This window comes from Treponema sp. OMZ 805, from assembly GCF_050937395.1.
Taxonomy (GTDB): Bacteria; Spirochaetota; Spirochaetia; order Treponematales; family Treponemataceae; genus Treponema.
Map to the genome: position 1 here is coordinate 115,343 of NZ_JACCLP010000006.1, position 40,620 is coordinate 155,962.

34 protein-coding genes, 1 tRNA gene and 3 pseudogenes (1 of these 38 running past the window's edge) are annotated in these 40,620 nt (G+C 42.1%); 19 read left to right on the forward strand and 19 right to left on the reverse strand.

Annotated elements, in window-relative coordinates:
* From HGH47_RS06765 to HGH47_RS06805, 9 genes are all read right to left on the reverse strand, one after another.
* On the reverse strand, positions 1-237 hold the 5' end (the start) of the coding sequence (locus HGH47_RS06765) for a helix-turn-helix transcriptional regulator (protein ID WP_432911189.1). 747 nt of this gene lie to the left of the window's left edge; only the first 237 of its 984 coding nucleotides appear in the window; its start codon is at positions 235-237; the stop codon falls past the left edge of the window.
* A 190-nt stretch (positions 238-427) separates the two neighbouring features.
* On the reverse strand, positions 428-931 hold the full coding sequence (gene xdhC / locus HGH47_RS06770) for a xanthine dehydrogenase subunit XdhC (protein WP_212566250.1): 504 nt from the start codon (positions 929-931) through the stop codon (positions 428-430).
* A 2-nt stretch (positions 932-933) separates the two neighbouring features.
* On the reverse strand, positions 934-1,815 hold the full coding sequence (xdhB, locus tag HGH47_RS06775; protein ID WP_212566249.1) for a xanthine dehydrogenase subunit XdhB: 882 nt from the start codon (positions 1,813-1,815) through the stop codon (positions 934-936).
* Between the two features lies 1 nt (position 1,816).
* On the reverse strand, positions 1,817-4,114 hold the full coding sequence (gene xdhA, locus HGH47_RS06780) for a xanthine dehydrogenase subunit XdhA (protein WP_432911193.1): 2,298 nt from the start codon (positions 4,112-4,114) through the stop codon (positions 1,817-1,819).
* Between the two features lie 10 nt (positions 4,115-4,124).
* On the reverse strand, positions 4,125-5,882 hold the full coding sequence (gene ade / locus HGH47_RS06785) for an adenine deaminase (protein WP_432911196.1): 1,758 nt from the start codon (positions 5,880-5,882) through the stop codon (positions 4,125-4,127).
* 1 nt (position 5,883) lies between these two features.
* Positions 5,884-7,167: an amidohydrolase family protein gene (locus tag HGH47_RS06790; RefSeq protein WP_432911200.1), complete on the reverse strand. Its 1,284-nt coding sequence runs from the start codon at positions 7,165-7,167 to the stop codon at positions 5,884-5,886.
* A gap of 206 nt (positions 7,168-7,373) precedes the next feature.
* Complete coding sequence (locus HGH47_RS06795) at positions 7,374-7,628, reverse strand: BrnA antitoxin family protein (RefSeq protein WP_016523208.1); 255 nt, start codon at positions 7,626-7,628, stop codon at positions 7,374-7,376.
* A gap of 56 nt (positions 7,629-7,684) precedes the next feature.
* The gene (locus tag HGH47_RS06800; RefSeq protein ID WP_432911204.1) at positions 7,685-7,903 is read right to left on the reverse strand and encodes a BrnT family toxin; all 219 of its coding nucleotides are present in this window, start codon (positions 7,901-7,903) and stop codon (positions 7,685-7,687) included.
* Positions 7,904-8,292: 389 nt separating this feature from the next.
* A tRNA-Thr gene (locus tag HGH47_RS06805) sits at positions 8,293-8,365 on the reverse strand.
* A 200-nt stretch (positions 8,366-8,565) separates the two neighbouring features.
* On the opposite strand from HGH47_RS06805, the gene HGH47_RS06810 reads away from it, so the two are divergent.
* The 16 genes and pseudogenes from HGH47_RS06810 (at position 8,566) to HGH47_RS06885 (ending at position 21,935) form a co-directional block, all read left to right on the forward strand.
* Positions 8,566-9,633 (forward strand): DNA cytosine methyltransferase, encoded by a 1,068-nt coding sequence (locus HGH47_RS06810; protein ID WP_212566246.1) that lies wholly within the window; start codon positions 8,566-8,568, stop codon positions 9,631-9,633.
* Positions 9,630-11,753: an ATP-binding protein gene (locus HGH47_RS06815; RefSeq protein WP_253676372.1), complete on the forward strand. Its 2,124-nt coding sequence runs from the start codon at positions 9,630-9,632 to the stop codon at positions 11,751-11,753. Before HGH47_RS06810 ends, HGH47_RS06815 begins: the two co-directional genes overlap by 4 nt.
* Positions 11,754-11,763: 10 nt before the next feature.
* Positions 11,764-13,068 (forward strand): hypothetical protein, encoded by a 1,305-nt coding sequence (locus HGH47_RS06820; protein WP_212566243.1) that lies wholly within the window; start codon positions 11,764-11,766, stop codon positions 13,066-13,068.
* Between the two features lie 5 nt (positions 13,069-13,073).
* Positions 13,074-13,496 carry a very short patch repair endonuclease gene (locus tag HGH47_RS06825; protein ID WP_212566242.1) on the forward strand — a complete coding sequence of 141 codons (423 nt, stop codon included), beginning with the start codon at positions 13,074-13,076 and terminating at the stop codon, positions 13,494-13,496.
* A gap of 154 nt (positions 13,497-13,650) precedes the next feature.
* On the forward strand, positions 13,651-14,649 hold the full coding sequence (locus HGH47_RS06830) for a methyltransferase (RefSeq protein WP_212566241.1): 999 nt from the start codon (positions 13,651-13,653) through the stop codon (positions 14,647-14,649).
* On the forward strand, positions 14,639-15,088 hold the full coding sequence (locus HGH47_RS06835; RefSeq protein ID WP_212566240.1) for a MarR family winged helix-turn-helix transcriptional regulator: 450 nt from the start codon (positions 14,639-14,641) through the stop codon (positions 15,086-15,088). The genes HGH47_RS06830 and HGH47_RS06835 overlap by 11 nt, the downstream gene beginning before the upstream one ends.
* 98 nt (positions 15,089-15,186) lie before the next feature.
* Positions 15,187-16,044 carry an ABC transporter substrate-binding protein gene (locus HGH47_RS06840; protein ID WP_432911213.1) on the forward strand — a complete coding sequence of 286 codons (858 nt, stop codon included), beginning with the start codon at positions 15,187-15,189 and terminating at the stop codon, positions 16,042-16,044.
* Positions 16,045-16,072: 28 nt separating this feature from the next.
* A complete protein-coding gene (locus tag HGH47_RS06845; protein ID WP_212566237.1) occupies positions 16,073-16,402 on the forward strand; it encodes a hypothetical protein in 330 nt (109 codons plus the stop codon).
* Positions 16,403-17,419, forward strand: coding sequence for a FecCD family ABC transporter permease (locus tag HGH47_RS06850; protein WP_212566236.1), 1,017 nt, complete (start codon positions 16,403-16,405; stop codon positions 17,417-17,419).
* 40 nt (positions 17,420-17,459) lie between these two features.
* Complete coding sequence (locus tag HGH47_RS06855; RefSeq protein ID WP_212566235.1) at positions 17,460-18,170, forward strand: ABC transporter ATP-binding protein; 711 nt, start codon at positions 17,460-17,462, stop codon at positions 18,168-18,170.
* Between the two features lie 527 nt (positions 18,171-18,697).
* Positions 18,698-19,417, forward strand: a complete 720-nt coding sequence (locus tag HGH47_RS06860) for an energy-coupling factor transporter transmembrane component T (RefSeq protein WP_212566234.1) — start codon at positions 18,698-18,700, stop codon at positions 19,415-19,417.
* A gap of 15 nt (positions 19,418-19,432) precedes the next feature.
* Positions 19,433-19,924 (forward strand): annotated as a pseudogene (locus HGH47_RS06865) (ABC transporter ATP-binding protein); the annotation flags it as partial.
* A 300-nt stretch (positions 19,925-20,224) separates the two neighbouring features.
* A complete protein-coding gene (locus tag HGH47_RS06870) occupies positions 20,225-21,055 on the forward strand; it encodes an ATP-binding cassette domain-containing protein (protein WP_432911247.1) in 831 nt (276 codons plus the stop codon).
* 4 nt (positions 21,056-21,059) lie between these two features.
* Positions 21,060-21,371 (forward strand): annotated as a pseudogene (locus tag HGH47_RS06875) (MptD family putative ECF transporter S component); the annotation flags it as partial.
* 113 nt (positions 21,372-21,484) lie between these two features.
* Positions 21,485-21,769, forward strand: a pseudogene (locus tag HGH47_RS06880) (MptD family putative ECF transporter S component); the annotation flags it as partial.
* A 13-nt stretch (positions 21,770-21,782) separates the two neighbouring features.
* Positions 21,783-21,935: a hypothetical protein gene (locus HGH47_RS06885; RefSeq protein WP_212566233.1), complete on the forward strand. Its 153-nt coding sequence runs from the start codon at positions 21,783-21,785 to the stop codon at positions 21,933-21,935.
* 112 nt (positions 21,936-22,047) lie between these two features.
* Here HGH47_RS06885 and cydC read toward each other — a convergent pair whose 3' ends face one another.
* The 8 genes from cydC to HGH47_RS06925 form a co-directional block, all read right to left on the reverse strand.
* Positions 22,048-23,712: a thiol reductant ABC exporter subunit CydC gene (gene cydC / locus HGH47_RS06890; RefSeq protein WP_432911224.1), complete on the reverse strand. Its 1,665-nt coding sequence runs from the start codon at positions 23,710-23,712 to the stop codon at positions 22,048-22,050.
* Positions 23,713-23,726: 14 nt separating this feature from the next.
* Positions 23,727-25,451, reverse strand: coding sequence for an ABC transporter ATP-binding protein (locus HGH47_RS06895; RefSeq protein WP_432911227.1), 1,725 nt, complete (start codon positions 25,449-25,451; stop codon positions 23,727-23,729).
* A 78-nt stretch (positions 25,452-25,529) separates the two neighbouring features.
* Positions 25,530-26,309 (reverse strand): ABC transporter ATP-binding protein, encoded by a 780-nt coding sequence (locus HGH47_RS06900; protein ID WP_212566232.1) that lies wholly within the window; start codon positions 26,307-26,309, stop codon positions 25,530-25,532.
* 10 nt (positions 26,310-26,319) lie between these two features.
* Positions 26,320-27,105: an ABC transporter ATP-binding protein gene (locus HGH47_RS06905; RefSeq protein WP_315449514.1), complete on the reverse strand. Its 786-nt coding sequence runs from the start codon at positions 27,103-27,105 to the stop codon at positions 26,320-26,322.
* A complete protein-coding gene (locus tag HGH47_RS06910; protein ID WP_162662509.1) occupies positions 27,102-27,932 on the reverse strand; it encodes an ABC transporter permease in 831 nt (276 codons plus the stop codon). Before HGH47_RS06910 ends, HGH47_RS06905 begins: the two co-directional genes overlap by 4 nt.
* Positions 27,922-28,866 (reverse strand): ABC transporter permease, encoded by a 945-nt coding sequence (locus tag HGH47_RS06915; RefSeq protein WP_253715099.1) that lies wholly within the window; start codon positions 28,864-28,866, stop codon positions 27,922-27,924. Before HGH47_RS06915 ends, HGH47_RS06910 begins: the two co-directional genes overlap by 11 nt.
* A gap of 152 nt (positions 28,867-29,018) precedes the next feature.
* Positions 29,019-30,566: an ABC transporter substrate-binding protein gene (locus tag HGH47_RS06920; RefSeq protein WP_212566227.1), complete on the reverse strand. Its 1,548-nt coding sequence runs from the start codon at positions 30,564-30,566 to the stop codon at positions 29,019-29,021.
* A gap of 138 nt (positions 30,567-30,704) precedes the next feature.
* Positions 30,705-31,601, reverse strand: a complete 897-nt coding sequence (locus HGH47_RS06925; protein WP_212566226.1) for a helix-turn-helix transcriptional regulator — start codon at positions 31,599-31,601, stop codon at positions 30,705-30,707.
* Positions 31,602-32,329: 728 nt separating this feature from the next.
* On the opposite strand from HGH47_RS06925, the gene HGH47_RS06930 reads away from it, so the two are divergent.
* Together HGH47_RS06930 and HGH47_RS06935 are read left to right on the forward strand one after the other, a co-directional pair.
* The gene (locus tag HGH47_RS06930; protein WP_212566225.1) at positions 32,330-33,301 is read left to right on the forward strand and encodes a helix-turn-helix transcriptional regulator; all 972 of its coding nucleotides are present in this window, start codon (positions 32,330-32,332) and stop codon (positions 33,299-33,301) included.
* A 137-nt stretch (positions 33,302-33,438) separates the two neighbouring features.
* Positions 33,439-35,184 carry an ABC transporter ATP-binding protein gene (locus tag HGH47_RS06935; protein ID WP_212566224.1) on the forward strand — a complete coding sequence of 582 codons (1,746 nt, stop codon included), beginning with the start codon at positions 33,439-33,441 and terminating at the stop codon, positions 35,182-35,184.
* 403 nt (positions 35,185-35,587) lie between these two features.
* On the opposite strand, the gene HGH47_RS06940 is transcribed toward HGH47_RS06935, so the two are convergent.
* Complete coding sequence (locus HGH47_RS06940) at positions 35,588-37,789, reverse strand: DUF262 domain-containing protein (protein WP_212566223.1); 2,202 nt, start codon at positions 37,787-37,789, stop codon at positions 35,588-35,590.
* Between the two features lie 251 nt (positions 37,790-38,040).
* On the opposite strand from HGH47_RS06940, the gene HGH47_RS06945 reads away from it, so the two are divergent.
* The gene (locus tag HGH47_RS06945) at positions 38,041-39,810 is read left to right on the forward strand and encodes an ABC transporter ATP-binding protein (protein WP_212566222.1); all 1,770 of its coding nucleotides are present in this window, start codon (positions 38,041-38,043) and stop codon (positions 39,808-39,810) included.
* A 136-nt stretch (positions 39,811-39,946) separates the two neighbouring features.
* On the opposite strand, the gene HGH47_RS06950 is transcribed toward HGH47_RS06945, so the two are convergent.
* The coding region (locus HGH47_RS06950) for a helix-turn-helix domain-containing protein (RefSeq protein WP_432911237.1) at positions 39,947-40,620 on the reverse strand (674 nt) is incomplete at its 5' end.

The following is a 40,620-nucleotide window of genomic DNA, read 5'->3' on the forward strand; positions in this document are numbered from 1 at the left end:
TTCAAATGCGGAATTATAGCCGTCATACTGCATCACCAGCGGATAGCGCAGTTTGAGCCGAATAATAGAAAGCCCGACATTCCCGCAAGGGAAAATATTGCGGATAGTTCCGACTCCGACCTCTTTCGGAACCGTATATGTTTTACAACGCCCCTCATCCGCACAGCGAAAGCCGAATTGCTCTCTTAATATGTAATCATAATCATCTATCTGTTTAATAACTAAGGCCGATTGCATCGTTTCTCTTTTTCAGCTTTGCTGTCATCATCAACCGCAAAAACAAGTGCAGCACAGTAAAAAAGCTGCATAAAAAATAGGCGTTTCATACAATGTTTTTCATAAGTTATTGGTATTCCAAAACTTATGAAAAACATCATCTCGGATAGGCTTACAATTTTTAGCGGCGCCCAATACTCAAGTCCGAGTCTTACGCTCCCGCCTTTTTCATTTGTTCAAGGTTTTCAAGATTTTGCTTCATCGCTTTTTCGACCGCGCGGAGGATGTTTTCGTAGCCGGTGCAGCGGCAGAGGTGGCCGGAAATAAGCTTACGCAGCTCTTCCCGTGTATACAGCTTTCCGCTGCCGACAATTTCTACCGCCGTCAAAATAAGCCCGGGGGTACAGAAGCCGCATTGAACCGCCGCTTCATCGATAAAGGCCTGCTGTATCGGATTGAGTTCTCCGTTTTCGCCCTGTAAGCCTTCAACCGTCAAAATACTCTTGCCGTCCGCCCAGACTGCAAGGTAAATACAGCTGTCAACGGACACTCCATCCACCAACACGGTACAGGCGCCGCATTCTCCTACTTCACAGCCCTTTTTAACACTGGTCAACGCAAGCCTATTGCGAAGCGCGTCGGCAAGCGATTCCCGAACATCAACGGCAAGCTCGCGCTGCTTTCCGTTCACCTTCATACTAATAATTTTTAACATGCTTACACCTCCTGCCGCTCGACAGCTTTCCGTAAAGATCGCACCGCTATTTGCTTGGCGGTATTAATTCTGAACGCTTTTGACGCGCGCCACGAGTCACGGGGATTGATATCCGTAAGGAGCACTTCCTGCAAGCCTTCATATAATGCATCGTTGATTTCTTTACCGGTTAAAAAAGCCTCGGTATTTTTACAGCGGAGCGGCACCGGAGCAGCAACGCCGAAACACATACGTACCTCATCGATTTTTAAGGCGCCATTTTCCCGTTTGGTTTTTACAAGGGAGGCGCAGCTCAAGTTCGCAATATCCATCGCATTACGCATCGCATACTTGATGTAATCGCCGGTAAAGCCTTCGTAGTCCTTCTTTTTAATGAGGAAGGAGGTTACCAACTCGCCTTTTTGCAGCACAACCTTTCCGGCGGAGATGTAAAATTCCTGCACGGGAACCAGCCGCACTCCATCCGGGCCGGTAATTTCGACAACCGAGTTATAGCACTGCTGGCTCGGCGCGGTGTCGGCGCTCGTTACACCGTTGGAGATGTTCCCGCCTGCCGTTCCCATATTCCGTATCTGAGGCCCGCCGACCTGATCGGCTGCATAGCCGAGCATCGGTAAGTGCTTCTGCACGATGGGACTTCCGGTTAATTCGCTAAAGACCGTCAGCGGCCGGATGCGGATAGTACCTTCTTCGTCTATGCTCACGCCGCGCAATTCGGGGATGCCGAAAATAGACACGACATTCCGTCCGGCAAGTTTACCTTCCCGCATTTGAATCAGCACGTCGGTGCCGCCGGCAAGGATAACCGGATTTTCGGTACGGACTAAGGCGCTTACGGCATCGGCGATGGATGTCGCTTGATAAAAACTTTCCATATCGTACATATTAGATTACCTCCTTCAGCAGCCCGCTCTCGCTGAACGCTTCAAAAAGCCGCTGAGGATTAAGCGGCAGCTTGTTAATGGCAACGCCGGTGGCATGGAGCAGCGCATTGCGGATTGCCGGCGGCTGCGAAATAATCGGCGGTTCGCCCAGTGATTTATTCCCGAAGGGGCCGGTGGGGTCGGCATTTTCGATAAACAGCTCGTGTAAATCGGGAAGATCCATCGCTGTCGGCAGCTTATAGTCCAAAAGGTTCCCATTCAGCAGCTTGCCTTTCTTATCGTAGAGCATCTGTTCGGCAGTCGCAGCGCCGAGTCCCATTCCCATGCCGCCGTGTACCTGAGCCGCCGCAAGCTGCGGATTGATAAGCGTGCCGCTGTCGTGCAGGTTCAAAATATTCAGTACCGTGATTTTGCCGACCGGAATATCAACCTCAATCTCAACAAAGGTTGCGCCGAACGAGAAGCAGTTATCGGTACAATGAGAGGTTTCTTCCGCGCTGAGGTGATTGGATTCCTTCATACTATAGCAGCTTTCCATTGCGACCTCTTCCAAGGTGAGCCGCTCTTCACCGGTACTGCGGACGATAATTTTTTCATGCTGCAGATCAAGCTCATCGGCCTTCATATCGAGCATCCACGCCGCATAATCTAATATCTTCCGTTTAAGCGATTCGGCGGTCTTTTTAATCGCCTTACCGCTGACATACGTTTGCCGTGAAGCATAGGCCGCGCTGTCGTACGGGCTGACATCGGTATCCTGTTCGGAAAAAATATAGACCTTATCCATCGGCAGCGAAAGCACCTCGGCAGCCATCTGGCAGAACACCGTATCGGCGCCCTGTCCTATTTCCGTCGCACCCATCTGAATTTGAATACTGCCGTCCTGATTGAGCACAATACGGGCGGAGGCAGTTTCGAGCGAGATGGGGTAAACGCCGGTTTTGTAGTTAAAACAGGCAACTCCGACACCGCGGCGTACCGGCCCTGTTTGATTTGCATATTTTTTCCGCAGCTCATCCCAGTGGAATACCTCGCGGCCTTTCTGCAAGCATTGATACAGTCCATCCGAGTTTGCTCTAATCTTTGTAACAGGGTCTTCGTACCCTTCCCGCATACAGTTCTTGAGCCGCAAATCAACAGGATCCATATTCAGTTTGAGCGCCATATCATCCATAAAAGATTCAAGGGCAAAATCCGCTTGCGGAATCCCATACGCGCGCATAGCTCCTGCGGTAATATGATTGGTAAACACGGAATACGCTTCGGAAATGACCCCCTTTTCTGCCGAATAGAGCTGCTTAAACTCGTTGGCGGCATTCGCGGTAATGGCGTGTCCGTGTGAAGCGTAACCGCCCTTTGTAGAATAGCAGAGCATTTTACGCGAAATGAACCTGCCGTCCGACTTCCGCACTGTTGTCTTCATGTGGAATTCCATCGCATGGCGCGTGCGGGTGCACATAAAGGTCTCTTCCCGCGAAACGGACAGCTGTACGCACCGTCCGCCGACCACCGTACAAAGGTAGGCATTCAGCGGCTCATACAGGATATCCTGCTTGTTGCCGAAGCCGCCGCCGATATACGGCTTGATAACCCGTATTTTTCCCCAGTCGATACCGAGCGCCTGTCCGCACACGCGGCGGCAAATGTGAGGCAGCTGCGTGGAAGACACCACGATAATCTTTCCGCCCTTCATATAGGCATACGAGCCGGGATTTTCGATATGGCAGTGAGAAATCGGAGATACCGCATAATCGCCTTCAAACATAACCGTATCGGGATCATCCGGCGTTTCCTCATACTCGCCCACGCTAAACACCGTATGCTTCAACACGTTGCCCGGGAACGCTTCGTGTAATACGGTCGCTTCAGGGGACATCGCTTGATGCACATCCAGAATAGGCGGATATTCTTCATACTCAACGGTGATAGCCTTTAACGCACGTTCGGCAGCGACATTATCCTCCGCAATAACGGCTGCAACATCATCACCGTAATACCGTACCCGCTGATTAAGCAGCTTGCGGTCGGCAATATCCTGATGCGCCTCCTCGGTAGACCACGGGTGTCCCGCAGTCGGAAAACAAATGTCCGGTACATCAAAACAGGTAACAATCTTAACCACGCCGGGGATTTTCTCCGCAGCGCTTGTATCGATTTTTTTTACCAGTCCGTTCGCGATGGTACTGTGCAATACCTTTGCAACTAAAAAATCACTATGAAAATAATCATCAGCATACTTTGCCCTGCCGGTTACTTTATCGTAAGCATCGACACGGGGTACCGCTTTTCCAACTATCATTTTTACCTCCCTATATAAACTGAAATTTTACTACATCGAACAAACCGGAATCCGTCAATTTTAATTCGGGGATAACCGGCAGCGCAAGGAACGACAATCCGATCAGCGGTTCAACTTCGGGGTATACGCCGATAGTATGCGCTTTCTCGGCCGCGTCGTGAATACAATCGGCAAGCTGCACCGGTTCCATAGCGCTCATCAAACCGGCAATCGGCAGTGCAAACTTGCTGAGCACCGCGCCGTTTTGTACAACAGCCACACCGCCTTTCATATCGATTACTTCTTCTACGGCACGGTGCATATCGGCCGCATTTGAACCGGCGACGATGATATTGTGCGAATCATGCCCGATACTCGACGCGATGGCTCCGTTCGACACTCCATAACCGTGCAGCAACGCGCGGCCGATATTGCCGGTGTTCTTGTGCCGCTCCAGCACCGCCAAATAGCAGAGCTTGCCGTCTTTGAGCATCTCGGCGCATTCCTGCCGCGGAAATACCAGATGCTTCGTAAAAAGTGTTCCCCGCTGCATTCCGATAACATGGAAATTATCGGAACCCGACGGCATAAAATGGTCAGCGCTAAAGGCACTCCGAGACACGGGAACAACATGAACACTGTCGGTAATCCGTTTAATGGAGAACGAAGAGGGTTCCTCTGCCGCCGCCGATTCCGTTTCTTGCGCCATAGGAACGGAAGAAACTTCAATACCGGCCTTATACACCGAATTGATTGAAAAGTCCGTTATATTATCAAACACGACAATATCCGCATAGTGACGAGGAGCGATAGCCCCTCTGCCGCTCAAACCGTAACACTGCGCCGCATGAAAGCTCGCCATACACAGCGCATCTTCCGGCGATAATCCGAGCGACACCGCTTTGCGTACGTTATTATTGATGTGTCCGTTCGCTAAAATATCGCTCATTTTTTTATCATCGGTACAGAACGCAAAGCGGCTCGTATCCGTCTTATTCTCCAACATGCCGCGGACGATGGGTTCCAAGTCCTGCGCGGAAGAGCCTTCGCGTATCAGGATGTACATTCCCTGCTGCAATTTTTCAAATGCTTCATCGTAGGAAGCGCATTCGTGATCGGTACGGATACCGGCGGCGCAGTATGCCTGTAAGTCGCGGCCGCGCACGCACGGCGCATGACCGTCGCATATCTTCTTCTTTTCCCGAGCCGCGGATATCTTTTTCAATACGGCTTCATCCCCGCGGATGACTGCAGGATAGTTCATCATCTCGCCGAGGCCGAGTACATTCGGTTCGTCCAGCAGTTTTTCTATATCGTACACGGTAATCGCGCCGCCGGTGTGTTCAAAGTCGGTAGCAGGCACGCAGGAAGGAATCATAAAATAGATGGAAACAAGCGGCTGGTTCGTACCGGCAAACACCGCCTTCCGCGCATCCTCCAGCATATAGAGGATACCGTCAACACCCGCAACGTTGGCAATTTCATGCGGGTCGGCAATAACGGCGGTAGTACCGCAGCGGAGCGCCTGCCGGGCAAAATTCCGCGGAGACGCCATCGTGGACTCAATATGCAGGTGCGCATCGATAAGCCCCGGACACACGAACTTGCCGGTTAAATCTTTTTCTACAACGCCTTCGTACTGTCCGACTCCGGCGATATACCCGTCCGCTATCGCGACATCCTGTTTAATAAACTCTTTGGTAAACACATTAAGCACAAAAGCGTTTTTTAACACCAGATCGGCTTTTACCCGCCCTGCCGCAATATCGATAAACCTTTTTTCATCCATATTATATCTCCTCCCGTTTATCCCATACGCAACGGCCTTGTACGAATTTTGCAACCATGTTGTGCCGTTCCGTCAAATAGAGCGCACGTTCCAGCCGCTGCTCAACGGAAAAATCGGTACGTGCACTCAACTGCGTATCATCGATCACTACTGCGTCAAACCGGAAGTTTTTTTCAAAGCTGCCGGTATCGCCGAAGAAGGAACCGCCGCCTTTCGTTCCAAGGTATAAGGCCTCCGATACGGAAAGCGCACGCTCTCCTTCATAAAAATACCGCCGCATTTTTGAAACTTGAAGCGCCGACATCATCGCTTTAAAAAGAGACAGTTGAGAACCGGCAGCCACATCTGAGCCGAGCCCGATATGAACGCCCGCATCCAAAAGCCGCGCGATCGGGGCGATGCCGCTGGTTAAATTGATATTCGATTCGGGACAATGCGCAATATACGTACCACGTCGAATCAGCAATTCTATTTCTTCGTCGGTAGGATGCACACAATGAGCGAGGATGGTTTTATCGGTTAAAAGACCGTAGCGGTCGTACACTTCGGCATAGTTTTTGCATTCGGGATGAAGTTCCTTCACCCATGCGATTTCTTTTTTATTTTCCGAAAGATGACTCTGTATAGGCAAGTGCCGGCTTGCTGCCAACTTGCCGAGATTATCCATTAAAGCGGGCGTACACGAAGGCACAAAGCGGGGCGTTATAATAGGAGCAACGGTATCATCATTTTTAAATGAATCAACAAAGGCTTGGGTCGCGGCAAAAGAAGACTCCGCCGTTTCGCATAAGTAGTCGGGCGCATTCCGATCCATATTCACCTTGCCGACGAGGCACGGCATCTTTTTAGCTTTTAGTAAATCAGCCAACACACGGTTGCCGCTGTTATGAATGGTACCGAAGATTACCGCGCGGCAGGACGGACTCGCTTCAAGATCATCGGTGAAAAGCCGATAGCTCTGCAAAGCGTAATCAGCATCGGCATATTTCGCTTCTTCGGGAAAGGTATAGGTATTCAGCCAATCGATGAGTTCAAGCTCCATCCCTATGCCGCGGAATGCATACTGCGGCGCATGAACGTGTAAGTCAACGCAGGCGGGGACAATCAGCATACCGGAAAAATCAAAACAGGGAACACGTTCCCATTGACCTTCCGGCAATGCGGTAACAAAATCGATTATTCTTCCGTTTTCGCACAGCGCATACGCATTCGGATGCGCTACAAGACGGTCTTTTGTTACGGCTGATATAAAATCACCCTTAACGACAAACTGTGTCTGACTCATACTGCAATACCCTTGTACCAGTATAGCACGGTTCACCGCAAAAACAAGCAAAAAAACGCAAAAAACTAATTTTTTTTTAGGATATCTCACAATATGTAAGGATTAGTGAAGGAATTAAAAAGAAAAAGATAAAAAAGCCAACTCTCGGACTTGAACCGAGTACCTGCACGTTACGGCTCGGTTATTTTTGCGTTTAACAAAGTCGATTAAATTTGTCCGTTGTTGACGGCATCCATTAAGAAATCATTTACCTTTGTTTGCCAACCTTTTCCCATTGCTCTAAAGTGGTCAATAAGATATTTGCTCAATCTGATTGATACTTGCTCTCTTTTTGGCTTGAAGTATTCAGGGTATCGAGGCTTAAAACCGGAAAAATCCGTAATTTCAGGAATATCCGATAAATCAATGTTCTTACGGAGTTCCGCCACTCTTTCAGCAGTTAAAGTTTTTTCTTTGCTCATAATAAAAAGCCTCCTCCTTTTTTGTTGCCAGACGTGAAGAAATAAGCCTTGTTCTATCACGTTCCGTATACACAATCGTGATTATTACAAAACCGTTCAAACTCCCAATCCCTATTAGTTTCTTCCTCAAGTGTTGAATGTTCAATATCAATCTTTTCGATAAAGTATGGATCATTAAACACTTCAAGAATTGCATCAAATGAAAGACCGTGTTTTTTGATGTTTATCTCATTCTTGTTACTGTCCCATTCAAATTTTCCGTGAACAACCATCATAAAAACACCTCTTTTGATATGTCTATATTGTATTTCTTTTATGTATTTCTATCAAGGTATGCATAGTAACAAAAAAAGCAGTATACTAATCTACCACGGTACAGTCGCTTGTCCGGTTATTTTAAAATCTAAATCAACACCCCCGATGCAGAGCATTGGCGAGGAACGGCGGGTATTACACCTTCCGCACGAATAAAAGTCTTTTTTCTTTGTTTGGGATTGAAAAAGGATATGAGACAGCCATAGTAAAGACTTTTATCGCAGATACTGAAAGCGAACATGTATTGGTTTTACGCACCGGGGCATAGCATAATCTTTAATATTGTCGTCCCAATTGTTCGAATAACGTATTTTGTAAATAATGATAACACAATCACTTACTAAAAAAAAGCCAACTCTCGGACTTGAACCGAGTACCTGCACGTTACGAGGGTGCTGCTCTGCCAGGTGAGCTAAGTTGGCAAATAAAACAAGCTGAGGCTAGTTTACCAAAAAAGGCTTCCTCAGACAAAGTTTGAACAGTATACGGAAAAAGAACCGTTACGTCAAGGAGCAAACTTGACAACAGGTGCTGCGAAGTTCTTGAGTTTTACGCTCAATTTGTGTTATTATTATAAAAAGTATAGCGAGATGAGTAAAACCGGGGGACGGTGTAGGGATTTATGGAAAGGAAAATTCAATATAAAGCTATCGATTTTTTCTGCGGCGGCGGAGGAATGACCTATGGTCTTCGGCAAGCAGGAATCGATGTTATTGCCGGTATTGATTTTGATAAAGATGCTAAAGCGACATATGAATACAATAACCCTCGCAGCACGTTCATTGAAGTCGACATAAAAGAATTGAAAAGCGAATATTTTGAACATACTTTTAAAATTAAAAGAAATGATGATGAATTGATTTTTGTCGGTTGCAGTCCTTGCCAATTTTACAGCATAATAAATTCCGATAAGACGAAATCCTTGAGATCGAAAGATTTATTATTGGATTTTGCTCGTTTTGTGGAGTATTATAAACCGGGATATGTACTGGTAGAAAATGTTCCTGGAATTATAACAAATAAAGAAAGCATATTACCGGACTTCCTTAATAAATTGAAAAATATAGGGTATGAGAAAGTTGTACATAAAGTTGTGGATATGAACTATTACGGAGTACCGCAACATAGAAGACGATTTTCACTTATTGCTACACGATTGAAAAATGCGAATATTCGATTGCCTAGTGCCGATACAACCGGAATAACACTTGATAAAGTTATCGGTGAAGCAAACGGATTTTCTAAAGTTAAAGCAGGGCATCGTGATAATACCGATTTTAATCATACGGTAGCAGGGTTAAGTGATAAAAGCTTAAGAAGATTGCAAAAAACCAAGCATAACGGAGGGAATAGGTTGGATTGGGCTCATGATGCCGATCTCCAGCTAAAATGTTTTGTAGGTAAGGATAACAACTTTAAAGATACATACGGACGTATGTGGTGGGACAAACCGGCTCCTACAATTACTACAAAGTTTTTTAGCATTTCGAACGGACGTTTCGGACATCCTGATGAAGATAGAGCCTTATCCGTAAGAGAGGGGGCTACGCTACAAACGTTTCCGAAAGACTATGTTTTTAAAACTTCCGGTATTACGGCAACAGCAAAATTAATAGGCAATGCGGTTCCGCCCGAATATGCAAGAAGATTGGGCGAAGTTGTTATAAATTCAATTCAAGGAAAAAAATGAAAGAAGTATTTTCGATAACCCCCAGGATTATTGCTCATTTTGGTGAAGATTTAATCAAGAATGAAAGTATTGCGCTTCTTGAACTGGTTAAAAATTCGTACGATGCATGTGCAAATACCTGTACTATAGATTTTAATACGGAAAATGAGGAATTGAAATCATTGATGATTACCGATGACGGCTTTGGCATGAATCTAAACACAATCAAAACCGTATGGCTTGTTATCGGAACGGATTTTAAGCATAAAAGATTGGAACCTAATTGTTGTGGAAGATTCCCTTTGGGAGAAAAGGGTATTGGTCGTCTCGGAATTCATAAATTAGGAAATAAAATCACACTGATTAGTAAAACGGAAAGCGCTAAAGAAGTGCATCTCAGCATTAATTGGATAACCCTAAATCAGGTAAAAAAAATAAACGATTTTACTATCGAAGTTGATGAAAATGAGATGCCTATTTATTTTAAAGACGGAAAAACCGGTACGCGAATTATAATCAATGACCTTAAAACAACTTGGGATAGACGGCAAATAAGAGAGGTTTATAGAAATCTAACATCTTTAAACAGTCCGTTTTCCGGAGCAAACGATTCGTTTAAAGTAAATATACGTAGTAACTCAAATCTTTTTTCCGGTCTTCCCTCTTTTGAGGACATCAAAGACAGCGGTCTGTATTTTGGGCATTGTGTAATGAAAGGGCGATTAATTGAGAACTTTCAATACGAATTTAAACCGTGGACTTCTTTATCCAAGGTTGATAAAGGACGTAATTTGACGAAGATGGATTTAATTGAAGAGGACCTTCATATTAAAGGCATCAAAGAAGTAATAAACGAAACAGGTAAAAAGAAAAATGTAGAATACTATATTGATTTAAACGATTTCGAAATCGGAGACATAGAGTTTGATGTCATCATTTATGAAATGGACGCTCAAATTTTCAACTTCGTCAATGCGGAAAAATCAAGTATAAAATCATATTTAAAAGAAAATGGAGGGGTTCGTGTTTATCGGGACGATGTTCGGGTTTACGACTATGGAGAAAGAGATAATGATTGGCTTGGAATAGATTTGAAACGTGTTCATAGGGTCGGTGGTAACGTGAGTAACAATATCATTTTAGGCTCCGTTAAGTTAAAGCGTTCGCAAAGTTTCGGACTCAAAGAAAAAACCAATAGAGAAGGGTTTATTGAAAACGATTCTTATATAGCATTAGTCGATGCGGTTGATTATGCTTTATCATTGATTGTTAGGGAACGTAATGTTGATAAAGCGATATTAACAACACTTTACAAAAAAGATAAAGTGATAGAACCTGTTCTTTCCGATTTAAATGATGTTATTGAATTGGTAGAAAACAAAGTTACGGAAAAAGAGACTAAAGATGAAATCTTAAAGTATTTATATCGAATAAATGAACAATATAGAGAGGTCAAGGAAGTTCTTATAAAGAGTGCCAACGCCGGATTAAATTTAAGTGTTGTTATTCACGAAATTGAAAAACAGGTAGCGGCATTAATCGGATATGCGAATAGTGGAGAGACAGAGCATATTATTGCTATTTCACTTAATCTCGAAAAGATTGTTCGCGGATATTCGGCTATGATAAGAAAGTCTTCGATTGGAGAAACTAAATTATCATCGATTGTTTTGACAGCGTTAGACAATTATTCGTTCCGATTTTCCGACCATAAAATAGAAGTTTTTGATAACTGCAAAGAGAATTCATTAAAGGCGTATTTAGCAGAGGCTGAATCTATTTCGGCATTGACTAATTTATTGGATAATTCAATATTTTGGCTTAGTTATGCACGCAAAGGTAACAGAATGATTTCCCTATATATAACAGACCAAATAAAAGGATATAATTCGATTATCATTTCCGACAATGGACCGGGATTCAATATTCCGACGGATGTTGCCGTTCAACCGTTTATTACAGGTAAACCGCATAATATAGGCATGGGGCTAGGCTTACATATTGCTAACGAAATGATGAGAGCAATGAAAGGTCAACTATTATTTTTGGATGAAAATGATATTGAATTGCCGAAAGATGTTAAAAAAAATCAAATTAATAAAGCGATTATTGCACTTTGTTTTCCAAAAGAAAAAAAATAAAGGAACAACTATGATAACTGATTTTATTGATAGTGTTATAATTATTGATGACCAAGAAAAAGAAATAGAAGAACTTGCAAAACAATTGCAAGGCGAAGATATTTCAGTAAAAATACAGTTAATCGATCCTCAAGATAAGCAATTTAAGAATATAATACCTTTAAAAAAATACAGACAACTTATTTTTATGGACTTATCATTAGACGATAGTATCAATATAAAAAACAATATTTCCACGGAAATCAGACCGATACTGTTAAAAATTCTGCCTGCAACAAAAGGGTGTTACGGCTTAGTGGTTTGGTCTAAACATACGGAGGATATTTCAATATTAAAAGAAAAATTACTGGAGGATAAAGACAAATATTGCTTACCCATGTTTATCGTATCGTTTGATAAATCTAAATATTTGCAAAATGGGTACAATGGAATTTTGGAAGATTTGAAAAATATATTACAAAATGATAAGGCCGCATATTTTTTTGTAAATTGGATGAGTTCTGTTAAATCTGCTAGTGGTAAGGCAATATCAGATATATATTCTTTAGTTGCGGATTATGATAAACAAAAAACCGAATTGATGTATATCCTGTATAAAATGGCACTGAACCATACCGGAATACCGGATGATCAAGTAGTAGGATACGATTTAACAACCGATGCATATAAAGCATTTGATGAATTACTTTATTCTGATTTAACAAATCAGCAGTGTGAAAGTGATGTAAATATTTTCGATTCTATTCCTCAAAATCCATGGAGAAATAATTTACAAGAAGAACTATTTAATTATGCTAAATTAAATACCAAACAGTTTATAGATGGTATTAACATAAAACAAGATATTATCGTTCCAGGAAATATTTATAAAATTATAGAAAATAAGTCTGATTTTAAAATACAAAATCAACCAAAGAACTCAATATCTATTGGAATAGAATTGACACCGCCATGTGATTTTTCTCATAAAAAAATTAATTCAAAATTAGTTAGAGGTTTTATATATGATCTTTCAAGCAGCGATAATGATAAAATTTGGAAATTTATGAATATTACATTCAAAGGAGATAATAAATATCTTTTTTGGCCTATAGAAATAGATACCAAGCCTTGCGTGCTTTGTTTTGATTTCCGATATACTTTTATGTTTTCAGATGAAAATCTTAAAGATGATTCAAAATATAGAATTATATTTAGAGCAAAATCGAAATTATTTGCCGATATTTTACAAAAATATTCCTCCTATTCTGCTAGATTGGGAATTTCCAATATCATCCCGGAATTAAGTGACCCTTTAAAAAATAATAAAGAATAGAATATATGCCTGATATTTTTTCAAAATCAAAGAGATCGGATATTATGTCAAAAATATCGGGAAAGGAAACAAAACCTGAGATATTGGTACGTAAATATCTTTTTGCACATGGATTTCGTTATAGAAAGAATGTAAAAAAATTACCGGGAAAGCCGGATATAGTTTTGCCTAAATACAAAACTATAATATTTGTCAACGGCTGTTTTTGGCACGGACACGAAAATTGTAAAAAATCCGCATTACCGACAACTAATACGGAATTCTGGAAAGAAAAAATATCCGCTAATGTTATTCGCGATAAAAAAGTCTTTACTGAATTGCATAGCATGGGGTATAAAGTACTGATTATATGGCAGTGTGAATTAACCGTAAAAAAAAGAAAAATGACTTTGGACATACTTGTAAAAGAATTAAAATCATGCCACTAACCTTCGCTTCCAGTCTCGACTAGTAACAGATATCCGTTAAATCCATTGCCGGTTTATTTCCGTGCATCCTATCCCTTTTCCTTTGACAAAAACCGTAATTTGTGTATTATATATGTATGCCTAGCATACAATAAAGATGATACAAGGACGATGCATGAAATCCGCTTTGAAATATTATGCAAAACTCGATGCGCTATTGGACGCACATATTTTTTTCACGGCGCTTGAACTCGATATTTTTACGGCATTAGACAACGGTAAGACGGCGGAAGAGGCGGCCGCAGCACTATCGGTTGATACCGACAAATACGGCGGTCTTAATTTCGGCAGTACACAATCCATAAAAATATTGTTAGATGTGCTTACTGTACAAGGGCTTATAACCGTTGATGGAAACTGCTATCGTAATACCGATGAAACACAGCAGTTTTTATCCCGGTCGGGTGCCTCGTATATAGGCGATGTGCTGCTGTACCGAAAACGGTTATCGGATATATGCGATCGAACGGAAACCGTATCCGAAACTACAAGCGCTCAGCCCGTTTTTGATTTTGCCGAAATGGCACGGATTACCGCAAGGGAAATAGCCGTGTTAAGAAAAGAACCCTTGCTGATGCTGATTAAAAAACTTAACCTTACGCCGCAAAAGGTTCTTGATTTAGGCGGCGGTTCAGGATCACTGCTTATTGCGGTAGCAGAGACATATAAAAAATGTGAGGGCGTTCTTTTTGAACAAAAAGATGTTGCCTCTATTGCACAGGACTACATCGACACTTCCCCGGCAAAAAATCGTATTTCAATTATGGAAGGAAATTTTCTTTCTGATGATATCGGCGAAGATTACGACTTCATAATTGCTTCAGGTATTTTTCCGTTCGCACAAGCAATGCTCGAACCTCTTGTCAAAAAAATAAGTAATGTGCTGCAAAAAGATGGAGTATTATTGGTGTACGATACCGCTTTCGCAGCGGAAAAAGACAAACCGCGGTATGCAGCGCGATGGTTGAAGGGGAATCTCAAACGAGAAAATCAATTTCCGTCAAAAGAGATGATTATTGAAGCCTTGAGTTCCGTCAATTTGAAAGAAATAACGGCAGACTCCGACGGTTTATATCCGGTTATCATATTTCGGAAGGTGTGCGATGACAAATAAAAACACCGTAATTGAACGGTATATCGCGTTTGTAGAAAAAATTGCAAACGGAAAAAACAACACGCTCTCATTTGTCGGAAAGGATATGACATTCTACCGTGGTGAAATTCATATCATAAAAAAGATAGGAGATCATCCGGGGATATTTAGTTCGGAAATTGCCCGCGAGATGGGGATTACCCGTGCGGTTATTCACAAAACTTTACTGAAACTTGAGGAACGCGGGTTTGTAGAAAAAGAATCGGATACGGAAGATAAAAAAAGAAAAAAATTATTTTTAACAAAATGGGGACAAGCGGCATATACCGCACATGAGCAGTATCATCAAAGATGCGATAAATCTTTTTTTGACTTTATCGATTCGCTTAATGAACAAGAATGTGCTCTTATTGAATGCTTTTTAGAAAAAGCAAATGAGATGATAGAAAAACATTTTTAAAAAGTTTACAAAAGTTTTATTATTTTTGCAAATTAAACCTAAGGAATATCTCTAAAAACTGCGGCTTTTAGAGGTTCCCTATTATTATGGAGGAAAATATGAATAAAAAATTTATTTATGCGGTTTTGATTTCCGCATTGAGCTTCACCCTTTTTGCTGCAGGGCAAAAAGAATCGTACGATGCAGAAAAACCGGAGCGGAGCAAACAGCGAACTCGTATTGTCAATTTATCGCCGCCTATTTATTCGATGTTGCTGACTTTTCCGCATCTTGCAGATTCCGTTGTCGGTGTAAATCAGCGGACTTTTTCAACATCAAATCCGCAAGTATTGCAAATAGTAAGCCCCTGTGCAAAAAACATCGACACTTCGTTTGTCAATAATGATTTTACAATTAATGTTGAAAGTCTTGCAGCATTGCATCCTTCGCTGATTATCTATTACGGAGAGTTTGAGAAAAAGAATTTAGCAAATATCGACACGCCAATGCTGAATATGCACTTAAAAGGTATGAATCCGCAAACGCTAACGGAAAAATGGGAATCGCTGCTTGCAAATACTTTTCAGATAAAAAATCCCGAACGATTTAAAAAGCAGTGGCAGGAAACAAATACACTCACTGAAAAAATTCTGAATACAGGCGGACGTAAAAAATTAAGAGCGCTCTTTATTTTCAGCTATCTTGGCGGAAAGATTACGGTAAGCGGAAAGAACAGTTATGGAGACGCATTCTTAAAAATGGCTGGCTTTGAAAACAGCGCTGCAGTGGAAGGCTTTGCAGACGGGGCTGGACAAGCGGCGGTTTCTATGGATGGTTTATTTTCAGCTGCTAAAATAGCGCAGCTGAAAAACACGGCGAGTTTGCTTACCGCAAACGTCGCTTATGGTATGTGCGCTTTTCGCGCACGAATGCAGCAGTCTTCAAAGTTGACACTTTGTTCAACTGTTGCATTGTAAGGAATAGATTCATGCGTGGAATCCCGATGTGATTTTTATCAATAATATGCGGATTGGAAAAAACGTAACTGCCGCTGCGCATATTTTGCAGAACAAAGTAGACGGCGCCGATTGGTCGTTTATTACTGCAGTAAAAGAAAAATGCGTATTCGATATTCCGCAAGAAACATACAGCTGGGGAATGCCATGCGCCGATTCTCCTTTAGTACCGCTTTGGATGCTTATGAAAGTGTATCCCGACCGTTATACTGAAACTGAATTTAAAGAAAAGGTCAAACGGTATTACAAGGAAATGTATGCCGCCGATTTACCGGATGCGGTTATCAGCGATATGCTTCAACCGATAGTAATACAATAAATGCACGGGTACGATTATGCGGCATATCGGAAAATACTTATTTCCGGTATAACGCTATTAGCGATCACTGCGATTGCATCCTGTTTTATCGGGCGGTTTTCGATTACGCCGTCCGATATTGTAAAGCTTGTTATACGGCAAACGGTTGCAAACGGCGACGTAAAGCAGCATATTTTATTTGATATCCGTCTTCCGCGTGTGATACTCTCGATTATGGTAGGCTCCGCTCTTGCATTAGCCGGCACGGCGATGCAAGGTATTTTGCAAAATCCGCTTGCAAGTCCCGATGTTTTGGGAACCGCTTCAGCTTCGGGCTTCGGCGCGGCGGTGGGGATTCTTTTTTTCGGTAATAATATCTTCGCAACGCTCATACTCTCTTTTACCGCAGGATTGCTCAGTATCTTTTTAGTGGTTGCGTTGTGCAGATTGAAAAAAGATTTTTCAGTTTTATCTATTGTTTTAAGCGGCATCATTATCTCATCGCTATTTGTTTCTATGCTTTCCATCCTAAAATTTGCAGCGGATCCAAACGATACTCTGCCCGCAATTACGTTTTGGCTTATGGGCAGTTTTGCTTCCTCCGGTACTGCGCACATTACTTTCATTCTGATTCCGTTCTTGGTGGGAACAGGTATGTTATATGTATTACGCTGGAAATTAAATATTTTATCGCTCGGAGATGACGAAGCAACAATTGCCGGTGTACATCCAAAACTGGTGAAAGGCATAACGCTCGGTGCTGCGACTATACTGATTGCTTCTGCCGTTACGGTAAGCGGTATGATCGGATGGATAGGCCTTGTGGTTCCCCATGCAACCAGAAAAATTATCGGCGCAAATCACGGATATGTGCTGCCGCTTTCAAGCGTATTCGGCGCTTTGTTCATGCTGTGTTCCGATACCGTTGCACGAACACTCGGGTTTTCGGAAATTCCTATTGGTATCATCACATCGCTTGCCGGAGCACCGCTTTTCGCCTTTCTTTTCTTGTTTAAGGATGACCCCATACATGAATAACATAGTCGCAGTGAAGTGTGCCTCTTTTGGATATAACCGTATGAAACCGATTTTGCACGATATTTCATTTACGGTGAATGAAGGCGAAATACTTGCCGTTATGGGATGCAACGGAATAGGGAAAACAACGTTGTTGAAATGCATCGCAGGCATATTCGAATGGACGGCAGGTTCTTCTTTTATTATGAACCGCCCCTCAAAAGAAGCGCATCGATTTTTGGCTTATGTGCCGCAGGCAAAAGCGCTGTCTTTCGCTTACACTGTGTTGGACTTTGTTTCATTCGGCAGGTGCGGTGTAAACCGATACTTTGCAGCGCCTTCAAAAAAAGATTATGAAATGAGCGAAAAAATTCTTGGCGATTTGCATATCAGTCATTTGAAAAACAAAAACTGTAACCGGTTAAGCGGAGGAGAAATGCAAATGGCATACATCGCAAAGGCATTGGTTTCTCAGCCGCGTCTTCTTATCCTCGATGAACCGGAATCAAACTTGGACTTTTATAATCAAGCGCAGCTTTTAAATATACTACAAACACTTTCAAAATCGAACCGTACCACCATCATCATTAATTCGCATTATATTCAAAATATTATCCGCATTGCAGATAAGGGATTATTACTTGCCGACCAAACCTATCTTTTCGGCGACATCCGTGAAGTCATCACACAAGAAAACGTGCAATCTTTTTTCAACGCAAATGTGGAAATTGTACAGGTTAATACGTCAACCGCCTTGTTGTTGAAAACATAATGGAATGAAGCATTTTAGTAGGTCAATTTAACATTCGCGAGCATTTATTCTGATTGAATCAACAACCCCGGCGCGAGCGTCGGGGTATGTTGTTCTCATAAGGTGGTTGTAGTCGGCTTTAATACCCTTCGTTACGACGCGAGCGTCGGGGTATTAAACCCTCCGCACGAATAAAATCCATCTAAATTCCCATAATTGTCAAGAAGAACACAATGTTAAAATACAAATTATCATGCTGTAAGGCATCCGTCTAGCATCCCTTCAACTTTTTCGCCGCCTCAATCATCTACTCTTCGGGTGGGTCTTTCCGGCGAACAAAATATTTTCCCAAATTATTTCGGGAAGCCGATGCACAGTATATCCGCAAGACCGCAGTGTAGCGTATCCAGATTGAAATATACCTCCCGCTCTTATGCTCCCAGCCAAAAGATATAGCAAAAAGACAATCCTTTGACATTTTGATAGCCGCCGCTAACTTATATAACTATGATAGCATAAAAGATTTTGGTATGTGGTAAAAGATTACTATGAAAGAAAACAAAACGGCCGTATTCGATGTGAGAACGCTTCTTTTGTTAGATATATTGATTATGATATTTATGCTTATTTCCGGAAAGCCGGAGGTAACGCTTAGCGCTTTTATGCTTGCTGCGGCAGTGCCGGTCATAACGGGATTATACGGCGTTCTGTTGTGTTATGCGCTTTTGTTTGCGGGACTGTTTGTCTATTATCAGTTCATCTTTCACAGCGCTATACAGGGGTTTCACTCCGCCGTTTTTTCCGTTATCGGTGTTTTCTCTTTTATTGTGCAGCGGATTATCCCTTTTATGCTGCTCGGAACGGTAATACAAAAGCAAAAAAATATTTCTGAGATCACCACAGCGCTTGAACGTATGCATCTTCCGAAGGGTATTATCCTCAGCATAGCGGTTATGTTCCGATATGTCCCGTCAATCAAAGACGATCTTTTCATTATCATCGATGCGATGAAGCTGAAAGGTTTGTATACGTCAAAACGAGCTGCCCTCATCCATCCGATAAGAACGATGGAATTTGTGCTTGTGCCGATGCTATTTAAAAGTCTCAAGACCGCGGAAGAACTTTCCTGCACAGCATTGGTTAAGGGAATTGAAAACACCGGTAAGAAAACATCGTATTTTGATGTCAGGCTTCGAGTCGCTGACGTTGTGTTTTTACTCACTGCAATCACGTTGTTGACGGCAAGTGCAAACATAAAGTTATTTTGAGAAAGAGTGCTCCGTATGATTAAACTGAACGATGTAAGCTATCAATATAACGGCGCGGTTGTGCAGGCGATTCAACACATATCCTTGTCCGTCAAAAAAGGAGAGCTGGCGGTTATCACCGGAAAAAGCGGTTGCGGGAAGTCAACATTATTCCGCTGTATAAACGGACTGTGTCCGCGTTTTTATGAAGGAGAAATAAAGGGCTGTCTTACATTAAACGGCAACGCTGTTGCGGCTATGAGTATGTGCGCGCTCTCAAAAAGTGCGGCCTCCGTTTTTCAAAATCCTGAAAGTCAGTTTTTTACAACCGATGTGCTTTCCGACCTTGTGTATCCGTGCGAGAATTATGGCATACAAAAAGAAGAAATAGAGCGGCGGCACCGTGTTACAAAACTGTTATCTCTGGAACCGCTTTTGAACAGAAAGCTTTCGGAACTCTCCGGAGGTGAAAAACAAAAAATTGCAATCGCTTCGGTTTTAATGTTGGACACGCGCGTTGTACTGATGGACGAGCCGTCTTCCAATCTCGATTATCAATCCGTCGAATTGCTTACACAAATACTTGCACAGCTAAAATCAAAAGGCTACACGCTGCTCATCATTGAGCATCGGCTTCATTATTTGGCAGAACTCTGCGATCGCCTCATCATAATGGAAAACGGCAGCATCGTACGGGAATATAAAAAAGATGCATTACACAACGTAAGTAATGACGTATTCCACAAGCAACAGCTTCGCGCTTTGCATCTATTCGGCAATACGCTCACGGCCGTGCCTACTCCTCAACCTCAAACGAAAGGCGACCCGTTGGCGGCGCTTCACGATATTCATTTTGCCTATCACAAAAGCGTGAAGGTTTTGAAAGGAATTAATCTTTTAATCTACCCCGGAGATAAAATCGCTTTAATCGGTAAAAACGGCTGCGGAAAGACAACGCTGGGAAAAATCCTCTGCGGGTTACAAAAGGAACAACACGGCACGCTGCTATTTGACGGAGACATATTCCCGGTAAAGGCGCGCAGCAGGACGGCTGCGTACGTGATGCAAAATGTTGACTTTCAGCTTTTCGGGTGCAGCGTGTATGACGATTTACTGCTCGGCAACGAATCGATGCCCGATCGGGAAAATCGAATACAAAGTGTGCTTACAGCACTCGGCCTTTCGGCACTGCAAGCACAGCACCCGACTACATTGTCGATGGGACAAAAACAGCGGCTGGTGGTTGCCGCATCATTTTTGCAAAATAAGCGGCTTACTATTTTTGACGAACCGACCAGCGGACTGGACTACGGTAGTATGAAAAATGTCTGCACGCTTATCGATTCGATAACAGGGGATGCAAACGCCTCCATAATTATCACACATGATTATGAGTTCATTGTGAACGCCTGCAACAGAGCGGTTCTTTTGGAAGACGGACGGATAAAAGAAGATTTAACTTTGGTTGCTAAAATAGCGCAACCAAAGTTAAATGACGAGTTTGCTCATCGCAAACATCGCTTATTAAACGTATGCGCTGACGCGCATGAATGCAACGGTTTCAAAAATTCATATTTTGTTCAGCCGTTGCATTGTAAGGAAGATTTCCAATTGAACGGCACGATGCAGCTCGATCATATTTTTAAAGAGAGGTTATAAAGGTATGAACACAGAAAACAATCGCTGGAAAATCAGTCACTTTGTTTTAATCGGTTTAATGGCGGCGATTTATGCAGCTGTTATTTATGGCGTCGGAATGCTGACGTCCGTTACTATTCCTATTATGCACGTGTTTGCCCCCAGCATGACGGGTATTCTTATGGGGCCTATCATCCTATTTGTTGTAAAGACTGTCCGGCGGTTCGGAGCATTAACGCTGTTGGCAGGACTGGGTGTCGCGCTCTTTACGCTGACCGGAATGGGAAGTATTAACTGTTTAATTTTTGTCGTCATTATAGGCTTGATATCTGATGTGATTCGTGCGGAGGCTTTTATACCCCGGCGCTCTGCGCCGTAATAAAGGGTATAAAAACCGACTGCAACCACCTTATGAGAACAACAAGCCGATGCTCTGCATCGGGCTTGTTGATTATCGTAAAAACAGGGTTCAAAACACTTTCAATCGCCGCAGGGCACGGACTTACGCAGGCAGCATATTTTGGCGGAGGAGTGTTTCCTTTCATTTTCTTTTTAGAGCGGGAATTGGCGAAGTGGCAGGAAATGGGCATGAGCTTGGACGAGATACGTGAATATGTACAATACTTTACCGGTGCCTTTGCCGTCATCGGCATCGTATCCGCCATCGTCTTCGGTATCGCCGGCGTGTATATTGGCAAGCTCATCTTAAAACGGCATTTTAAAGATATGAAGTAAAAGATTGCCAACCATGCGATTTAAGGATTTTGTAAAAGAACATATTCCGGTTTATAGTGTTTCTGTGGTCTTGGCGATTGCTTCCGTGTTTTTCGGATTGTTGCCGTATTATGCGATGTTCCGGTTGCTGCTGCGTATTGTGCAGGGCTGCAATGGGCATCTCTAAAAACTCGATTGGCTTTTAGAGGTTTCCATAATGACGAGAACACTATGAGAATAATAGAAGATTATTGGAAAGATTGTTTATCCAGAGAGGGGATATTCGGTCTTTTAACTTTTTATACCATCCGTCCGTTATCGATTCGGATAACTCTATCCGCTTCTTTTATAGTAGACGGACGGTGCGCAATTGTGAGGATAGTTTTACCTCTGCGAATATTGTTCAACGCTTGCCGAAACAAGGCCTCGCTTTCGCTGTCCAAATTGGAAGACGCCTCGTCCATCAGTAAAATGGGAGATTTTTTCAAAACGGCGCGGGCAATGGCGATACGCTGTTTTTCCCCGCCTGAAAGCTGTACGCCGCGCTCGCCCGCATTTGTATCGTATCCGTGTTCCAGTTTTTCGATAAAGCCGTCCGCCATTGCAATCTGCGCTGCAGCTTTTATCTCTTCATCGGAAGCGCAGGGACAGGCGAGCGCAATATTTTCTTTAATGCTTTTATTAAAAAGATATACATCCTGCGGCACATACGCAATCATATCCCGCACGGATTTTTGATTCAATGCTTTGATATTTTTTCCGCCGATATATACCGCGCCGCTGTCGGGATCGTAAAAACGCATCAGTAGAGCCGCTATCGTCGATTTCCCCGCTCCCGACTCTCCGGTAATGGCAACGCTCTCTCCCGCCTGCACGAAAAAAGAAATACCGTGCAGTACCTCCCGGTCTTTTTCATAAGAAAAACGCACATCCTTAAACTCGATACTGCCTGCAAGGTGCAGTTCGGATTGCGGAATATACGGTACGGTATCGGTAACAGACGGTGTTTCTTCAAGAATATTCAAAATCCGCTTTGCCGCTCCGTTGGAAATATTCATCGCTCCCGCCGTTACCGAAACACCCATCACCGGTATAAAAGCAAACAGCGAAAAAACAATCACGACGGAAACCGTTTCCGGCCGCAATGTTCCGGCAATAACTTCTGTATGGGCGAATAAAAGCGACGCAATCAATACAGCGGAGGTAATCAGATTGACGGTTAACCCCTGCATACCCTTAAATCGCCCATCCTTCCTTTCTTTTTTGTTCAACCTGAGCGTATCCCGTACGACCTTTTCGATATATTTTTTCTCTTTTCCAAAAATCAAAATTTCACGCAACCCTTGAACGGTATCCACCGCTTCCGCATGTACGGCCGCCGCGCCCTCCCGTATTTCCTCTCCCGTTTTTTTGGTAACACGGTTGAAAAAATACGGTACTGCTGCAACAAGGATACAAGCAGCGCACACGGCGGCGGCAATACGCAACGAGAGAAACGCAAGAGTCGTCAGATACAGTACGGTGCATACGGCAGCAACGATATACGCACCTGCGGTATGAGCGTAAAAGATTTCGGTTGCTTCCACATCCTCAACGATAGCAGCGGTTATGTTCCCCGACCGTGTTTTTGCCATCGATTGAGGCGCCGATGCCGAAACTGCATCGTATAAAAGCCCCCGTATTTTCTCTATAATTTTGTAAGCAACCAGATGACATTCGTACATTTCCAAAAAAGAAAAAAGCGCTTTTCCGCATATAAACCCTAAAAGAGGGATAAACAAATACAGCACGGTTTGAACACTCGCACGGGACAGTGCCGCCGAGGTAATATACGCTCCGGTTAATACCGTCAGCAGCGAAAAAACACTATTCAATATTCCATACAGCACTGAAATCATGAATTCTTTTTTATACTCTTTGATATATACGATCAATTTTAAAAGCGGTTTATATTTTTCGAACATTTCTTCGCTCCTTTCTACTGCTGTGCTTGTACCAGTTTTTTATAATAACCGTCTTTTCCAAACAGCTGATGATGAGTTCCTTCTTCGACAATCCGGCCATGCCGCAAAACCAAAATGCGGTCGCAATCTTCTATTGTATTTAAACGGTGGGCAATGGTAATACTCGTACGGTTTTTTAATAACACCGAAAGACTATGTTTGATCTCATTTTCGTTTTCGGTATCGACACCGGAGGTCGCTTCATCCAGTACGATAATCGGCGCATCTTTCAACACGGCACGTGCAATAGCAATACGCTGCCGCTGTCCTCCTGAAAAATTAAGCCCCCGTTCCCCGACACGCGTGTTATATTTTTCAGGCAGGCTTTGAATAAACGAATCGATATGCGCAATTTTGCATGCTTCGATTACCATACTGTCATCAGCCGTTTCGTTTGCATGCAGCAGATTTTCTTTTATCGTACCGTTGAACAAATATGTTTCCTGCGAAACAACGGAAATTAAACTGCGGAGCGATTTCAGCGTCAGATCCCGTATATCGATTCCGTTGATGGCGATACGTCCCGCCTGCGGATCATAAAAGCGGAGCAACAAATTGATAAGAGTTGTTTTTCCGCTTCCCGATTCTCCAGCGATTGCAAGCCGCTCGTTTTTTTTGACCGTAAAATTCATGTCTTCAAAAACGGGAGCTTCATTTTCGTTATACGAAAATAAGACATCCGTATACGCAATTTCAAAACCGCTCGGCATTTTTACATCGAGTGTTTTTGTCCCCGTATCGTGTATTTTTTCTTCTTCGTCGAGCAGTGCAAAAATACTGCCTGAAGAAGTAATGCCCATAAAGCCTTGATGAAAATACGCACTTAAATCGGCCGCAGGTCTGAACACTTCATTCGTCATAAAAAGCAGAACCAAAAGCGAAGAAAGCGGAATACTCCCTTTTACCGCCAGAAGAGCGGCAACCGCAAGGGTGAAACTGACGCCTGCGCCCGAAGCAAATCCGGCAATCCCCACTTCCGTTAAATTGACTTTGAGATTATTCATCGTTTCGGAAAAAAGCGTTTTCATTTTTCCTTTTAATACGCTGCCGATTCGTTCTTGCGCATTGTTTGCCTTTGCCGTTACAATTCCCTGTACACCGTCTAATATTTCTGCCGTCAGCTCCTGATACGCCGCCCAATGCGCATTGGAAGATTCCGACAATACTTTCCCGAATACGATCGGAGATATGAGTACGATAATCAATGCTACAGACGCAATAAGCCCGAGCACATAATGCACTGAAAAAATATAGACAAGCATTGCAGAGCAAGCAATAAGGCATACCAGCACCTGCGGCAGATACAGCGTCAAATAACCTTCCAAATAATCGACACCGCTTACCATTGTCGAGCCCAATGTACCGGTACGCTCGTCATCCAAAAATGCGGGTCCCAGTTTTAGCAGCTTTGCATAAATGCGCCGTCTGAGTATATTTTTTACCGTGCCGATAATTTTTTTTCCATACACGGAATTTATATAGATTAATACAAGCCGCGTACCGATAATTGCTGCCAGATATGTTATATACGGTAGCAGTGCGGAAAATGCAGCCCGTTTATACAACAGCCCGACGATCGTGCCCAGCGTCGCCGCCTGCACAATATAGGTCGCAGAAATGGCAACCCCTATCAAGGCTTTGCATACAATACCGGTACGCACACTTTTCGTCAGTTCCATCACCCGTTTGTGAATCATCATAACTATTTTCTCCAAATCACAATAGGGAACCTCTAAAAACTTCCGTTAGATTTTTAGAGATGCCCAATAGAACTCTTTTTAGTTCAAATGTAAGTTTCTGCTTTTCAATAAAGCTGCCGTATACTCGTGTGCCGGATGAGCAAATACTTCTTTGCATACGCCCGATTCGACAATGCTGCCTGCCCGCATAACAATCAAATAATCACAGAAATATTCGATTATATTGAGATCATGCGAAATCAAAATTAACGTCAATTTATACTTTTCTTTTAGCTTTGAGAGTAGCGACAAGATTTGCGCCTGAACGGCAACATCAAGCATCGAAGTAGGTTCGTCAAGAATCAGAATTTCCGGTTTTATAATGACCGCTCTGATAATGCAAATACGCTGTAGCTGACCGCCTGAAAAACAATACGGAAGTCTGTCCAATTCGTCGTATGCAATTCCGGCATCTTTACATAACGACTCCAATTCCTTCAAAAACACCTGCTTTGAAGCAAAGCGTTCCTTATGGAGCGTATACATTTCTTCCAAACTGCGCTGTACCGTAAAATCCGGATCCAGCGCCGATTCGGGATTTTGCTGCACTGCTTGTACGGTGCGGAAAAATTCTTTTTTGCGGCCGTATGCACAAACCGGCCTACCGTGTATCAAAACGATTCCGCTATCGGGTTTTATCAAATTAAGAATACAGCGTGAAAGTGTCGTTTTGCCGCAGCCGCTTTCTCCGGTGATGCCGGTGACGGAAAAGGGTACAATACCGCAATCGATATTTTTTAAAATAGAAGCGGACGCCCCAAGTATTGTATTGCTGCGGAATGATTTTGAAAGAGCGCTGCATTGGAGAATATATTCCATACTATCGCCTTCACATAAGATTTTGCGGCATCGCTGCCATCAAAGAACGAAAATAAGAAGAGCGACGGTCTTTGAATACCGATTGCGTTTCTCCTTCTTCTACAATTGCCCCGTTATACATAAGCGCACAGCGGTGAGAAAGTTTATGCGCAAGTTCCAAATCATGCGTTATAAAAATAATTGCAATATGCTCCGTATCGTAAATCGACTTAATCAGCGCAGCGTATTCGTTCCGCAACATCATATCCATTCCGCGGGTCGGTTCGTCAAGAATCAGTACGGAAGGTTTACACGAAAGGCCGAGCGCAGTTAAAACGCGGTGCTGCATCCCGCCGCTTAATTGAAACGGATATAGATTTAATACATCCCGATTAAGCGACACACTTTTCAGTAATGCACAGGAACGGGAATATACTTCATCCGCCGTTTTGCAAATTTTATGAACCGTAATCGGTACGGCAAGTTGACTTTTAATCTTTAACAGCGGGTTTAAAGAGTCCGCAGAAATTTGCGGCACCAATGCTATTTCTTTTCCGCGAATGGTGTTATATTCCTTTTCCGTTAAACCGGAAATCGCTTTACCTTTATAAAAAATGGTACCTTCGATTATTGCATTTGAAGGCAGCATCCCCAGAATGCTTGCTGCAAGAACAGACTTACCGCTGCCTGTTTCTCCCATAATCGCAAATATTTCATTTTTAACAGTTAAAGAAATATTTTTTATAATCCGTTTTTTTTCTTCTCCGACTACAAAATCGACTGTCAGCGCACGTATGCTTAAAACGGCATCCGTCATATCTTTCTCCTGACATCCCGTGCGTACTGCATAAAATTTTGAACGGCTTCGGATAAATCGGCAAAGATGAGGATAACAGAGAATTGAAATAATCCCGGACAAACCATCAGCCACGGCGCATAATTGATAAACCGAATGGATTCTTTTAACATCAAGCCTATTTCAGGATGAGGCGGCTGCACACCGAAACCCAAAAATGAATATGCGGAAATGCCGATAATGATGTGCCCCAAGATGAGCGGAAACGTCGGTAAGAGTAGCATAAACGCAGGCTTTAAAAGATGCCTCGTTACGATAAACAAATCGGAAGCGCCGATAATTTTTAATCCCGTAACAAAATCGCTGTGCTTCAGTATCATTATTTCGCTTCTGACTACCTTTATATTAAATATCATACCGAAAACAATCGATAAGACGATTAAAATAAAAACGGAATTTCCGAAAACAGCGGAAAAAAAGATAACGGCGGCAATCATTGGAAACGATAGAATGATATTGCAAAGATAATACAGTATTTCGTCGAACAGTCCGCCGTAATATCCTGCAAAAAGGCCGATTATCCCACCTAATAAAAAACTGAAAACCTGAGCAGTGAGTGCAATAAAAAAAGTGTATTTGAACCCTTGCAGCGTCCTTAAAAAAACATCCCGACCGAAATCATCCGTACCGAATAGATGCCGTATCGACGGCGGCAAAAATCTGTGTTCCAATGAGGCATGTATTTCCGGAGCAGCTGCAATATCGGATAATACCACTGCCGTAAGAACGGCAAAGCTCAATATCGAATAGACGATAATACGAACTTTGCAATTCTTTTTAGTTTTCATAAATACCTCGTCTGTCGATTATAAGATATACCATCTCTGCAAAGAAGTTTAAAAGATTGATAAAAAGTCCCAACAAAAAAAGTGTTCCTGCGATAACGGGGTAATCTTTTACATTGAGCGCTTCGGCAAGCATCAGCCCCAAACCGGGAATAGAAAAGATATTTTCGATTAAAATTGCTCCGCCGATAAATCCGCTAAAATCGATGCAGGCTACTGCAATTGCAGGGGCTGCGATATTTTTAAGCACGTGCCTTATAAAAATGATCTTTTGCGGAATGCCGAGCGCTCCCGCTAAGATGATAAACGACTTACTTAACACCGCTTGAGTTTTACTTTGAATAACGCAGGTTAAATTGGAAAACGACATAATGCCCAGTAAAAAAGCAGGAACTATTAAACTTTTTATTCCGTGATAACCTATTGTAGGAATAACAGGAATATAATTCGCAATAAACCAAACCAAAATAACGGCAATCCAAAATGACGGTATCGACATACAAATGATACGCCACCGCTGCAAAAAGAAACGGCACAGTATATTTTCTTTTACCGATGCGAGCACTCCGATCGGAATACCCAATGCCGAATAAATCAGCAGGCTTAACAATGCGAGTTTAAAAGTAACCGAAAAACGTTTTATAAAAATGCCGGAAACCGGTTTGTTTGTCAAATACGATGTACCGAGATCTCCTTTTAATAAACTGCATAACCAATGCGCATACAGCCTGCCGAACGGTTTATTGAGTCCGAGCTTTTTGCCGTATACGTCTACTGTTTTGTCGCTTATAAAGCCCCGTGCATTTTTTGCATTCAGCAACAACTTTTCTGCGCTGCCGGGCGCAAAATAAATTACGGAAAAACTTAAAAAAGACAGCAACAGTACCGTCGGTATAATCATAATTAATTTTCTGATAAATACATGTAACGGACTCATAAAACATTTTTTTCCTTTTGTGAGCATCTTTCAAAAACTATAAGTCTATCGCTTATCCTGTAAGAAAGTAATCATCATATTCGCTAACACGGACATGCAAATCAGTGCTTTTAGAGATGCTCTTGCATTTTCCAATCGGCAGCGCTGCACCACTACCGTTTTTCGGTACGGAGTTTGACGCCGCTTAAATCGATGCGGTATACGTTCCCGTTAAACCGGAAGCCTTCAAAACGCGGATTAAAAATTGCCATGCGGGAACTGGTACATAACGGTAGGGTTACGCACTGCTCGTATTGTTCTTTCCATAATGCTCCCGCGTAGGTTTTAATTTGTTCTTCGGTTGCCGATTCGACCAAAGCGCGCGCCGCTTCCACAGACTTTGCATTAATGGCATAGCTTAATCCGTAGTCGGTATAATTATCATCAAATCCAAAATAGGTTACGGTACCGATGATCGGTTCATACCACGGATGAGAAACAGCCAAGTCATAATTGCCGGTTTTAAAATGCTCCCTCATTGATTCACCGGTAACCTGAATAATTTCGCAATCTATTCTGAGTTTATGCAATTCCGATTTTATAAAAACGGCCAAATCGCGTTGGTAATCTTCTTTTGAAGAAATTAAAAATTTTAACGAAACTTTTTTTCCGTCTTTTTCGAGTACACCGTCGTTATCGCTGTCCCGATAACCCGCTTCGGCAAGCAGCGCCTTTGAAAACTCCGGATTATAGGTATATGGTTTTTCGTTTTGAGGTCCATCGGTAAATGCAGGGTTAAATTGATGTCCCGATGCCTGAGGTATGCCAAAAAAAACGGTATCAACGAGCGCCTGTCGGTTTATTCCGTATTCCAGCGCTTCGCGCAACGCTTTATCGCTGCAAAAACCTTCTTTCCAATTAAAGCTGATAGTCATAAGTGAAGTAAAAGCGTCTTTCGGTTCTTCAAAAAAGCTCATCTTTTTTGCCTTTATTAAATCATCGATTAACGGATACTGTATCGAAAGATAATGCTCACTTATGCCAAGCACGTCGATTTGCCCTGACGAAAGAGCCGAATTCCGTGCATTGTCGTCGGTGATCACAAGCCACTCTACTTGCGGAATTGAAGGCGCTGCCGCTTTATTCCAGTAGTTCTCATTCTTTATCAAAGAAGCCGACTGACCTTCGTCGTATTCTTTCAAAATATATGCGCCGGTTCCGATAAAATCGGTAATGTTTAACGCCTCATCAACTCCGTTTTCTTTTATCGCCGTTACTAACGCAAGATCCTGCGGCAGAAAATAATACGGAGCAGTCAAGCTGATTTTTAAATGCGTCGTATCCGTTATGCTGACCTCTTTCAACAGGGATGAAAATACGCAGTACGTTATCGGCGCAACGTTTTCGATATCCCATTTTACGGTTTGCGCGGTAAGCGGAGTTCCATCGGAAAAAAGAATATCATCCCGTATGGTAAGATGGTATTCCGTTGCCGTATCGTTCCGCGTCCATTCGGTAATGATATTGGGAAGCGGTTTGTAATCGAGTGTCATTTGCAAAAGCGTATCAAATACCAACGTCGAGCCTTCAAGCGACCGTTTAAAATCCTTTATGGCGCCTATTTTCAGCACGGTCTGTTCCGTATCCGTGGGTGTTTCGCTTTTTACCGTACATGAGATTAGCAGCACAATTGAAAGAATCCCCAATAGCAAGCGTTTCATAGAAGTTATACCGTCCTTAAAACATATAAATAGAAGTTAGTTTCAACTTACTATACGCAAAATGATTTTTCTTTCCACTCCATTTTGAGCGAAAATACTCCATTTTGATATTTTTTTTGAAAAATACTTTTGAAGATTCTATGAATTTTTATCGTTTTTAGCAGGGTTCGTAAGGGTGTTTCTGTACTGCAGCGGTGTTTGCCCGTATATCGACTTAAAGGCATCGGAGAATTTACTCGCATTTGCATAACCCAAATCAGCCGCTATCTCCGCTATTTTTTTGTTTGTAGAAGAAATATAAAACGCTCCCGTTTTTAGTTTATATTTTTTTAGATAGGAATACGGACTGTCGCCGTATATTTGTCTGAACAATTTTTGAAAAATTGTGTAACTTATCCCTTCCGTTTTTACAAGCTGTTGAAATGAAATATTCTTATCAAGGTTATCGGCAATAAAGGCATGAATTTTTTTTACCTTATTGATATTATAGCCTGAAAAAAATTCTTCTGTCCGGTATGCCGATAGACCAAGCCTGTTCAAATAATGAAGAATTTCAAGTATTTTAATTTGAAAATAAATATGATCGTGCATATCCGTGTTTACATATAACGCATCTAAAATTTTTGTAATTTCCGATTCCGGTTTCAGTTTATACCATCCGTTTTTTAAATCCAATTTTGCACAAATCTTATTAATATCGATATCAAAGATTTCCGTTACGGCGGCAAATTTTTCATCCAGTTCATCGAGAAAAAATAAAATGCTTACTCCTTTGTAAATTCTCAGTGGAAAATATGTTTTTAACAGTGCAAGTTTTTCGTAATTAATTGCCGCTTCTTTTTCGCCTAAATATGAAAAAGATTTATTTTCAAATTCACCTTCCAAAATACCTTGTTTGCAATAATCGATTCTAAATACATTACGCGGTTTTCCGCGAAGAAAATATACTTCATCGGTCTCGGTATCATAAAATTCAAGATTAACGCCCTTATACAATTGTATCACGGCTGTTTTATATTCGGCAGTTTTATTCATTTATTTTCCTCATGCTTCAAACCACATTTTTTCATTCTGAAATGCTTACGTTATTTATGCGGAGGTTTTCATACCCGCCGTTCCTTTTAGAAGCACTGACATTCTGTCAGAGTAGGAATGTCGTGGCAGAGCTACAACTTGCAGTCAAAACTATACACGGATGTATAGTTTTGCCGAACGCTCTGCGCCATAATAAAGTATATGAAAAAACACAAAATATACCATATTTCACATTGATGAGACGAGGGGGTAGCGGAATAACACACGGAAATCAATTTTTGAAAAATGATAGTGCAATGTAACCGTTTCTATGATGTTTTTAGAAAGAATGATGCGCTTTTTTAATGGGTTTCCGGTGGTTTCGGCTCCAAAATCTATGAAAGAGGTGAAAATTGATTTCCGTGGGAATAACAAGACTGCTGCGCGGATACCGCAGGAACAAGATTTGAGGGTACCGAAAATCCTTGTTACAAAACAACAGAAGCAGCGGCCTTTTATGGAGCGGTGCCCATCATTTTACGTCCGTGTAAAATGATGGGCACGAGTTTTTGTTGCACAAAAACATCGCGCATAATCTCTTTTGTGCCGTCCATGGCATAAGCTTTTATTCGGGGAGACTTTCCCCTCCTTATCCATCTATAAAAAATACGCTACAATCGAAGAAGCTGTAAAGGGCTCCTCTAAAAACTCGGTTGGCTTTTAGAGGTTTCCATAATGAAGAGAACACTATGAGAACAATAGAAGATTATTGGAAGGATTGGGAGCGGCTGGGGTTTGAAAAGAAAGTGGAAGTGGGGTGTATTCGGTACACGGCGTCGCCTGAGCTGGGGACGAGAGGTTTTACTATTATGGGGAATACGCGAACTGCAATGGGGATTGTGTCCGACTGCACGCTGGAGCGGCCGTGTATCATAGAGGAGTCGGTTGACGAGCGGGGAATTGAGATCGGACGGTATTACGAGGGTTCGGTGGAAGTGTATGATGCATGCCGAAAGCCTTTGCCGGATGCGGTGGACTACGGATTAAATGTCTATGTGAACGAACCGATTTTTCATGGGTTTAAACGGATTAACCCGCACGTACGGATTGTCAATGCAGGGTTTTCGTATCGTCCTCAGTTTTTTGAAACGCTGCCTATCGCACTGCCTGATGATTTTTGGGAACGTGCGGCGGCGGTTCTTAATCCTGCTCCGCTGCATATTCCGCAGATATCCGCGATCTGTGAGCAGCTGAAAAACTGTACGCTGACGGGTGATGTGCTCGTGCTGTATATACAGGCGAAGGCGTTGGAAGCGTTTGTGTATCTTTTTGACTATATCTATTCGCATACGGAAAAACGGACGGTGCATTTATCAGCGGATGATAAAGCGCGTTTGCATGCATTGCGTGTGTATCTTGAAAAGCACGCGGTGAATCCGCCGACGATTCAGGCGTTGTCGAAACAATTTGCGTTAAATAGAGAAAAACTGGTAACGGGATTTAAAGAAACCAACCATACTACGGTTAATGGGTATGTGCAAAATGTGCGGATGCATAAAGCGGTTGAGCTTTTGAAGAACAGCGATGTGTCGATTACACAGATTGCCCGTGAGGTTGGCTATTACGGCGACGGGTATTTTCAAACTGCGTTTAAAAAATATTACGGAGTTAGTCCCGGCGAATTACGAAGAGAGATGAGGGGGAAGAAGTGCGGGGAATGACAGTTGACGAGCATTTTTTAGAAGATGTCCTATAGTACAACTTGCCATCATTTCGCTCTTAGCCAAAATATATCGCCATCAGACAAACTTTTACCGGTATTACGGACAGCTCATTCAAAAAGACGTATAAACAAACCATGCGATTTAAGGATTTTGTAAAAGAACATATTCCGATTTATGGCGTTTCCGTGGCGTTGGCAATCGGGTCGGTTTTTTTCGGCCTTGCACCGTATTATCTGGTGTACCGGCTGCTGCTTGATATTGTGCAAGGCTGCAGTGAGCGGACAGTGCTGCAATATGCGCTGCTGATTTTTCTTGCGCTCTCGCTTCAAATTCTGATGCACTGTCTTTCGACTGCGATCTCGCATAAGACGGCGTTTTCCATTTTGAAAAAAATACGGCTTGCCGTCACGGAAAAGATGATGCGTATGCCGCTCGGCTACACGCAGACAAAGGGGAGCGGCTACTTTCACAGTTTGCTGATCGACAGCATCGAGCGGCTTGAATATCCGCTTGCACATGCAATCCCCGAAACGACTTCAAACGTGCTGCTACCGGTCAGTATTATTGCGCTGCTTTTCAGCTTTGATTGGCGGATGGGACTTTCACTATTGGTACCTGCGGGATTGACCTTGCTTTTCTATCTTCCGATGTATATCGGCATTATGAACGAGTTTGCCGCAACCTATTATACAATGCTTGAAACGATGAACGGGCGCGTTATCGAATATATTCGTGGGAATAAAGAAATAAAAATTTTCGGACGGGAAGATGCGGCGCTTTCAAAATATGACACCTCCATCGACGAGTATAAAACCGCAACGCTGCATCTTTATAACAGAATGTATATTGCCGCCTCCCCTTCAATCATTATGCTCTCCTCGCTTTTAGCGAGCGTGCTGAGCGTCGGCGGCTTTTTATACTGCGCCGGAAGTTTGAGCGCGCACTTATATTTATTTTCCGTGTTGGTGTCCGTCGGAATCGGTACATCTCTTTTAAAGTTCACGGAATTTATGGATAACTTTTATTACATTAAAAACGGCGAACGCCTCATCAACGAAGTTCTCTCTGCTCCTGAATTACAAGAACCCGATACAGCCGTCGGTGAAATACCGAATAACGAAATTGCACTGCATCATGTTTCTTTTGCGTATGAAGATGTGCAGGTGCTGCATGATATTTCACTTGTGTTCCCTGAAAAAACAAAGACTGCGATTGTCGGGCATTCAGGTTCCGGTAAAACGACCGTCGCTAATCTTATTGCACGCTTTTGGGATGTACAGGAAGGAAGTATAACAATAGGCGGTGTTGCGTATCGAGATTTATTTTTGGATCAGCTGATGCAGCGGGTCAACTATGTAACGCAGGACACCTTTTTATTCAACATGACAATTATGGAAAACATACGGCTTGGGAAGCCCGATGCATCCAATGAGGAAGTGATTGAAGCGGCAAAAAATGCATATTGTCACGAGTTTATCATTGCGTTTGAAAATGGCTACAACACGAGTGCAGGAGATGATGGTGCAAAATTGTCGGGAGGTCAACGGCAGCGGATTATTATTGCACGTGCTCTATTGCGAAACGCACCGGTGTTAATTCTTGACGAAGCGACCGCCTATGCGGATATGGAAAATCAGCAAAAGATACAAAAGTCGCTTGAACAATTGTGTAAAGATAAGACACTTATTTTAATTGCTCACCGGCTGTCGACGGTTACCGGCTGTGATCAAATTATCTTGATGAATAACGGAACGGTCGCGGCAACGGGAACACACAGCGAACTTTTGAAAACCTCGCCGCTGTATGCAAAGCTGTGGGACACACACGAGCAAAGCCGGAACTGGAAGCTGGAAAGGGTAATAGGGGAATCGGTATGTTAAAAACGGTGAGACTGTGAAGTCCTTTCTGTAAATTCAGTGGCTATGGTAAAAAGTTTGAATGCGGGTATATCCCTCAAGTAGCTGACAGATACTGTTGATTTTTTATCAAGCGTTAAATACTAAAGACAGCTTCCTTGACGGCGAGTTTTCGGCTTTGCCTCAAACATCGATTCCGCATCAACGATTGCCATCCTTGGCGAATAGATCTTCCAACTGAATAGAAAAATATAAATCGTTATCGATGGCGACAGTCAAAACATCGAACAAAGTACGGACACAAAAGGCAATTTCTATACGGTGTATTACGATGAAAAGAAATAGAAATTACTCCTACATACATATTGCTGAAGCGGTATCAAAACAAGAAATATTTGAGGTCGTCAAAATCCGTAGCAAATCTATATTACTTTAAAGTAATAATCACAAATTCTCTCGGCATATCAAACTTGGTCATAACGCTTGCAATACGAGTCATACATGTTGCTGCGGATATATTGGTATGAATAAACAGCATATCGCCTTTAATATTTGAGATTTTATCCGGGAATAGCCCATCAAATGATTTATATCGGGTGGTCAGATCTATATTCTTGTCTATAATCGTTTTTAATAAACCCCAGTGTAGAATTACACCTTCGCGATTGAATAAGTCAGTTTGATTATCAAGGATAAATTGGAAATCATATCTGCTATCTTCTTTCATAAATGTGATAAACTTTATAAATACATCTTGCCAAGTCGAGACATTAAAAACGCTCTCGTTGATTATCATTTTTGCCGGTTTATTCCCCTCTGCCCAATCACCGGCATCGTCGTCTATAGGGGAAAAGGTTGTGACATCAGGTTTTTTTCTATCATAGTTAGAAGCTGCTTGATATTGTTGAGGTAATGGGAATGTCTCCAAGAACCAATTAATCATATTTGACTGGTGTTGTTTTATACTATCCTCATTCCAAACATCATTGTTAAGTATTTCCAGTCTATAATATAAAGAAGAGGTGTGCAGTTTGGTTTTCTTATCTTTGAAGGGGTTGTTCCCTATTTCACTATTAAACTCTGTTAGAATGAGATTTCCAATATTATGCAAATATTTTTTATATATTTCTTCATAATTATTTCCAAGCATTGTTTTCCACTCATCATTGAGTGTCTGCGGCATAATGTGTTCTATCGTGATTTTAGCATTTCTAAAATCAACCGGGACTTTTGCATTGTGTTCTTCTATTTTTCCCAGAATAAATTTTCCATACGTTTTAAAATCTTCATAAAATTTTGAAATCATCAAGACTTGCCGCATTTCATCATCATTCGGAAGTCTCATTTTATAAAACATACTTGATAATAAATCGATCATTTCAATTTTCTTTTGCACGAGATCATGTATGCGATTGCAGAGAAGTACGATATTTTTATTTTCTCCTTGCGTTAGCCGTGCTATTCGTCTCCGTATTAGATACGTTCTAATGATTTGCAATATCGCTATAAAATTATCATCACTAAATATGATAGTGCTTGTTTGATTTTGATGATAATAAAGCAGTCCAAGGATAAACGGTTTAAATGCTTCGGTTTTTATATCATGAAAAATATTCCTCAACAGTTCCTTTATTTGACTGTCTTTTATTTTATCTGGTGAAATAGTATCAGTGATTTCTGCTTGTATAATCCAAGTATAAAGTTTTACATACTTTACGATGTCGTCAATAAAAGCTTTATGATTAGCATACGATTCTTCGACAAAGTTTTTGAAGTTTGCATAAATTTCTTTTGTGTTATTATCACTTACCACTTTTATAGAAGTAGATTTTTTATACTGTAAAAAATCTCGAAAAAAGTCCGACGTACTACCGGCTAATTGTAGTTCAATTTTTGGGTACCAAATTGTTTCATACATGATCGCTTGATGCGTACAGTCCATATTGAGCAAGACATAATTTCTGATTAAATCGGATAGAGTGAGCGGTTTTCCTAAAGAATTGAGCGTTTCAAAAATAATTTGCGGGTCTTCACCTTTAAATGGTCTTTCATCTAAGAAAATAACGGCAACATTAAGCCGTTGGATGGCTACAATATATTTTTCCAATGTAATTTCAGGACGTGATATTTTTATATTTGCTATTAGTTTAGTGAATATATCATACGCATTTTTTATTATACCGGGTTTTGCACTTGTTCCATTTATCAATGCACGATAGGCATCCCAATCTTTTGAAACTTGCTTTAATTTTATTTTATCTTGAAAAGATGATGCGTTATTAGTTAAATAAGTATCAGTAATAAAGCCTCTATTTTCTTTGTTGGGTTCATTATCTCGTAAAGCAATCAAAAAGAGCAGTGTCGTGGTTAATCGTTGCTGCCCATCAACAACAATGGACTTATTCACAAATCCTGCTTTTTCTTCCTTTATAACGAGTGTTCCAAAAAAGTGTTCAAGTTTATCGGATTGTGCCGTATCAAGTTCGGAATTAATAATCCTGATAATATCGCTAAAATACCTTTCTATTTCTGTTTTGCCCCATGCATAAGCTCTTTGAAATGGAGGAATAAAAAATGAGGTTGCATTTTTCGCTAAAATATCATGAATGGAATGTGTCTCTGTTTGCATAATTGTTTTTCCTTGCGTTTGCGGGTTAGCAAACGCGACGTTTATAAAGTAACATAGCTGTACGATTATCAAATAAGTCCAGACAACTACTAACCTTATATCACAAATGAGCATATCTTACTACTACCCTGAGTTGCTTGCCCTCGCTTATGTCGTCAGCCAAAATATATTGCAGGAAGACAATGTTGTGTTGATTGTACAGATGCCGGGCGGGAAAATGATTAAAATCAGAGGAATCTGTTGGAGGCGCCATGTTAAAAACGGTAAGGGATTTTATTAAATTGATGGGCGGGCAAAAAAAGCAATTGTATGCATCGCTCGTGTTAAGTTTTTTTGACGGCTGGCTGATTGTAGTTCCGTTGATGACCGCCTTTCATATTACTGCGCGGATGCCGGAATTTAATCCTGACGTTACGGAGACGTTAACGGCACAGGAAATGATTCGCTATTCGCTCGTTATGTCGGCAAGCATTCTTATACGCATTGTGCTGCGCTATCTTGTTTCGTATTTCCGTTCGGGTGCAGGGTATAAGTGCATGGCCGAAGAACGCAAACTTTTGGGTAAGGAATTACGAAAAGTTTCGCTCGGCTTTTTTAACGAAAAGAATGTAGGCGATTTAGTTTCGACGATTACCTCCGATGCGGCATTTTTGGAAATAGAAGGCATCGGCGTTATTGAAAAAGTTGCGGTCGGCATTCCAACCTTTGTTATCGCACTGATTATCTGCCTTTCATTTGACTACCGCATTTTCTTGTTGGTGCTTGCGCTGCTCATTCCGACGTGGTTTGCCTACCGCTATCTTGCCACACGGCAGGATGCGCTCAATCTAAACCGGCAAAAATTAATCGGAACGGTAACTGAAGACACGATTGAATTTATCAAAGGACTACATGTACTGAAAGCCTACAATATGGCGGAAAAACAATTTTCCAAAACGCAAGAATCATACGAAAAACTCCGCGTCTTTTCCGTACGAGGAGAGTTTGTGCATATCCCACCGATGGGCATCTATCAATTATGCTTCCGCTTGATTACCACAGGAATCGTATTTCTTTCGGGGCTTTTTCTGGTGTATAAGGACTTTACATTCCCGCAAACATTTTTGTTGATGCTTGCTTCGTTCAGCCTTTTTACCGGTGCGGAAGCGATGGGCATATTCAGTATCTTTTCCAAGATGACGCAGCAGTCCATCGACCGAATGAATCAAATTAAGAACATTCCTAAAATGCACGATTTGATGTGTGCGTCTAACAAAGCGCCGGAAGAATTGAAGCAATTCGATATTTGTTTTGACCATGTGAGTTTTGCATACAGTCAAACGCCGGTATTACGGGATGTGAGTTTTTGCGTACCGGAGGGAACAACGACGGCGCTCGTCGGACTTTCGGGGAGCGGCAAGACAACGGTTACGAATCTGGTTGCCCGCTTTTGGGATATTATGCAGGGACACGGGACGATCAGCATCGGCGTCAAGGAGATAAAAACGCTGTCGTATGAAAACCTGTTGAAGAATATCAGCTTTGTATTTCAAGATGTATTTTTGTTTAACGATACCGTGCTGAACAATATCCGAATAGGACGGCCTGATGCGACGGTTGAGGACGTGCAAGAAGCGGCTCGGCGTGCAGGTTGTGCGGATTTTATTGAAGCGATGGAAAGCGGCTATGACACCGTTATCGGAGAAGCAGGCTCACGGCTTTCCGGCGGAGAAAAGCAGCGCATATCCATTGCACGGGCGATTATCAAGGATGCGCCGATTGTTCTTTTGGATGAAGTGACGGCAAACGTCGATGTGGAAAACGAGCGGATGATCCAAACAGCGTTGCAAGAACTGTTGAAAAATAAAACGGTGATTATGATTGCTCATAAACTTTCTACCATACGGAACGCCGATCAGATTCTCGTGCTGGAAAACGGAACAATCATCGAGCGAGGTACACATGATGAACTGATTGCACACAACGGACTGTACCGCAGGCTGTGGAATATTCAATATGAAGCGGAACGGTGGAGGATGTAAGGAGGCTGGCGCGACGGGTAATTTTATGATAATGGTTCATTACGTATACCGTAGATTGCCCTCTATACACAACTGTTCTGAAATATCCACTAAAGCATCTCAAAAGACTCGAGTGATATTTCTGCAGAACCGACTATTATCTTATAATGCCGCAAGCTCTGTTTAAACGATAATTCGACGGCAGCACACCTGTATAGTTTTTGAATTGAACGGAAAAACTTCCTGCATTTTTATAGCCGAGCCGATAGGCGATTTCCGCTACATAGAGATTACTCTGTACCAACAGTTCGCATGCCAATTCCATTCTTTTTTGCGTGATGTAATCGGAAAAACTTTGCCCCGTAATTGCTTTAAATACATATTTGAATTTTGAAACACTCATATACGCTTCGGATGCCAGTTCCGACAATAAAAAGTTCTTCGACAAATGAGCGTTCACATATTCCATAATCCTTGCAACAGCGTATCTATCGGAAACGGCAATCTTTCTGTCATCCGCATGGCGGAGCTCTTCCGCTTTTTGAATAATGATTGCAGTCAGTTCATCTATCTTACTTTTGAAAAATAATCGAGTAGAGATTTTACTGCCTTTGAAAATGCAGATACGGTTAAATATCGACGCAATTTCGGGAATAAAAATGCCATGCGGAAACACCTGCAATTCCTTTTTCAAATCGATACCTTTTACGCCGAACTCTTTTTTCAGATACGTTTCATAATAATCCGGCAGCAGCTGAACACTGATCACTTTTGCAGGAACATCTTTTTTGATCACATACCGGTACCTGCGATTGTCCGGCGCATAGTCGA

Bases quoted from the DNA above. Each gene is read 5' to 3' on its own strand.
- xdhC (WP_212566250.1), bottom strand. From the start codon at position 931: ATGTTAAAAATTATTAGTATGAAGGTGAACGGAAAGCAGCGCGAGCTT.
- xdhB (WP_212566249.1), bottom strand. From the start codon at position 1,815: ATGTACGATATGGAAAGTTTTTATCAAGCGACATCCATCGCCGATGCC.
- xdhA (WP_432911193.1), bottom strand. From the start codon at position 4,114: ATGATAGTTGGAAAAGCGGTACCCCGTGTCGATGCTTACGATAAAGTA.
- ade (WP_432911196.1), bottom strand. From the start codon at position 5,882: ATGGATGAAAAAAGGTTTATCGATATTGCGGCAGGGCGGGTAAAAGCC.
- HGH47_RS06790 (WP_432911200.1), bottom strand. From the start codon at position 7,167: ATGAGTCAGACACAGTTTGTCGTTAAGGGTGATTTTATATCAGCCGTA.
- HGH47_RS06795 (WP_016523208.1), bottom strand. From the start codon at position 7,628: ATGAGCAAAGAAAAAACTTTAACTGCTGAAAGAGTGGCGGAACTCCGT.
- HGH47_RS06800 (WP_432911204.1), bottom strand. From the start codon at position 7,903: ATGATGGTTGTTCACGGAAAATTTGAATGGGACAGTAACAAGAATGAG.
- HGH47_RS06810 (WP_212566246.1), top strand. From the start codon at position 8,566: ATGGAAAGGAAAATTCAATATAAAGCTATCGATTTTTTCTGCGGCGGC.
- HGH47_RS06815 (WP_253676372.1), top strand. From the start codon at position 9,630: ATGAAAGAAGTATTTTCGATAACCCCCAGGATTATTGCTCATTTTGGT.
- HGH47_RS06820 (WP_212566243.1), top strand. From the start codon at position 11,764: ATGATAACTGATTTTATTGATAGTGTTATAATTATTGATGACCAAGAA.
- HGH47_RS06825 (WP_212566242.1), top strand. From the start codon at position 13,074: ATGCCTGATATTTTTTCAAAATCAAAGAGATCGGATATTATGTCAAAA.
- HGH47_RS06830 (WP_212566241.1), top strand. From the start codon at position 13,651: ATGAAATCCGCTTTGAAATATTATGCAAAACTCGATGCGCTATTGGAC.
- HGH47_RS06835 (WP_212566240.1), top strand. From the start codon at position 14,639: ATGACAAATAAAAACACCGTAATTGAACGGTATATCGCGTTTGTAGAA.
- HGH47_RS06840 (WP_432911213.1), top strand. From the start codon at position 15,187: ATGAATAAAAAATTTATTTATGCGGTTTTGATTTCCGCATTGAGCTTC.
- HGH47_RS06850 (WP_212566236.1), top strand. From the start codon at position 16,403: ATGCACGGGTACGATTATGCGGCATATCGGAAAATACTTATTTCCGGT.
- HGH47_RS06855 (WP_212566235.1), top strand. From the start codon at position 17,460: ATGAAACCGATTTTGCACGATATTTCATTTACGGTGAATGAAGGCGAA.
- HGH47_RS06860 (WP_212566234.1), top strand. From the start codon at position 18,698: ATGAAAGAAAACAAAACGGCCGTATTCGATGTGAGAACGCTTCTTTTG.
- HGH47_RS06885 (WP_212566233.1), top strand. From the start codon at position 21,783: ATGCGATTTAAGGATTTTGTAAAAGAACATATTCCGGTTTATAGTGTT.
- cydC (WP_432911224.1), bottom strand. From the start codon at position 23,712: ATGTTCGAAAAATATAAACCGCTTTTAAAATTGATCGTATATATCAAA.
- HGH47_RS06895 (WP_432911227.1), bottom strand. From the start codon at position 25,451: ATGATGATTCACAAACGGGTGATGGAACTGACGAAAAGTGTGCGTACC.
- HGH47_RS06900 (WP_212566232.1), bottom strand. From the start codon at position 26,309: ATGGAATATATTCTCCAATGCAGCGCTCTTTCAAAATCATTCCGCAGC.
- HGH47_RS06905 (WP_315449514.1), bottom strand. From the start codon at position 27,105: ATGACGGATGCCGTTTTAAGCATACGTGCGCTGACAGTCGATTTTGTA.
- HGH47_RS06910 (WP_162662509.1), bottom strand. From the start codon at position 27,932: ATGAAAACTAAAAAGAATTGCAAAGTTCGTATTATCGTCTATTCGATA.
- HGH47_RS06915 (WP_253715099.1), bottom strand. From the start codon at position 28,866: ATGAGTCCGTTACATGTATTTATCAGAAAATTAATTATGATTATACCG.
- HGH47_RS06920 (WP_212566227.1), bottom strand. From the start codon at position 30,566: ATGAAACGCTTGCTATTGGGGATTCTTTCAATTGTGCTGCTAATCTCA.
- HGH47_RS06925 (WP_212566226.1), bottom strand. From the start codon at position 31,601: ATGAATAAAACTGCCGAATATAAAACAGCCGTGATACAATTGTATAAG.
- HGH47_RS06930 (WP_212566225.1), top strand. From the start codon at position 32,330: ATGAGAACAATAGAAGATTATTGGAAGGATTGGGAGCGGCTGGGGTTT.
- HGH47_RS06935 (WP_212566224.1), top strand. From the start codon at position 33,439: ATGCGATTTAAGGATTTTGTAAAAGAACATATTCCGATTTATGGCGTT.
- HGH47_RS06940 (WP_212566223.1), bottom strand. From the start codon at position 37,789: ATGCAAACAGAGACACATTCCATTCATGATATTTTAGCGAAAAATGCA.
- HGH47_RS06945 (WP_212566222.1), top strand. From the start codon at position 38,041: ATGTTAAAAACGGTAAGGGATTTTATTAAATTGATGGGCGGGCAAAAA.